The following is a 57,671-nucleotide window of genomic DNA, read 5'->3' as shown; positions in this document are numbered from 1 at the left end:
GTATGTTAATTGACTGGCACGAAACCCTGGCGCCACTGGGATACTGGTTAATTGGTCTGCATGCGGTGGCGGCGTTGTTCCATCACTATTTTCTGAAAGATGACACGTTGCGCAGGATGATGCCGTAAGCGCGTGGCCTGATAATCAGAGCGTGTTGATCGTTCACGATCCTGCACTCGTCGGTGAGATGTACAGGAATTTTGAGGAGAATCATGCTCTGGTTGATAGCGAAATATGCCATTACGGCGTTTATGGTCGTACTGATATCAGAAGCGGCGAAGCGCAGCGATCGACTGGGCGGCCTGCTTGCCGCCTTACCGCTGGTCACTCTTCTGGTGCTGATCTGGATGAAGCTGGAAGGGCAGACACAGGAAAAAATCAGCGCTCATGCCTGGTACACTTTCTGGTATGTGGTGCCGACACTGCCGATGTTCGTTCTTTTTCCCTGCCTCTATCAGCGAACCGGCTTCTGGCTGACGCTACTGATATCCTGCGTAATCACTGTCATCCTCTTTGCTCTCTGGGCGCTGTTTTTAAAGCGCTTTGGTATTCAGCTTATGTAGTTAAGGTGACGCTTACGCGTCACCTTAATTCACCCTGCGAAATGGCCAAACAAAGCGCCAGTCACACCGGACAGCGCCATTGCGAGACTGCTCCAGAAACTGACACGGATGATGCTGCGTATGACTGGTGCTCCGCCGGCTCTGGCGGCGACAGCCCCTAAAATCATCAGCGCCAGCAGAGCCGAGATAACAATACCCGCAATACCTGAATAAGTCAGAGCGACAATAAGCGGAATTAATGCCCCCACCGTAAAACTGCCTGCAGAGAACAGTGCAGCCTGAAGCGGCCGGGCGCTGGAGATATCAGAGATGCCAAGTTCATCACGCGTATGCGCATCAAGAGCGTCATGTTTCATGAGTGCGGTGGCAACCTCATGCGCTAATTCTTTATTCAAACCGCGATGAGTATAAATTGCTGCCAGCTCGTGTGTTTCAGCCTGATAGTTGCTTTCCAGTTCGGCCTGTTCTTCGGCAATAGCGGCGCGCTCGGTGTCAGCCTGTGAGGAAACAGAAACGTACTCACCTGTCGCCATAGACATGGCACCGGCCACCACGCCGGCTACGCCTGTCAGAAGCAGACTATGAAAAGCGCTGTTAGCAGCAGCGACACCGGTGAGAAGGCTTGCCGTCGAAACAATGCCATCATTGGCACCCAGCACGGCTGCTCGCAGCCAGCCAGATCGCGAAATTTTGTGCGATTCTCCATGTATCAACCGTTTATCCCTCTTGTGTCAGACGTTAACGTTTTAAAGCAGGCCGCAGCAGGCACTCAATCTGTAAATCATGACGTCATTGGCTCTCGATCAGTCGCCCTCGAAAAAGTATAGACGCGGTGCGAAAGTCAACGAGGGAACCGGCGGGCCATCGTTAAAAAACCTTAATCAAGCTTGCTGAGATCACGTTCAATATCGGCATGCCGTCCATTGTCAGCGATTTCCCGCCCTGGACGCGGCGCTGCTTTGAGTGCTTTTTCCAGATATTGCCTGGCGATCTGTTTATTACCCTGATTGAGCTGGAAATCGCCATAAAAATAAAGAGGGTGGAGATTTATTTTCACTGCCTTCAGGTTAGCGTGATTGAGAATTATTAACATCTGTTTTAATCGTAAAGGCGAAATAGATAATTCACCAAAAAACTACTGCTAAAGCGGCAGCCATACCTGATGGAACAAACACCGTTAGATTATTCACCCTCTCAATACCCGCAGACTTTACTGCATAAGTGATTCGCTGCGCTTTTTACACATTTCACGTTCTGGAACCGAATCCTGGCGGATACTTAAAAAGTGTAAGTATTGATTCTTTATTTATAATTTTTACCCGGTTTTAGCTAAAGTGGATATCATTCTGACTAAACCATAATGGCTTTACGATGCCGACATCTTTAACCTCCACGCTGTATACCCGCTTGCGTCTGGTGCTCTCTGTTGCTGCCGGTTTAATGTGCTACTTTTTGCTCTCTGCTCAGTTGGGTCAGATGCAGCGTTTGTTGATTAGCTGGAATGTGTGGGCCTGGCTCTATCTCTGCATTCTCTGGGTTCGTATGCTGCGAACCGATGCAACGGGAATTAAGCGTATTGCTCAGCTGCAGGATCAGAGTGCCGCGCTGGTGCTGGGAATCGTGATTGTGGCGTGTATGGTCAGTATTGTGGCTATTCTGAGTGAACTCCCTACCCTGAAAGGATTGACCGGCACACCACGACTCCTGCATTTGTTGCTGACAGCAATGACATTGATCGCATCCTGGGCCATGTTGCCCAGTTCATTTGCGATGCACTATGCTCATCAGCACTACCTTAACCGGAGTGAACATGTGAGTCCGTTGATATTCCCCGATAAAACGACGGATCCGGGCTACTGGGATTTCCTCTACTTTTCATTCACCATCGCGGTTGCGTCACAAACTGCGGACGTTGCCACCGGAACCACAGAGATGCGTAAACTCGCATTACTGCAATCTGTTATCTCCTTTATTTTCAATCTGGCTATTCTGGGTTTATCGGTGAATGTCGGGGCTGGTTTACTGAATTAAATCCAGTGACAGCCTGGCATCATTTGCGGAGCTGTCATTCTGTAACAACCTGGTCACCTTTAGTGATTATAACAATGTGTAATGAGGTGTTATCTGCCTCTTCAACCGACACGCACTGCCGTGTAAGTTCTGTCGTGTTATACGTTTGTTGTTCCCGTGATCCGATCAGGAGAAAGAGAGTGAAAGCAACTGCAATGGTTACAACCAGCCTGTTAATGCTGATGAGCAGTGTTCATGCTGAAGGTCTGACGACCTCAGCGGATGGTAAAAACCTGACTGTCAGTTTCGGGCAGCCCACCATCAAACAGGTGCTGCACTACCGCAAAATGTATGACAAAAAGCCGTTTCCGGACGCTGAGATCTATTATTACGACAATGGCACCTATAAGATCATTTCTCAGGGCGAAAACCACTACGGCGTTTACGTTATGCAGGGCAAGTTTGATGATGAAACGTTCACCGTGCGTTTTATCTCTCTGCCTTCTGCTGACTGGGGCAATAAAACGGCCTTTCACCAGTTAACGTTTATCAAAAGTGAAAAGCAGAACGTTTTCATTCAGAATGCGATTGTCGACACCGGCGAGGCCATCGCACAGCAGAACGGCACCTATACACAGGAAATGAATACGGTCACAAATCCCGTTTCTACCCATTGGGAAAACAAATAATTGCCGCAGCGGGTCAGCCACCTTTGTCTGACCCTCTTGCTTTTTGCGGAGGAACGACCCACAGCTGTTTCAATCCACTCATTTTTAACTCAGAAGATGATTAGCCGTTCTGAAATGACTACTCTTATGTCTCGCAGTCCGATGCGCTTAACCCGCCATTCGCGCTGTAAATGGGCGGCAAAGCACACCACGTGTATCCGGCCCATGAAAGGCAGTGTCTGATTCCGTCTGACGCAAAAATCCTGCCACTTTCTCTTAAGGTCCTGAGGCGTAAATATGGACAGAGTTTTGCCCCTGCTCGATGTGCAGGAGGTCACTTTTTCAGTCGGAGATCGTCAGCTACTACGACCGGTATCTCTGCAGTTACATCAGGGCGATTGCGTATTACTGACCGGCCCTTCTGGCAGTGGAAAAAGTACACTTTTAAAAATTATGGCTTCCCTCATTACGCCAGATTCCGGGCAACTCTTCTTCAAAAACCACGACATCACCACCCTGGACGCAGAGGCGTATCGCCAGCAGGTCTCGTACTGTTTTCAGACACCGCAGCTGTTTGGTCAGACGGTTTACGACAACCTCGCGCTTCCCTGGCAGATCCGGCGCCAGAAACCGCATCGGGAAAGGCTTGTTGCTCACCTTGAGAGTGTCAATCTCTCACCCGATATGCTGAATAAATCTGTTGAACAGCTCTCCGGTGGGGAAAAGCAGCGTATCGGGCTGCTTCGTAATCTGCAGTTTATGCCGGATATTTTGCTACTGGATGAAGTCACCAGCGCCCTTGATGACGTAAACAGGCTGGCGGTGCTTTCATTGATTAACAGAATTTCAGTTGAAGACAAGGTGGCGGTGGTGCGTATCAGTCACGATGTAAATGACATTGAGCAGGCCGGGAATGTGCTTCGTCTGGCAGCGCCCGAAGAGGAGCATCAGCGTGAATCAACATAATATTAGTGACACCTCACTGTTGCTCTCATTGACGCTGGTCGTCATTGCTTTGCTAATCAGTCAGAAAGAAAAGCTCGGCATGAGTAAAGATATTATCTGGAGTGTATGCCGGGCGATTATCCAGCTGATTATTGTTGGCTTCGTGCTGAAGTCAATTTTCGACGTTAATAACAGCTGGCTGACGGTAGTGATGGTGTTGTTTATCTGCGTAAATGCCGCAATCAATGCACGCAAGCGCGGTCGGAATATCGATAACGCCTTTGCGATATCCTTTGTCGCTATTTTCAGTGGCACCGTCATCACACTGACGATTCTGGGGCTTAGCGGCGCAATCGCCTTTGTGCCGATGCAGGTCATTCCCATCTCAGGCATGATTGCCGGTAATGCCATGGTCGCGGTAGGGCTCTGTTACAGCAATCTGAACCAGCGTTTCAGCGATAATCACCAGAAAATTATGGAGATGCTGAGCCTGGGCGCATCAGTGAAGTTGTCGTCGGGCCGTATTATTGCTGACAGCATTCGTACAGCTCTGATCCCCACGGTAGATGCGGCCAAAACGGTCGGACTGGTCAGCCTTCCTGGGATGATGTCAGGATTGATCTTCGCAGGAATCGATCCGCTCAAGGCAATTAAGTATCAGATTATGGTGACGTTCATGCTGATTGGAACCGCCAGCCTGTCAACAATCATCGCGGTCTACTTATCTTACCGACGTTTTTATAATGCCAGGTCGCAGCTGAAAATATCGGATAACAACTCTCATTAATGATCGTGGCTGCGTGCTCTGAGCATAACAGCCAGTGATTATAGTCAGTCTGCCATCAGTTAACGCGCACGCGCCTGATTGATGGCGGACCGCTTCAACAGCCCTTGCATCAGGCGAATTGTAAGGGTCAGATTCATGTTTATTGATTACATATTCCTGTGCCTCATGCACCGCTGTGATTGAGTTTACTTCTGTCAGTGATAATAGCGGTCTCGCGATTGCTTAAATTCATAGTGATGGACGCAGAGTCCACTCAAAACCTTTTAATTGTAGATTGGTCGATCTACAATGCTCCTGTTCACAGAGGAGAGCCCTATGAAAGCAGCTGCGGGAAGACCGAGAGAGTTCGATCCAGACGTGTTTCTCAATACAGCACTTGAATGTTTCTGGCGAAACGGATACCAGGCGACATCGATGGCTGACCTCATGAAAGCCTCAGGCCTGGCGAGTGCCAGTATTTATAAGCTTTATCCGGATAAGCGCGCTATATACCTTGCTGCATTACAGCGCTACATGGAGGATGGCAATTCAAGAACGGCAAAGCGAAATGCAGAAATGTCGCCTGAGGCAGCGCTGCGAGAAATGCTTGAATTTGTGGCCCAGCTATCATCTGCTCCTTTGGGAGAGAAAGGCTGCTTTACTATTGCAGCAGCCAGTGAGCTTTTACCTGGGGACGAAGAGGTAAAATCAAAAGTATCTTCTAAATTCAATAATATTATCAATGAATTAGAATGGATATTAGTAAGAGGTCAGCAGGAGGGTATCTTTCGGCAGGATGAACATGCCAGGGTCATGGCTCAAAGCATTTTTATGATGCTGGAGGGCATGAGGATTTATGGAAAACTTCAGCCTGAGATAAAAGAACTTCAAAGCACTAACGATTTTATTGTCAGGACGATACTGGCGGAAAATTATAATAAAGCCGGGCAACTCTCGGTTAAGGCATCCGCATGATTGCGGTTGGCACCATTGTTCGTCGACGAAACAGAAGAAAAAAAATGATTGTGCTTGAATGCACCGACGAGAGGGTAGTCTGCGGCTGGATCGAAAAAGGACGTTTTTTTAAAAGATCTTTTACCTTATCAGAATTGAACATATGCACACCGTATTCAAATTTCTGGCCTGTGACCTGAAAGTGTCGTGATGATTAATATCAGATGGTGCCCATTAAAATAAATAACCAGCAGAACCCTGAAAACGCATTGCCGTTATTAAACGATCTGCCAACGTTTAAAGCCGATAACCCGGTACCCGACGCAATTTCAAAGACGACTGCCGCAAGGAGTAGGGGTGTCAGATATAAGACGGTTCAATTTGCAAAGAGATGCCGCCAGGCGTGCAGGAAGAAATCGCTGAGCTTGCCCCTGCATTTAGTCGCCGGATACACGCCGTGACGAATCGGCAACTGCCACGCGATTTTTGTCGTTATGGCTAATTTGACAAACTCTCTCTATGATGGATTTTTTCCCGTGTGTTTATCGGGAACGATCAATGACTTAGGGAAGAATCCTCGCGATGACTTTGTTAAATGACCTCGATCTGCGTCAGCTGGAAGCCTTCTCGGCGGTAATCTCTGCGGGCAGCGTCACCGCGGCAGCCAAAGTGCTAAACCGCTCACAACCCGCCGTTTCCCGTCTGATTCAGGAGCTGGAGCAGTCGCTGGGTTACCCACTGTTTATTCGTAATGGTCCGCGCATTCATCCCTCAGAAGAGGCCTTGCAGCTGCATCAGTATGTGCAAAAAGCGCTGCTGTCATTACAGCAGATACGCTTGCGTGCTCAGGAAATTGCGCATCAGCAGCATCGCCCGCTCAGTATTGCGGCTACGCCCGCGCTGGCTGCCGGCTTATTGCCACAGGCACTGGCTGCGCTGAATCTGCAAAACAAAGTGCAAATCATCAGTGAATCCGCCGTTCAGACGGCGCATGCGGTGATCACCGCAGAGGCTGACATCGGTTTGTGCAGTTTGCCGCTTGAACATCACGCGGTTGAGTTGCACTGGATTGGACAGTCGCAGTGCGTGGTCGCGCTGCCGGAAAAAGATGAGCTGGCATTGAACAGTACGCTATCGCTGAGTCAGTTAGCAGGCCGCCGTTTAATTGCCCCCTGGAGTCCGCAGCGTTTGCGTGGCCGCTATGATAAAGCGCTGAAGAAGGTCAAAGCGCCGCTGATGGAAACTATTGAAACCAATTCGTCGGCGAATATTCTGGGCTGCGTGCGGGCTGGATTAGGTGTAGCGATCCTCGAACCGGTTACAGGCTGGGGCATGCCGCTGGCCGGTGTGGCGATCCGCCCGCTTCAGGAAGATATCCCTTACTTTTTTGGTGTGATCACGCCTCAGGGCCGCCAGCTTTCCAGCGCGGCGCAGGCGCTGGTGGAGGCGCTGGCAGATGCCGCCGCGCAGTTGCTGCCTGGATTTAAACGTCTGACTGCCAGTGAACACCCTCGCATTATGCGAATCATCAATCAGGATTAATAACGGTTTTCGTTTTAACGTCACTATCAAGTGGAAGGCTGCGATATAGAGATCGTTTTTACTGCAGGTATTAAGGCAGAACCAGACACCCATTTATAAAAAACCCCTTCCTATTCAATGCTTATAGCTTTTTCAGCATAAGATATAAGAAATCCATTGGTCGAATCCTGAGCGGAGTTATTGACTCTGAATTAGGGCAAGAGGATTATGCGAAAACTTAGTTCTTACTATGCGTTTTAATGATTGTTAGCCGCCTATTATGTGTTTTGAAGATAATCAAAGGCCGTCTCATTGACGCACATTGACCGTTTTCGCTCGCTCTCATGCGATCGCTGACACCAGGGGATTGCTTTATGACATTTGTCGCCAAAGGTCTTGATGCGCTGGAAGCTCAGCTTCAGCAGGATCTGGAGTTTCTGGAGCTGCCTGCCAAATCATGGGTACCGGAACGGACTTATCAGAGCGCACCCGTTCGCGATGTAGTGGTGATTGGTGCGGGCATGTGCGGTCTGGCAGCGCTCGCTAAATTACAGTTCACCGGCATTAGCAATGTGGTGGCCTATGACGCTGCGCCCGCAGGGCTGGAAGGGCCGTGGGTTACTTTTGCGCGCATGGAAACGCTGCGCTCGCCGAAAACGCTTCACGGTCCGGCTCTGGGTCTCGCGCAGCTGACCTTCCGTGCATGGTTCACGGCACAGTGGGGGAATGAAGCATGGGAAGCACTGGACAAAATTCCTAAAGCGCAGTGGATGGATTACCTGATTTGGTACCGCAGGGTATTGAATCTGCCGGTGCAGAACAACGTGCGTGTCACCCATATCGCGCAGGCCGGGGATCTCATTGCGCTCGATCTGGACGGTGCCGAAACCGGGCGCGTCTACACACGCCGATTGGTGCTGGCTACCGGGCGTTCAGGACTCGGTGGTTTTGCCGTCCCGGATTTCCTGCAAGGTATCGATCGCCAGTTCTGGGCACACTCCGCCGATAACATCAATTTTGCCGCATTACAGGGCAAACGCGTCGCGGTGATTGGCGCAGGCGCATCGTCGATGGATAACGCTGCCACCGCCCTGGAGCAGGGCGCTGCCGCAGTCGATCTGCTGATCCGACGTAAAGAAATGCCGCGCATTAATAAGATGACGGGCATTGGCAGTCAGGGCGTGGTGCATGGCATGTATCAACTCCCCGACGTCTGGAAGTGGAAGTTTGTCGATTACACCGCCGCGACGCAAACGCCGCCGCCGCGTGCTTCAACCCTGCGCGTATCCCGTCATGACAATGCACGCTTCTTCCTCGACTGCGCCATCAAGGCCGTTAAGCAGGAAGCCGATGGCTTGCTGATCGAAACGACCCAGGGCGTATTGCGCTACGACTTCCTGATCGCCGCCACCGGCTTCACCAACGATTTTCACGGTCGTCCGGAGTTTGCTGCCATTGCGCCACATATTCGTAGCTGGTCCGACGGACGCTATCAGCCGGAAATGGGGACTGCACGACACAGCCTGCTGGAAGCGCCGGATCTCGGTCCTTCGTTTGAATTCCGCGAATTGACGCCGGGTGCCTGCCCGATACTGGCACACATTCACTGTTTCAATGATGCTGCGATGCTGACGCACGGCAAAGTTTCTGGCGATATTCCTGCAGTGAGTGCAGGAGCGGAACGCCTGGTGCGCGGCATTGCTGCTTCACTGTTTGCCGATGACGTCGGGCAGCACTACGCCAACTTACAGGCTTTTAACACCCCGGAATTACTGGGCGATGAATGGGTAGATTCAACCCCGCAACTAAAACAGGAGAACGCGTTGTGAGCGACGTTATTGATCAGGCAGCCGGATTAGTACCTGAAGAGGCGTTGTATCAGACGCGCCGCCTGCGTCCCGAATTTGTTGAGGGTGCAGAAGCGTGCCGTCTGTCAGTGTTAACGCCGGAAGACGAACAGGGTTTGCCTGCGGTTCTCCGTCTGGCGCTGGCGCAACGTATGGCGGTCTTGAACGCGGATGAACCGCTGCAACGCGATTATCATGCACAGCTGGCAGTGTTGAACCCGTCTGACGCGTTACTGGCGCTCGCGGCCGGTAATCCTGTGCATGAGGAACCGCTGGCATCGATTGCACGCCATGCTGACATGGTGACACAGCACCCGATTCAGGCGACTGAACAGCACATTCGCCTGCTGGAGCAGGCCGGCTTGAGCAACCCGCAAATTGTCGCGCTCTCTGAACTGATCGCCTTTCTTAACTTCCAGACGCGGGTCGCGGCTGGCTTACGTCTGATGAGGTCCGCATGATTCCGTCGGTTAATCTCAAGCCGCTGCACTGGCATCCCTATATCACACCCGTAGAGGTTGAACAGGCAACGCCGGCACAGCTTGATGCGATGAAAGTGACGCCGTCCAACAAGAAGATCTCAGAGTATGTGCGCACGCTGGTACACGATCCAGAGAGCTACACTGCGCGTACCGGTTTATTCAACGCCATTATGTATGTTGACGGTGGTCTGAACCGCGCGGATCGTGAACTTGGCGCACTGGGTGCTTCCATTGTTAACGGTTGCCGCTACTGTGCGGTGGTGCATGCGCGCCGTCATGCACAGCTGGCCGACAGCGACGCCGTGGTCAGTGCCATCTATTTCGACCGTGCGGACGTGCTGGGTGAACGCGACGCGGCTATTTATCACTTTGCGCGTCGTTTATCGGTCACACCGTCTGAAGCCACGCCGGAAGATGTTGCCGCACTTCGCGCCGTCGGCATGAACGATCAGGAGATTATCGATCTGATCCACGCTATCGCCATCTTTGGCTGGGCCAACCGTCTGATGCATGTGCTTGGCCATGCTGACCTGAACAAATAAGGGCTGCACCGGATGTTAGAACTCAACAATATTACGCTCGCGTACGGAAGTAACCCGATTCTGAAAGGTGTCGATCTGTCAGTAAAACGCGGCGATGTGGTTTCGATCATTGGGCCAAGTGGTACGGGGAAAACTACGCTGCTGCGCTGCATTAACTACCTGGCGAAGCCGTCAGCGGGGACGATTCAACTCGACCAGATCCGCATGGATTATCAGTCACCCGACAAAGCAGCGATTCAGGCTATCCGTCTGCGCACTGCCATGGTGTTTCAGCAGTTTAACGTGTTTAAAAATATGACGGTGCTGGAAAATGTGATGGATCCGTTGATTGTTATCCAGCGTAAAACCAAACAGCAAGCGCGCGACATCGCCGTGCAGGAGCTGGAACGCGTAGGCCTGGGAACCCGGCTCGATCACTATCCATCGCAGTTATCGGGCGGCCAGTTACAGCGGACCGGTATCGCCCGTGCGTTGGCGGTGCGTCCGGATGTGATGCTGTTTGATGAACCGACCTCATCGCTCGATCCTGAGCTGGTGGGTGAAGTGCTTAAAGTGATTAAAGATGTGGCGTCATCCGGCATTACCTCGCTGCTGGTGACGCACGAAATGCAGTTTGCGAAAAGCATTTCGAATCGCATCGTGTTTATGGATCAGGGTGTGGTGGCGGCGCAGGGGACGCCAGCAGAGATGTTTGATAACCCAACGCTGCCGCGCCTTGCCCAGTTCCTCAACTCAGAAAAAGTATTCTAATAATTAAAGGAATCAGAAACATGCCTGCAATCAAAACCACATTACGTCGCCTGGCCGCGCCTGGCATCATCGCACTGGCCCTGATCAGCGGTAACAGCTTTGCTGACGCCGTACGTACTATCAAAATCGCCACCGCTGCAGAATCCAAGCCGCTGTCATGGGGCGCAATTGGTCACGAACCCGAGGGATACGAGCCGGACGTGCTGAAAGCCATCAACGCGAAACTGCCACAGTACAAATTTGTGATGGAAGGTGCGGCGGATATCGCACAGGAAACCGGCCTGGTAACCGGCAAATATGACATGGCCACCGGCGGATACTATAAAGCGCCTGCGCGCAGCAAACAGTTCCTGATACCTGATGCGCCAATCGGTGCCAGCCTGATGAAGATCTACAGCCGCAGCGATAGCAACATCAATGGTATGAAAGATTTGGTCGGCAAGAAGATCGTGCCTGTCACCGCAGGTGGGGGCGTGTATAAGTTCGTCACCCAGTGGCAACAGGATAACCCGAACGACAAGATCACCATCAAAGCGTCCAGCGCCGGGGTGCCTTATCCGGATCGTCTGAAAGAAGTACAGAACGGTAAATATGACGCACTCATCCTGCCTTCAAACCTCGGTGAGCAAACGGTAATCGACAACCAGAAGCTGGCTATCAAAGCCAGTGAGCCGGTGGTCATTAACAATACCTATGTTCTGATCCACCGTTCTGCTCAGAATCAGGCACTGAATGATGACATCACGAAAACGCTGAAAGAGCTGAAGGCGGACGGCACGCTCGATAAGCTGGCGCAAAAGTGGTTTGGCGAAGACGTCTCCAAATACATGAAGTAATAGATTCACTGCGTCCGGCGATGAGCCGGGCGCATGCTGTCCTTATTAGCAGGAGTGTTTAACCGTGAATCTTTCCTCCATGATTCCAGAACTGCTGTCGGCACTGCCTTTAACGCTCGGCATCATGTTTGTGGCGATGATTGTCGGGTTTTTTCTGGCGCTGATCGCGACCTTTTTCCGCGTGCGCCGTATTCCCGTGCTCAGCCAGCTGGCCGATCTCTACGTTTCTTATGCCCGCAGCGTGCCCGTTGTATTGCAGCTGTTTGTGGCTTTCTACGGCATGCCACTGATCACCGATAACTTTGGCTTTAACGACTTCTTCACGGCCAACGTGGCGGCAATGATTGGTCTGAGCCTGTATCACGGCGGTTATTTATCGGAAGTGATGCGCCCGGCTTACCTCGCGGTTGAACGTGGTCAGCACGATGCCACCGACAGCCTTGGTTACAGTTTCCGCCAGAAAATGCTGCGTGTCGTTGGCCCGCAGGCGGTGCACTTTGCGCTGCCGGGTTACGGTAATGCAATCATCTATCTGATTCACAACGTGGCACTGGTGATGTACATCGGTGCAGCTGATGTGATGGCGACCGCGCACCTGATTATGGAACGCGATTACAACCAGTATCAGTTCGGCACCTATCTCGTGCTGGCCGTACTTTATTCGCTGCTGTGCGGCGTCGCATGGCTGGTTATCCGCTTCTTTGAACAACGTCATGCGAAATACAGCTCGAAGTCTGCTGCGCGCGTGAAGTTCACCACCAGCGTTTGAGTGAGGAAGAAAAACCATGTTTGATGCTGAGGTTTTGCTGCCGGACTTCTGGAGCATTCTTGATGCGGTGCCAGTGACGCTGTTGATGGCTGTTACAGTTTTTATCTGTTCGACACTACTGGGCGGGCTGTTTGCCTTTATTGAGCATCGCCGCATGCCGGTGCTGCGCCAGCTGGTGATTATCTACAAAATCGCCTTCAAAGGTGTGCCGATGGTAGTGGTCATTTTCCTCGCCTATTACGGCTTGCCTCCGGCGCTGCACTTTGTTGCCACGTTACTGGGCGTGGAAGTCAATGCACACTCGCTGCCGAACTGGGTGATCATTATCGTGGCGTTAAGCGCCTGCGTCGCAGCATTCCAGGCTGAAGTGTGGAAAGGGGCACTGAACTCGTTTGACAACGGCCAGTCGGATGCCGCCCTGTCACTCGGTTACAGCGGCGGACAGCTGTTTCGCCGGGTGATGTTCCCGCAGATTATCGTCGCGGCAATTCCCGATCTTGCAAATGCTTTTATGGTGATCATGAAAGCGCTGTCCCTGGCATTTGCCATCGAAGTAGTCGATATCTTTGCTCAGGCACAATTGACGGCAGCACTGAACTTCTATTATCTCGAAGCATTCCTGATTGCGGTGGTGTTCTACATGGTAATTGCCTACTTAGTCACCCGAATTGCTGACAGGATTGAGGCAGCGCTGCGCGTGCGGACTTAATCAGTATCGTGCTTTACCTGACCGGCAAGTCACTAAACGGGTTGATGCCGTTTTGATAATTGGCGATTAAACAATCCAGCAACTGTATAAAAATCCGGAAGCGTTTCGTTTCCGGATTTTTTATGTCGTTTAGTCAGACCATGAACCGAAAACAGACACCTGGCCTATACAGGCATGCCCTTAAACCCTGGAGCAGGGCAGGCCCCATTGTTGATGACTGAATAACCCGTACAGGATGAACTGCATTCACCCTGAATGCGTATCAGCCAGTTACTGCGCTATACATAAGTGAATTACTAACTGCATCTTTATCGTTGTGATGAAGAGTCATGATAAAACGTTGATGTCGTGATTATTCCCGTTGCGAACTGATTGCCCGCAACGGAAACGTTCTGTTTCAGCGCCTTTTAATCCATCAACATTATAAAAACAGCGGCATTGCCAGATTGATTTTAATAAATATCCGGATCAAAGATGACTGTTACAGCACCACGATACGTATCCGGGCGGGTTTTTAGCATGGTATCAACGTCTTTTTGCCCTACCAGAAATTCGATGCTTCCAGCTCTGTTCTGACCAAAGCTTTTTGTTGTGAATACGTTTTTTGTTAAATCTTTCCCTGTGGTCAGTCGCCGTTTTGACACGGTTGAGCCTGTTGAATGATCAATAATATTCTCCGGCAGGGTCAGAAGGGTCCGGACGGGTACGGTCTGCGAAGGCGTGTTGTCGCTTTTAAGGGCGCAGTCTGAACCGCTCTGCTGCTCGCATTGGAGATAAACCGTAAATTCGCCAGAGCTTGAAAGATTAAAGTTACTTTTTCCGGTCAGTTCAGGAGTGATTCGGTTCACCATCCAGCGCTCCCAGTTTGCAGAACCTTCCTCTTCACTACAGATGCGGCCGGGCGCACAGGGCTGCAGGGACACTGCCCGGTTTTCGGGTGTCGTTGTCAGTTTGAGTTCATGATTCACGGTCAGTGTAAAATTGATATCGAGTTCGTTGTCTGATGCCTGAAAGTTGTCACCGAAATCGATATCGCCTCCAGGTCCGACACGTAGGGCTAGCCTTCCAGTATAAATTCCGGATTCCATTTTCAATGGATCTGGGGCTTTGAGGTCATATCCAAAACTTAGCTCATTGACTTTATTTATGAATTTACTATCGCCAACCGGGCGTTCAACACTGGTTATTTTATAACAACCGGAATTTCCTTCTGGGACGCTCCATAACCATGCCAGCCAAAGATTACCGCCCCAACCTGGATGTAAATTACTGCAACCGCCATCAGGATATAAACTGAAAGCAGCGTCTCCCCGACCCCAACGGTATACTGCTGGGTCACTATTGGCAGTATAACGACCACTAAACGTCGATACCCTGAAATTCACCTCCTGCGTGTTTCCCGTTTCTATATTTGTAACCATTATTTTCCGGGTAGACGAGGGCCATTTAAAAAAAAGACTCTCTCTTTTGTCATCCTGTGGTGTCAGCCCTCTGGATGGGGTAAGTGTCAGTCCAGTCGCCAGACTTTTTATCCCGCCGGCACAGTTTGCTGGCCATGTGGCACAAAATCCACTTTGCGGTGTGGTATTCGTGAACGCATTATTGTCCGGATTATCCATCGAAGGTGAAAACGATGCTGTGATATCCATTGTTGCGGCGTTGGCCGATGCACAGCCGGCAAGCAGCAGGGTGCTCATCAAAAACCGTAATATTACGCTCTTCATTTTTTGTCTCCCGTGTCGATAGCCCGGCATTTTATTGCGCTGATGAATTGCACTTTTTTATTTCTGTCGATTCCGGTCGGGAGGTCACACTGCATTGCGGGTAAACCTTCTTCGGCCCTGATCTTAAGTTTTCTGTTCTCTGTTCCGGAGTCCAGTGTCAGTACTCCCTCAGCGTTTATCACGCCACTGGCTACATCAGTGTTCACATAGCGGTTTCTCAGGACATTGCCATTTTCGTCCTGCAGCATCCCTACGAGAGTGAAGGTCTTCACTGCCTTTACTTTTATGTATTTCACGCTGCCACGTTGCATCTGCACACTGTCGAAGGCTGGAGAGACCTGTACAGCATCACCGCCACTGGCGGTAAACTGGACGTTATCTTTTTTCCACAACTCTGCCGGTACAATATTACGCCCTACTTTCAACCGCGTCTCAGCCATCCGGCCTGAAGCCAGGATATTCGTCGTGTCATCATCTGAGTCCACGTCGACAATCAGGGCGGACTCCATGCTACGACTTTTACTTCCGTTGACAGACGCCATTTTGCCTCCGCCAATAACCAGAACCTGGCTCAGATTACCGCCCGCTACGTTGGTATTACCCTGAGTATTATGTTGAACGTAACCATCTCCGCTAACGTACGGCGTATCAACTGAGGCATTGCCGCTGATGACGGTATTTAGCTGACTGTATGAGACGCCGCCTCCGAGAGTGCGGATGCTACTGTCCTCTCCGGGCTGCCACTGATAGTTCAGACTGGAATACCCATGGTTCTGGTTCATGCCTGTTTCAGTTGACAGGATGTGCCGTGCCGCCGGTGCCAGTGAGATGCTGACACCAAATGAAATACCATGGTCGCGACGATTGTCATTAAAGCCGGGGCGGTCGTATGCGCTGACCCGATAATTTATGTCATGTCCGGACAGAGAGGCCAGCGTGGTCAGTGATATATCGGCACCCAATCCGCGGCGCCAGACAGTATCCATATATTGCCCGTTAACAATGACGGATGTTGACCAGGGAAGCCGGAGCGAAAGGGTGCTTCCCCATGTATCGCCCTGCTGGCGTGATGACGTTCTGTGCCCATAGATATCTGACGTTGTTGAGCGCCAGAATATGCTGGCAGAACTGCCACCGGAGATATTGCGATAATAGCGAATGTCGGTATTTTGGTTCGTTTGATATTCTGTGTTTCCCAGCGTGTATTGGGCAAAAAGACTGTCATCAGGGGATAGCGTTATATTCGCCCGTGTTCTGACCTGATTTTCCTTATCTGTCGCCGCTCCGCTAATGCCCAGAACAGCACGGGGGTGTGCCAGCACATCAATGCCACCCCCAACGGCATAAGGGTTATCGTCTCGTACGCGACCCTTTCCAGAAGCCAGGGTTCTGTGCTGGCCACTCCAGAGATTCATACGCCAGCGTCGGTTTGGGTCGCTCCATCCCTGAGGTTTGTAGATCTGCGCCTGCTGAGTATCGACGGTTTGCCCATTTTCAATGATTTTAATGGTTATATCGTAAATGCCACCAGGCAACTGACGGGTGTCCAGCGCCTGCACACCAGCCTGTAATTCCTGGGTATGAATCAGGCGATTATCACGCCAGACTTCTGCGATGGATCGATTACGTCCAGTCACATAAACAGGCCAGGCGCTGACACTGTCCGTACTGACCAGGAGTGTATCTGAAGTTCCCCACATTGCACCGACTACGGTGTCGTAACCGAATCCGGATGTCTGTACATTACCGGTATCATTGTCTGGAGTAAAAAAGCCCAGGCGAATAAAACTGCCCTGAAGTTCTTTTTGCGTGTAGAGTTCATAAAGACTAGAACTACTATAGTTATATTTACCGTTCGTTCCGGATGACTGAAAGGATGCTTTCTGGCTCCAGTTAGCAAGAGATGAAGTGAGCGATGAATTTATGCCCCAGCTTCGTGATGCCTCCGAGGTTGTAACCGATGCATCGTTATACATAATTATTCCACCGGGTGTTTCTTCCGGCATGGAAATGTATGTGCTTCTGGCACGGGCTGTCTCATAATTCTGGGTATAAAGTTTCAGCACAGAATTATCAAGTTTGTACTGCACCGCCATCAGGCCGGATGGACAGTTTTTCTCGCATTTACCAATCGATACGCCTTTTGCAAGTAAATCACGCCATAGCGTCTGAATTTCCGGGTCAGTATCCTGAGCGTCATCGATTATACGCAGCAGACGAATATTTCCATTTTCTTTTAAGGCAACCGCCGCATCAAATAACCGGCTGTCATTCAGATAGACCTGAACAATAATCTCAGAGTTGTAGAAGTACCGGCGGAAATCTTCAGGTAATTTCCGCATATTTGCGGCCAGCATCATATCATCAGCATGGGATATAAGCGGAAGTAAAATAAGTGCAAAAAGAGTCTTTTTCATAAAAAACCGCCACAATCCTGTGGCGGCCCTCATCTGGTGTGCTCAATGAAATAATTTAACTCATATTTATCAGGACTCTGGCGTAACGACAGCAGGTTCAAAGACCATTGCAACTGAACCAGTGAACGAACCACTCATATCAAGAGCCTTCTCATCAGCCTGAGAGATTTTTAACATTGTTCGACCACCGGCTTTGGCATCTTCATTGGTAACAACAGTTGTAGCTGTTTTGCTAAGGGTTACACCATTAAATGTCACAGCCAGAGGAATAACATCTGTTCCATTAGATAGCTGCGGTTTACCATCAGAGTTGAGGTTTCCGGTCAGTGTTGCCTGAATACCACCATTGGTATTTTTATACTGAAACTCTTTCTCAAAGACTTTAAGTTTGCTGGTAGAAATGTCGTAAGCCATATCCTGTGTCTGGTTAATCCAGCCAGAATCAACAGGGATCACCTGAAAAGTATCTGAAGGAACAGTTGCAGATAAATTGATGGTATAGCTTTGGCTGTCAGCTGCATGCGCAACTGCGCCGCCTAAAATTGCACAGGAAATTAGTGCGGTAGAAAAGGATTTTTTAAGAATAGAAAGGTTGCGTTTCATGTTTAATAATATCCTAATGTTTTAAGTGGTCTTTAATTACAGGCAAACTTTCGCCTGAAGATATTTACGGAATTAATAACTCAAATTCCGTTTGTTGCTTCCCTCAATCAGAGTGAAATTCGTTTTATATCCTGCCTTCCGTTTCACATCGTGTGTTCGGCCAGGAAGAATGAATTCTCGTGTTACGGATCCACAATCCGTATTCGCAAATTTACATTGGCGTATTGCATCCAGTGACACCGTAGCGTTGCCGTTATTTCGCACTGATAAAGAGTCTGGCGCCGCATCGTGTATCACGGTATTAAATAAAGGCTTTTCCGGTTGGACGATTAGAATAGTTCCGTACCCGGTGAGGACATTAAGTCCTGCCTGCAGGTTTTCTTTACGGTATTCACTCACTGCTTTCTTATCAAGTCCAAAGCCATCGTCGCTCTCTGGCATAACAGGGATGAATCTGATGCGAAAATATCGCTCACTGTTACGCTCACCAGGCCAGAGCATACGGACACTCTGAAATCCTGATGGGGGAATAATAAGGCGCTGTGGTGTCACAATAAGTCTCTCACGTTCCAGTGTTTTTCCGGATACCTCTTTTTGTGGTAACTCATTATTTTTATCCTGTCGCTCAGGATGTATTTCAAGAATCTCAACCCGAACAAATGCGGTGGAGTCACCTGTGTTATATATTCTTTTAGTCATACTTTGCATTCCTGGCGTCAGGACATCATACATACTGCCGATGCCAATAACCGGTGTAGCGAAAGTTGATGGCGAAAATAACAAAAAAACAAGGGCTGCACTCACGCAGGAAATTATCCGATTAGTATATTTTACTATCATAAAAAACCAACTTTATAGAATTACTCAGCCCTGATCGAAGGCCATGAGTAAATGTCACAATACTGTTTCACCCGTTTTGCCTGTACTGGCTGATAGAATGAAAAAGCCAGCATTCCTGAATTTATTCCATGATTAAGGGGTTGCTATCCAGCATTGCAATTATAAATATCAAGCCAGAATTAAGGTTCATTACGTATAGAGTTGTACGATCAACAACTACAGCTGGCCATATTCATTGTTTAAATTACTTCTCAATAACTTTATCTTTTCTTTTTTGTTCCACGACCTTCTCCCATAATGAATAAAGCTTAGCGTGAATCCTAAAACCAACCTCAGGCAAGCAACGCTATAAAACGTGATGTCATTATCTGAGATGACAAACTCACTGTGCTCTGGGTTTGAGAATTGTACATCGATGAAGGTTTGCGACAATCTATATGTATAAAGAAGAAGTATATAGGTTTTTATTCTAATATTTAGATATAATTTAGATGATAGTACTGATATTCATTTAATAACTGGAGGGTTACATTTCCAGGATTAGGCACACAATAGTCTGTTGTTCGCAGGATTGAGATGAATTGGACTGCGTTAAATTATCCTCCTCACTTCTGGAGGAAATCATGAATAACAACAGAATCGTTTTTAGTCTGGTTATCGTCCTGACAATATTTTGGGTTGGTGCGTCTCAAGCGAAGACATCAAAGCAAAACGATGATCACATTCGCCAGCGCATTATCGAGGATTCAATCGTCTCATATCCTGGTGTATGTGCATGCCCATTTAGTGCTGCGCGAAATGGCAGTAGCTGTGGCGGACGAAGCGCATGGAGCAAGCAGGGTGGTTATGCACCGATCTGTTATAAAAAAGAGGTCTCAAAGCAGATGGTCGATGAATGGCGTCAAAATCATGATGCTTAAATAACTGCGGAATTGGTAGGTGATAATTTTATGAGCCAGCGTAAATCATAAGCTGCGAATCCCTGCTGTTCATGCACAGCTACACCTGTATTTATTCTGGGTAGTTAACAATAAAAATCAACAATAGCCGGATAAAGTGTTATCCGGCTATTGGCGGGTCTAGGTCAACACCAAAGTTCAGCTTATTTCTGAGCCTGCTGTGCCTGCTGATTTTTCTCAGCTTCTTTCTGCTTTTTCTTTGCCATATGATGACCGACTGCGCAGCCTGCTGCAGCTCCGGCGACACCATGATGAGCAACATGACCTGCCACGCCTCCAACTGCGGCTCCTTTAAGACATCCCTCAGCATTAGCCTGTAAATTTACTGACAAAAACAAGCCGGTAGCAATAACGATAACTGATAATTTTTTCATTACTCAATATCCTGGTAGTCATAGTTGCACGTTGAACTCATCAGAGCTTAGCTCCTCTTTGGCTCTTTTCTCTCGTCAGGATACAGATATCACGAAGATAGTTACCTGTGGTTACGCTTTTCAGCCAGTGAGGCGAAAAAATGGCGAGTTTTTATTCAGAATAGTAATCTGCATCTGTTTACAGATAATATTTCGTGCAGGAATTCTTTTCCTTTATAAAGTGAGAGGGCATGTAGTCACTGTGAACCAGAAGAATAACCGGCTGTCGCAGAGATTGCTCTTTTGGCTCGATACTTTTAAACGTGACATGACGCGCGCTTTCCCATCGGCCTGTTTCGACCCTTTTCACGCCATTCATGCGAGTAAGAGAGCCTTTGGCTGGCTGGGTTGTCAGGGATTGATCGTATTCATACAAAATACCCATGGCATCCTGTTGAGAACTGGTCATGCTTTGAGCGGGTGTCGTTCTTGCGTTAAATTCCCTCGCCGGGAAACCGTTTCTGTCTGACGCGGCACTGAAACGTCTCAGAGCGCCTGCGTTTTAAAAAAACTATTATGATTGGCAGAGACAAAACGATGATAATTAAACGCTGTTTAAACGGCTTGCTTAATAAATGATTTAAATTGTTTTTGTTTAACCTGCAGACAATCTTTGAAAAATAATTCGGTTCTAATGGATTCTTAATAAACTTAATTTATAACTAACCTGTAAAGTTCACAAAATATAAATCTAATATAGCTTGATCCCGACTGAGGAAAATGGTTCAAATTAAAGCGGCAACTTAGCTGCAGAGTGGGGAGGTCAGCAGTTATTACTCCTGTGTAGAATATAAATAAATCTTCAACGAACGTGTTTCGTAAAATATCTGCAGTGTTGTTGAGCCTGGCGATAGAAACTGGCTTTATACTGGTCGGGTTTACGAAGTGACAGGTTTGGAAGGCATTGACGTCGGACTCAGCAGTAAACCTGAACTCACCAGCGCATACATCAGAAATGATTTACCTGAACAATTTATTTTTTTAATTGTTTCCTGTTTGGGAAGCGGTTTAGTAATGCTTCCTTTGATCAATCAGATTAAATGGCACTATCATGAAAAAAATCCTTATTACTGGTTCTACAGGTTTTTTAGGCGGGGCTGTTGTAGCAAATTTATTACAGAACAGGGTCAAGGATAGGCTGCTGCTGCTGGTCAGAGGCGAGACGGTTGAAGAAGGGCTAAAAAGGCTTAAAGCTAACCTGAAAAACTTTGGCTTAAGTGAGTCAGTTATTCACACGATAACACCTGAAAATATCATTTTAGGTGATCTGGCATTAACGGAAAACTTTATCAATGACTCTCGGATTAATGACGTCACCCACGTTATTAACTGTGCTGCCGTTGCCTCTTTTGGTAACAATCCCACTATCTGGAAAGTGAATGTTGAAGGCACATTCCAGTTCGCTGAACGCATGAGCCGTGTCGCGGGACTTGAGAAATTTATCCACGTGGGTACGGCGATGTCTTGTGCACCGGAGCGTGGCTCGCTGGTGACTGAAGGCGGACTCGATTCCAGCCGCGATCAGCATGTTGTCGAGTACACCTGGAGTAAGGCCTCAATTGAAAAAATGATGACCGAAAAGCTGCCGGAACTGCCTCTGGTCATTGCCCGGCCATCAATCGTCGTGGGCCATTCCGATCAGGGTTGTCTGCCGTCAGCCAGTATTTTCTGGGTATTCCGTATGGCGCTGGCATTAGGGAAATTCACCTGCGACCTGGACGATCGTATTGATGTCGTTCCGGTTGATTACTGCGCGGATGCCCTGGTGATGCTGCTTGATGCAGAAGACGTCATTAATGAGGTGATTCATATCTCTGCTGGCACACAGAGCAGTGTGACCTTCGCTGAAATTGACGAAGCGATGGCTAAAGCATCAGGGAGCAGGGCACTCGGCGTTGATTATCAGAAGGTGTCCTATAAACAGCTCTCTGACAGCAGAAGAACCTTTAAGGATCTGTTCGGGCCCTGCAACGAACGCATCATGCTGCGCGCCATGAATTTGTATGGTCATTTCTCAAACCTGAATGTGGTATTCGATAATTCCAAACTGCTGCAACTGGGTATGAACAAACCCTCAAGATTTACCGATTACCTGGATCGCTGCGTAGTAACAACCCGCGACTCCACCATCGCCGAGTTGATGCAGGTTGATTTCAAATAGTGGATACGGTGAGCCTGCCAGTAAAGCACATGCTGTTTTGGTGAAGAGCGGGCTGTGTAAATCATTATCCTGTCAGGCTGGCAGCTGATGACGCACAGCGTTCATCCCGGGCTGGTATCACTTGCTGCCCGATTGAGACCGGAATTTATACGCCATGGATGGCATTGAGGAACATAAGTGAGTCACAAGATCATTACGTTGATGTTTCACTCCTGAAGCACTTCTTTATCGCATTTTTATCCAGTCAAAAATCCTTTTTCTGGTTCAGCATAACACCCCATCAACGCCTTCAATTTTACTCAAAACGCGTCTTTGTGACTCCAGACTTATTAGGTCTGGAGTCACATGCACATTGTCATTAGAATGTCCCGCTTTGCAGTGAAGTAACAAGGTAGCGATGTGACAACAAATCTGACTCAGACCATGGACCGTTCAGCGTATGTGGGCCGTCATGTACTGGTCTGGCTGGAGCAGGTAAAAACTGCCACGCTTAGTGAGCTGGATAATTTTGGCGATGAGGGCACGGTTGAGCAGGTGATGAAAGTCTGGGTCAAACTGTCATTGCTAAGTAGCCGGCGGCGTCCCGAGATTGCGATCTCATCGCTGCTGAAACATGTTCTGCCCAACATCGGGTTGCTGCCCCTCAAAGCACTGAACCGTTTACGGCTCAACCGGCTCTACAACATTCTGATTGCCGACGGTAAAAAAGAGGAGGCGCGAAGGGTCTTTGCGCTGACTAAACAATTCCTTGCCTGGGCTGAGATGCAGGGTTATCTCGATCATTCACCCATTGCCTCAATGAAGAAACGGGATGTCGCAGGTCGCTCAACGCCGCCGCGCAGTCGGCAACTCACTGATGCGGAAATCTGGGTTTTCTGGCATGGGCTGGACAACTGGGCATTATCAGAACAAGTCCGCTGGGCGCTGCGTTTGTGTCTTGTCAGTGCCCGACGGCCTGATGAAATCGTACAGGCGCAAAAAACAGAGTTCGATCTGCAGTTAGGATTGTGGATGCAGGGCACACGCAATAAATCACAGCGGGAACATGTGTTACCCATTTCACCCCTGATGAAGCAATGCATCGAAGCATTGCTGCGCGATGCGGATCCCGATTCCCCCTGGCTGGTGCCCGCGCCACGTGATCCGCAACAGCCACTGTCAAAAGGCGCACTGAACCAGGCATTGCGCCGGATGATTCGCGCTCCACGCGGACTCGGGCTGGAAGCCTTTACGCCGCGCGATTTGCGCCGGACCGCACGATCTAAACTTTCCGCGCTCGACACGCCTAATGATGTGGCCCGCAAAATCATGAATCATGCGCTGGAGGGTATCGACCGGGTGTATGACACTCATGACTATCTGAGCCAGATGCGCAGCGCGATGAACACCTTCTCGGATGCAGTTGAGCAGATTATTCACTGCGAAAGTTATTATCTGCTGCGACATCGCTATGATGGCGAGACGCTTTCCCTGAACGATCTCTCTATCATGGCGATGTCACGCTAACGCTTTCATTCAGGGTAATCAGAAGTGGTAGCGCAGCCAGGCAAAATAGACGTTCCCGTTGTTATGCGTACCGGGAATATAGGTCATCTGGAAATCGAGATCGCCATAGCCGATTGAGGCCAGTGGCAGGACGGCTGGCACTGGAATATAGTCCCAGTTGTGTCGTGCGGTGACGCCAACAGTGTAACCTGCGCCCCAGTGAAAATTCTGATCAGCAAGCGGGCGCCAGGTTGCCACCCAGCCATAGCCACTGAAGGGTTCCCATTTATTAAAGGAGTCCTTAAACGCCATTAAATAGATGCCGTTCCAGTTGCCTTTTTCGTCGTAACGGGAAATCCCTCCACCTGCGCCCCAGGGTCTTTCATTATATTTATTAATATGTTCCCGATCGTAGGTTGCACGGTTGTGCCAGGTAATAGCGGGAAGGTAAAAGTCGATTCCCTCAGGTTGCTGCCAGGTGGTGGCGACGTTATTGCTGAAATTTTCCCAGCCTGAACTCACATTCTGCATAAGTGTGGCGGCGGAGGCTGAAAATACACTGAAAACGGACGTAATGATCAGCGCTTTAAGAGGTAAAATTTTGCGCATTGACGAATTCCTGCAATATCTGGTGTTAAATAAGGAAAAAAATGAATCAAGACGGGGATTGTTGCATGAGAAAGGGAAACTTCAGCTCAATGAACGGGCATTACAGGATTTTATAATTATTTAAAATGAAGCAGCATTTGCTTACCGAGGTTAAATTCGCTTTTACGCTGATGTGAAAATCCCTTCCTTGCTGGCGATCCTCTCCAGCAGTCAGAACCCGATAAATACTTTTTTGAAAGAATCAGCATTGTTTGTTAACCAAATCTTGCATTGATAATCGCAATGCGTATATTTCTCATTTGCTTTAAAGTTTTTTCACACTTGCGCGTAAACGCTTACGAGAGGGTTTTTGATTTCTCTGAGCATAAGCAGTCAGGCGATGCCCGCAGGATGCAGGGCCGTGATAATGGCAGCATAAAAACATAAAGATAATTGAGGAATTAATGAACGCCTTCGATCTTCAGCATCCCAGGATTAAGAACGTGATTGCTCTGCAACGTCCATTTCGCTTCTCGTTGCTGGCCGTGATTGTCGCCTCATCACTGGCACATAACATTGCGCATGCCGCAGAGACTCAGGCACCCGCTGCCAGCACTGACCAGACTCTGACCGTTACCGCTGCCGATAATGCTGCTGCGGTCTCTTCGCCCGAAACCGATTACAGCGTCCCGGTTACCCGTGCAGGCACAAAAATGCTGGGCACTGCGCGTGATGTGCCGCAGTCAGTCAGCATTGTCAGCAAGCAGCGAATGGCAGATCAGCAACTTCAGTCGCTGAATGATGTGCTGGCAAATACCACTGGAATCCGCGGCATCAGTGGGGATATGGACCGCACTAACTACTATGCGCGCGGCTTTATGATCGACAACTATATGGTCGATGGCATTCCCACTGCTTTTGCCGAACGCTGGAACCTGGGCGATGCACAGACCGATATGGCCCTGTATGAGCGCGTTGAAGTGGTTCGCGGCGCAACGGGGCTGATGACCGGGCCAGGCAATCCTTCAGCAGCCATCAATATGGTACGCAAACATGCGGACAGCAAAGAATTCGGCGGCACCGTCGCTGCCAGCTACGGCAGCTGGAACAAACAGCGTTATGTTGCCGATCTTTCGGCGCCGCTCAGTGAGTCAGGTAATGTGCGTGGCCGACTGGTTGCAGGCTGGCAGGATAACAACAGCTTCATCGAACGCTACGGCGCTAAAAAACAGTTCATCTATGGCGTAGTTGACGCCGATCTGACGGATTCTGCCACGCTCTCTGTCGGTTATGAGTTCAGTCAGGTCAATACCGACTCCACCATGTGGGGCGGCGCACCACGCTGGTACACGGACGGCACACAGATTCATACCCGTCGCGGCTACAACACAGCGCCTGACTGGGCCTATAACGACAAAGAGAATCGCAAACTCTTTGTAAACCTGAAGCAGGATTTCGATAACGGCTGGAACATCACCCTGAACGGGGCGCACAACGAGATGCGTCTGGACAGTAAGCAGATCTATCTTGATGGCTATTTCGATCGCAATACCGGCGCGGGTGTCTCTTCCTATGCTGACTATCCGGTGGTGGGCGGAACCGGTTATAACACCGGCAAACGGAAAGTGGATGCAGTGGATGCTTTTGCCAGCGGCCCGTATGAACTGCTGGGGCGCCAGCATGAGCTGATGGTGGGCGTCAACTACACTCGCCAGGATAATAAGTACTTCAGCACCTTTGAGAATATCTCGTCGGCGTCGTTAGGTAACTATAACGACTTCAACGGCCAGTATCCGGAATCCAACTGGACACCGCGTCTGCCTGCCAGCGATACCCAACTGGTTCGCCAGAAATCAACTTACATGGCAACCCGCCTGTCACTTGCTGATCCGCTGCACCTGATTCTCGGCGCCCGTTACACCAACTGGAATCGCGAAACCTTAAGTGGCGAAGCGGAAGAAAACAACATTACGCCGTATGGCGGGCTGATTTATGACTTCGCCGAAAACTGGTCGGCTTACGCCAGCTATACCTCGGTGTTCCAGCCCCAGGATTACCGCGATGCCAGCGGTGCTTACCTGTCGCCGGTTATCGGTAAAAACTACGAGGCTGGCGTGAAATCTGACTGGCTGGACAGTCGCCTGACCACCTCCGTTTCAGTTTTCCGCACGGAGCTGGATAACGCAGGTGAAGCGACGACGCAGACCATTCAGGGCTCTGGAGATGTTGCCTACGTTGGCCGCAAAGGGGTTGTGAGTCGTGGTGTGGAGTTCGAAGTCAACGGTGCATTAACCGACAACTGGCAGATGACTTTTGGCGGGTCGCGTTACATCGCGGAAAATCGCGATGGCAGCACGTTTAACCCGCAACTGCCGCAGACCAGTTTTAACCTGTTCAGTAGCTATCGTCTGCCGACACTGCAGCAGCTGACGCTGGGTGGCGGCGTAAACTGGCAGACGCACGTCTGGAACGATGTCGGCGGCCCGGAAGGTAATGGCACCTGGCGCGCGCGGCAGGGCAGCTATGCACTGGTTGATCTATTCGCCCGCTATCAGGTGAACAAAAACCTGTCACTGCAGGGCAATCTCAATAATCTGTTCGACAAAGAGTATGACACCAACGTGGCCAGCTCTGTGGTCTACGGCGAACCGCGTAATTTTTCAGTGACCGCCAGCTACACCTTCTGATTTGTATCGTTGTAACGCCTGTGAAAAACGCCTCATTTGAGGCGTTTTTCACAACATAACAGGTCTGCACTCAGGTAAAACGTAGTGCCAGGTTAAAACCTTCAGTGGACTCCACCACAATCGCTTCAGGCTGCTCCTGAAATGCGATGTCACCCGTCACCGGCATTCCTTTTTTCGTCATTGCGCCGCGACAATCTGCAACGCGCGCGGCACCAGCTGGGTGAAGTACGCCACCGCCGGGCCGATCAGGGCTTCATCCGGATCGAAGGCGGCATGATGCAGCCCAAACTGGCTGGCACTGCCGATGCTGACAAACGCGCCCGGCACCTGTTGCAGATAGAAGGCAAAATCTTCTCCGCCCATCTGCGGCGACTCCGCATGCTCCGCGAGATAGCCACTCTGTTCTGCAACGTCCAGAGCAACATCCACCCAGCCTGGCGTGTTAATCAGGGCCGGTGGTCCCTCGGTCCACTCCAGTTCTGCGGTCGCACCAAACCCGGCGGCGATACCCTGAATCAGTGACCGCATGCGGTGCGGGATCTGCGCCCGAATCTCGCCGTTGTGAGTGCGTACGGTGCCCTCCAGCTCAACACTTTGCGGCAGCACGTTCCAGGTATTACCGGCGGTAAAGCGCGTTACGCTCAGCACCACCGTTTCCAGCGAGCTGAATACCCGGCTCGGCAGGGTCTGCAGTGCCGTCACGATATGACTGGCAATCACGATCGAATCGATCCCCTCCTGCGGTCGTGCGGCATGCGCGCCTTTGCCCTCAATGCGGATCACAAAGCGGTCGACGTTGGCATAAAACGCACCCGCCCGGCTTTGAAGCATGCCCAGCGGCAGGTCAGGCGCATTGTGCAGGCCGAATATCGCCTGAACGCCTTCCAGCGCACCGGCTTCAATCAGCTGACGCGCGCCATTGAAAGTCTCTTCGGCGGGCTGAAACAGAATCCGCACCCGGCCAGGCAGCGTCTCTTCCTGCTGTTTCAGTTGCAACGCCACACCGAGCATCACGGCGCTGTGAACGTCGTGACCACAGGCGTGCATCACGCCCGGCTGCTGTGATCGCCACGGTCGCTCGGTGGTTTCTTCAATCGGTAACGCATCAATATCCGCGCGCAGGGCGATCAGCGGTTCGCCATGACCGATTTCTGCCACGACGCCGGTTTTCAGCCCCAGCGGCTTCAGCCGGATTCCTGCCTGTTCCAGCCAGCGTGTAATCCGTTCCGTAGTGGCATATTCATGATTCGAAAGTTCAGGATGCTGGTGCAGTTCGCGACGCCACTGCACCAGTTGTTCAGTTAAAGGCAAAGTCATGGTATCCCTGTGTTTCCGGCATAAAAGATTTATCCATTGCCTCAGCAGGCGCAATCATCATCGAATGACGCAACACGCAGATAAAGTAACGATTTGGTCGAAGCTTATCTGAATAAAATCAATGCGGAAGTGAAGGAGATTTAATCAGTGTTCTGAGCGTGCGGAATGACAAACACTGTTTTGCCATCCCGCAATTTTTTATAGCTGGGTAATGACTACTCCGCGCATAATTTTCGCTGTCCTGCACGCAGGAATGCGCTGACCAGACCCAGCCATAGCAGACCGCAGATCAGATTCACTATGCTAAAACCACCGTTGCCGAAGCTGAAATACGCGGTTTTGGCGGCTTCAATGCCGAGTGCAATGATCAGAATGCTCACCATCCCAAGCATCGCCGCCACACTGCCTTTGCCTGCGTTGCTGGAAAAAAGCGTCATGCGATAGAGCCCGGCGTTGACCAGTCCGGTGCCAAAACCGTAGAGACTCATTCCGGCAGTCAGCCACAGATAGCTGTCTGGGTTAATCATGGTGGCGATCGCTGCAATGGTCAGTCCGCAGACCACAGGCCATGCACCGAGTCTTACAGGCTGTTCAATGGGCAGACGGCTGGATAATCGACCCAGAGTCAGATTACCTGCAATCATGGCGGCAAAAACCGGCAGCTGTAACAGCGCATAGTCGATGCGGCTCAGTTGCGCACCGTGGATCAAAATCACGGGCGACAATGCTACCCAGGCAATGCAGGGCACGGTGACCAGCCCGATCGCCAGCGAGCCGCGCATCACCTGAGGTTCTTTTAGCAATAAGGCATAACCGCCAATAATCGAACGCAGCGACAGCGGTGTCTGACGATCGCCCGCCGTTTCAGGCATGGCATACCACAGCCCGGCCAGCGCCAGCGCCGCGACAGCCCCAATCAACCAGAACAGGGTGCGCCATTCTCCCACGGTAAGAAAAGCTGCGCCCGCCAGCGGCCCGGCCAGTGGGGCCAGCAGGGCGACGTTGGCCATCAGCGCCATCATTTTAATGCTGAGCGACTCTGTGAACGCCTCCTGTATCGCCGCGTAACCTACCGCCCCGATAAAGCAGAGGCTCATCCCCTGAAGAAACCGCAGCAGGATGAACTGTTCAATACTCTGTACCCAGTGGGTCGCGATGCAGGAGAGCATAAAAAACGCCACGCCGCTGAGCAGCACCGGACGCCGCCCGATGCGATCCGAGAGCGGTCCAAGCAGCCACTGCAGCAGAATGCCACCCGCCAGATAGGCGGTCAGCGAGGTAGAAACCCATTCAGGCCCGACCTTAAATTCCTGTGTCACCAGCAGCATGCCGGGCTGGATCATGTCATGGGCGATATAGGTGGCGAACTCGAATAACACCAGCGAGAGCGGAAAGATCAGATGTCGGCGGGTCAGTTGCGCCACCGGCAGAAAAGAAGCCATGATGAATACCTGCAATATAACCATTAAAAAGCGGCCACCGAAGTGACCGCATTAAATCAGAGTGACAGTGTAACGCTTAGCGCCAGCGGGCAATCGGGTTGACCAGCGTACCCGCGAACTTCAGATTCTCGGCGGGATCGGCAAGGTTGATCATCTGCTGATTATTCGCCAGCTGCAGGCGGTTCAGACAGGAGCGGGTAAACTCCGGCGCAAACATGTCATAACGGGCGAACTTAGTGGCATGCTCGGGATGCGCCTGCTGATAATCCTTCACGCATTGCGCCACCGCCTGCCAGAAATCCTCTTCCGGCAGCGTTCCTGACTGATGCAGAATCGCGCTGATAAAGCGGAAGATGCAGTCAAATACATCGGTAAAGATCGACAGTAATTTGAGGTTCTCCGGCACATCCACCGCCAGACGCTGCACGCCCTCCGGCAGCACGGCTTCCGGGTTCATTACGGCGATCTCTTCGCCGATATCCTTCATGTAAGCACTGACCGGAACGTTGTTCTCCAGCAGCATGATCAGGTTTTCACCGTGCGGCATAAACACCAGGTCATGCTGATAGAAACAGTGCAGCAGCGGGCTGAGGTAGCAGGTGAGATAGCGATCAATCCACTGCTTCGCCGGCAAACCGGAGTCGGCAATCAGTGCAGGCAGCAGAGCCTGCTGATGGTGGTCGACGTGCAGGAATGAGGCCATGGTCATCAGACGCTGGCCAGGTTGCAGACTGGCCGCGGGATTATCCCGCCACAGCGCTGCAAACATCTTTTTGTAGGCGGAATCGCCTTTGATCGCCTGCTCGTAGTAGCGGTTGTGATAGCCGACGGAAGCGACTTCGCGCAGGATACGGAAATCACAGCGTTGCAGCCACGCATCCCCCGCCACCAGCTGTTCCAGCCAGCCGTTAATGGCAGGGGTTGTCGCCATATAGTAGGGTGACAGACCGCGCATAAAGCCCATGTTCAGCACCGACAGTGCGGTTTTCACATAACGCTTAGAAGGCTGGCTGCGATTAAAGAAGGTGCGGATGGACTGCTGCGCCTGATAAGCATCGTCGCCGCTGCCAAGATAAACAATATCGTGATTAGCAATGTCCGCCGCAAACACGGTCAGCAGTTTGTTCTGCCACTGCCACGGATGCACAGGCATCAGGATATAGTCCTCAACCGCCAGCCCTTTATTCACCAGCTGCGTATTGAAGTGTTCCACTGTGGTGTCGCCCAGCTCATCACGCATCAGCTGTTCATAGCTCAGCCCGCTAAGGCTGGAGAAATGGGCATTGCGGCGGTGAACAGCCACCCAGATAAGGTGTACGGGCGCGGCGGCTTCCGGCGCATAGGCCAGATAATCCTGCGCATCGAAACCGATACGTCCGTTGTTGGCGACGAAGCAGGGATGGCCTTCGGTCATTGCCGCTTCCACGGTCTGGAAATCGGCTGTGACCAGCGCCTGGCTGCCGGGATTATTCTTCTGAAGTTTATACACGCTGCTGCACAGTGTGCTGCTGATCTCCTCCATATAGGTCGCCAGCAGCGCCTGCGGAATGCCAATCTCGCCATTGAATTCCACAATAAACTTCAGCGCATCCAGCGGCAGATCGCGACCATTCTCCTGCTTGCGTAGTGACTTCGCGTCAATTTCCCAGTGATCCAGCGCCAGCCGCGCCGCCTGGAAATGGTACGTTGCTTCACCGCCCGGCACCGCCAGTTGATAGCTGCCATCCTGCGATGCCTGCGGCGTGATGATTTTTTCATGCGTGAACTCGGCAATCGCTTTGCGGATCAGCATGCGGTTGGCCTGTGTCCAGTTGTCGCCCGTAAGATGTGTGCCGTCGGTCAGTGAAGCGGAGGTATTCATGGTCTGCGACTCCTGCAGTAACGCGTGTTGATAATCGTCCCGCTGGCAAAAGGCCAGCCAGGCGGTTTTATGGCCCATGTCGATGGTGTGCTGATAGCGGAATCCGGCGCGTTTATTCAGCACGTGAATTTTTTCATTGCGCACGTCCGGCTCTACCACGACACGGTTTACCTCAGGGCGGCTGAACATGTAGTCCATCACCAGCGTGAAGACCTGCCAGCTAAAGGCTTTGATTGGCTGGCTGGCCGGAGCAATCAGAATGTGCATGCCGTAATCATCAGGCGCGGCCGGATAAAACGTGCCGACCTCGTCGTCGCGGGCGCGATAACACTCAATCAGGCAGATGGGCTTGTCATTGCAGCAGCCAATCAGCGCGGCATGAGGATCGGATGCGGTCAGCGTCTGATAAAACGCCGCGACCTGTTCCAGACTCTGCTGCTGCATGCCCCAGAAGCGCGCGTAATCACGGGTGACCCAGCTGTGGATGAGTGACGCATCGCTCTCAAGCATCGGTCTCAGGGTAAACTGGCCTGCGGGACGATCGGCCCTGAACAGTATTGGTGAACTCATCTCAATGCTCCGATTTAGCCGGGAAAGTCTGGAAGGCGATCTGACGCTCGATGGGATACACCTCGCGTCCGGTCAGTTCACGCAGCAGGACTGAGTTGCGGTAGCAGGCCATGCCGAGATCCGGCGTGACAAAACCGTGTGTATGCAGTTCGGCGTTCTGCACGAAGATCTGATTGTGATGATCGATGCTGTAGTTGCGCTGCACGTCATAGCGGCCTTTGTCATCCCAGCGCAGGCGGGCGTGGATACCTTCTAAAAACATCGGTGGCTGGTAGTGATAACCGGTCGCCATCACCAGTCCTTCGGTGCGACGGGTGAAGGTGCAATCCTGCTCTTCCTGATGCAGCGTCAGTTCGAATTCGCCCTGCGGCAGCCAGCGCATCGCGGTCAGCGCCGAATGAGTGAAGAGATTGACATTGAGATCGCCGTCGAGCTGTTTGACATACATCAGGTCATAAATGTCATTGATTAAGCTGCTGTTAATTCCCTTGTAGAGATTCTTGTGGCGGGCATTCAGCTCGTCGCGTGTGCTGGCGGGCAGGGCGTGGAAATAGTCCACCCACTCCGGCGAGGTCATCTCCAGCGTCAGCTTGGTGTACTCCAGCGGATAGAAGCGCGGCGCGCGGGTGATCCAGTTGAGCTGATAACCAAAGCGGTCGATATCGGTCAGCAGATCGTAGTAGATTTCCGCTGCGCTCTGGCCGCTCCCCAGCACGGTAATTGAACGCTTCTGCTGCAACTCCGCTTTATTGGCCAGATAATGGCTGGAGTGGGTCAGGCGCTGGTGGTGCGGCTGGCTGCACGCCGGCATCCAGGCTTTTGGCCCGGTGCCGAGCACCAGATGACGCGCCTGATAGCGCTGTTTCGCTCCGCTTCGGGTGTCAGTCACCTGGAGGTGATAAATGCCGGCCGCTTCATCGTAGCTGACATACTCCACATGGCTGTTCCAGCGCAGATTAGACAGACGCGAGCTGGCCCACTGACAGTACTGGTTATACTCTTTGCGCATCAGGAAGAAGTCTTCACGGATATAAAAAGAGTATAGTTTTCCTTTTTCCTTCATGTAGTTAAGCAGGCTGTACGGGCTGGTGGGATCGGCAAGTGTCACCAGGTCGGCCATAAACGGCGTCTGCAGATGGGCGTTTTCCAGCATCATGCCGGTGTGCCAGTCAAAGCCGGGATTCTCATCCAGGAAAATACCGTTTAATCCCTCAACCGGCTCACTCAGACAGGCCAGGCTCAGGTTGAAAGGGCCAATGCCGATGCCAATAAAATCGTAAACAGGATTATTCATTTCAGATCGCTCCCTGATTCGCCGCGCTCAGCGCAGAAGCACGAACCTGTTCGCGGCCGTAATGCGCAATCAGGCTCAATACATCTTCGAGGTCGGCAATCGTGGTGGTGGGATTTAACAGGGTGAATTTCAGATACTGACGTCCATCCACTTTGGTTCCGGCGATCACCGCATTACCGGAGCGGAACAGCGCTTTACGGATGGCGGCGTTGATCTCATCGATCTGCGCGTCGCTGGCATGTTTGCCGGGAATGTAGCGGAAAATCTGGGTAGTCAGCTCAGGCGCGTGCAGCACTTCAATGGCCGGATGCGCCGTTAATAGCTGGTGCGCAGCCTGTGTCAGATCGATCAGGGTATCAAAGGCATCACCCAGCGCCGCCGGGCCCATGACGCGCAGTGTCAGCCACATTTTCAGCGCATCAAAACGGCGGGTGGTCTGAATGCTTTTGTTGACCAGATTCGGCGTGCCTTCCTGCTGGGCGCTGAGCGGATTGAGGTAGTCCGCATGGTGCGTGACATGCTTCAGATTCTGGCTGTCCCGCACAAAGAAGGCGCCACAGCTGACGGTCTGGAAGAACGATTTGTGATAATCAACGGTCACGGAGTCCGCGCGCTCAATGCCATTCAGGCGGGAACGATGCTTTTCAGAGACCAGCAGGCCACAGCCATACGCGGCGTCAACGTGCATCCATAAACCGTAATCGTCACAGAGACGGGCGATTTCCGGCAGTGGATCGATGCTGCCAAAGTCTGTGGTGCCGCTGGTGGCAACCACCGCAATCGGGATCAGCCCTTCACTGCGGCAACGCGCGATCTCCTGTGCCAGACATCCCGCGTCCATGCGGTAATGGTCATCGTGATCGACGGCGATAACCGCGTCATAGCCCAGTCCCAGAATCGCCATCGACTTCTGGATGCTGAAGTGGCTGAGTTTCGAGGTAAACACTCGCCATTTCGAGGCAGTTTCAGGCAGGCCACGATGCTTAATCAGGTGTCCCGGATGATGCGCGGCACACCAGCTGTCACGCGCCAGCAGCATTGCCATCAGGTTGGATTGGGTACCGCCGCTGGTGAAGATTCCATCCGATCCGGCTGGCAGACCAATACGGCCAAGCGTCCAGTCAATCACCTTCTGCTCAATCAGGGTGCCGCCTGCGCTCTGATCCCAGGTATCGACCGAGCTGTTGACTGCCGCCATAATCTGCTCTGCCATCAGCGAGGGCAGCACCACCGGGCAGTTCAGGTGCGCCAGGTATTTAGGATGGTGAAACCAGACGGCGTCACGAAGATAGAGCTGGCTCAGCTCCGCCAGTGCATCCTCGTTGTTGCCGAGTGGGTGATCGAGATCGACCTCGCTGAACTCCGCCGCCAGTTCGTGGGGAAGAATGCCGCTGAAGGGCTTCTCTACGCTGGTAACAGTGCGCGTCATCAGCGTTAGCACTTCCTGAGTCTGCTGCGACCAGGCCGCCAGTTGCTGATCGTTAAAAATGGCCGTTTCGGCACCGCTGGCGTTGGAGGCTGGCGCGAGATCCAGAGCCGCCTGTGTGGATGAGCGTAAAAGCATGTTCAGTTCCTGTGCGTTAATACCAGTGACCCTGCCGGCATTAAGCCAGCAGCGTTGGATGTGCGCTCAACAACTCCAGTAAACATAAATCTGACTAACCAGATAAAAATCCTGACAACCAAAGACGCCAGGGTTTTAACCTTAAAAAAATAAATACCGCATATTATTTGTGGATTTTGCAGCGTTTAACGCTTTGTTATATGCGGATGAGAGTGTAAATGTTAATCATTATCATTCAATTGTTTTATTGTTAAATTTTATCTATTAGCCAGACTAATGTTGTAAATGTGATATCGATCACATTTTGCATTCGGAATAGTCCTTTTTTAGCGTGATTAGTGCCAGAAGATGTCAGTGAATCTGTGTCACGATGAGGCGTTTCAGGTCAGGGATGAGCGTAACGAGCGTAAATTACGGCTATTGTCGGCACAGGTGAGGGGGATTCTGATAAGGACCAGGAGGGGAATGAAGAGCCGATGAAACACACGCCCAGAAAGGGCTAATCGCCCTTTCTGGGTTAGTACACTTTCTTTTTACCCTGCATTCGTTTCAGCAGGTGCCTTCTTTTTGGCCATGAAGTTATAAATCACTAACAAGCCAAAAATACCGGTGATGATCATGGTGATGGTTCCCTTGTCCATAAAGTGAGCCATATTGCCAAGCAGAATGCCGGTCACGCCGAAGTCGGTATCCGAGAAGGTCGTGTTGGTCAGCCCGATCTGTCCCAGTACCGGTAGCAACGCGACAGGCAGGAAGGTAATCAGCAGGCCATGTGCAAAGGCACCGCAAATCGCCCCGCGTTTGCCACCGGTGGCATTACCAAATACGCCCGCCGTAGCGCCACAGAAGAAGTGGGGCACAACACCCGGCAGAATTAATACCCAATGCAGTTGACCGAGGACAAACAGCCCAACCAGGCCACCAACAAAGCTGGAGATAAAGCCGATCAGCACCGCATTCGGGGCATAAGGGAAAACAATCGGGCAATCCAGCGCGGGTCTCGCATCCGGTACCAGTTTTTCTGAAAAGCCGGTAAAGGCCGGAACGATCTCAGCCAGGATTAAGCGCACACCCTGCAGAATAATAAAGACGCCCGCCGCAAAAGTTATGGCCTGAATAAAGGAGTAAACCAGGTAGTTCTGACCATGACTGAAGTAGGCCTCTACATACTCTTTACCTGCTGACACCGACAGGATTAAGTAAATAATCATCATCGTCAGCGAGATGGAGATCGTGCTGTCGCGCAAAAAACTGAGGTTTTTTGGCATGTTCATCTCTTCGGTGGATTTAGAACCTTTACCCACTAAAGAGCCGATCCAGCCAGATAAGACATAGCCAATGGTCCCGGTATGTGCCAGCGCGACATGGTCGCCCCCGATGATCTTACGCATATAAGGCTGTGCAATTGCCGGGAAGGTGGCCATCAGAATACCCAGAAGCAGTGAGCCGGTGTAAATAAGCTGCACACCTTCAAAACCGGCAACTGATAAAATAATCGCGATCATACAGGCCATATAGAAGGTCACATGGCCGGAAAGGTAGATATATTTAAGTCGGGTAAATCGGGCAACAACGATGTTGGCGACCATGCCGAAGGCCATGATCATCGTGGTTGGCGCACCATATTTTGCCAGTGCGATAGAGACCATTGCTTCGTTATTAGGAATGATGCCCTGAACATCAAATGCATGTTTAAAAATGTCGCCAAGTGGTGTCAGGGAACCAACCAGAACGGTCGCTCCGCCTGCCAGCACCAGGAAGCCCAGAATGGTTTTAACCGTGCCCTTAATAACGTCAGGAAACGGCTTCTTCTGCGCAATCAGTCCGAAACATGCCACCAGTCCGACTAATATTGAGGGCACTTTCAGCACGTCGACGACGAACTGCAAAAGATTTTGAGTAAACATATTAACCTCGAGGGTAAGGTGTTTATCTAATTATTAGCGTCAGTTTTTCTCAAAATACTCGCGTATTTTTTGTTCCACTTCTTTCAGGTCAATAATGTTGTTAATGATGATAACCTTCTGTTCAGGAAGGTTGGCGCTGTAGGCAATATCTTTTGCCATCACAAAAACATCCGCCACATCGGGCGTAACAGAGCCGAGATCAGAATGTTCAACTTCCGCTTCAACACCAATAGTTTTAAGCACCTTCTTAATGTTCATTTCCATCATGAAGCTGCTGCCCAGACCTGAACCACAAACCGCCATAATTTTCATATCTCACCTCATTCACTGTTGATAAAATGTCGTGTTTTAGCGGGCAGTTCAGACGCCCGATAAAATTGTTATCAGCGCTTCTTTACTGGTTGCCCTGAAGAGTTGTGTCATGATCGCTTCATCAGACAGAACTTCTGCAAGCTCGGAAATCATTTCGATATGGCTATTGCTGTCCGGCGCGGCAAACATAAAAATGGCCTTTACCGGATCGTTCTCTTCAGAGTCAAATTTCACCGCTGTGCCCAGCAGCACAATCGAGAGCCCCAGTTTGTGCGCGCCCTGTTCCGGACGGGCGTGAGGCATTGCAATCTGCGGAGCGATGACGAAAAAGGGCCCGATCTCCTCTTTTTGCTGAATGATCGCATCAATGTAATCCTGCGAGATTGCGCCCTCACTGAGCAGAGGACGCCCCGCAATGACGAGTGCTTCCTGCCAGTCAGCAACGCTTTCGACGTACTGGATTTTCTCGTTGTTTAACCACTTAGCCAGGTGTGACATCGCCTTGCTCCTGCTGAAAATGCCTGAATATGTACAGTCATTTTTTAAAAAAACGCCTTTCATCCCCCTTTGACTGAACCTGCAGGCAACCTGCGTCCACTCACTGTGCGGGAAAATAAAGGCAGTCCGATTCGTAAAAGAACGTTTTATCAAGCCGTTAAGAAATAACGCGTTTCTTAGCGTGCACATAAAATTAAATTTCACTTTAACCGGTACATCTGTACATGTTAAAGATGTCTAGTCATCTCGATAATGTCCTTCGACGTGTACGGACACAACATGTAAAGTTAAAATTTGGCTGAACAGGCTTAACATCAGTGCCAATTTGATAAGTTGATCACATATTAAGCGAGCCGTAGTGGTACTCATCCGGCAATGTCAGGCAGAACTGTACTGACACGGATTAGAGGGAGACCGTCCTTCACGCAAATGGGAAGAAAGCCAATGGCTGATGGCATTACTGAAAAGCAAAAAGAGGTGGTTAATTACATCCTCAATAAAATTAAGGATGATGGCCTTCAACCCGGAGAAAAGCTGGATACCGAAATATCAATTGCCAAAAATATCGGCATTACACGCGCAACGGTGCGTGAGGCGACACGTATTCTGGTAGAGCAGCAGAGAATATATCGGGTAAAAGGATCGGGTATTTTTGTGGGTTCCGCGGAGATAAGTAGCCAGGCTCACCGATATCATGTGCTTTCACCTTTTGATTATCAGGCTCAGAGAAATGGCCATAAAGGTGTCAGAAAAATTATCTCTGTCAGTATCGTCAGGGTTCCTTCAGCGGACATGGCCCAGGCACTGCGTATCAAGAGCAGCGATCAGATTTATAAAATTTTACGTCTGATGTGTTTTGACGATATTCCGGTGGCACTGGAGCATATCCACCTGCCAGTAAACCTGTTCAACAGCATGGAATTCAGCAAGCTGGAAATCTCCAAATATGCCTATATTGAAGAGGTGACAGGTAAAAAAGTCCAGCTCAGAGACCAGCATTTAACAGCCGTCAATCTTGCGGATACACAATCACTTACGTTACTTAATTTAGCGGAAGGCGATGCGGTCATTCAGCTTAATGAAACGGTTTATCTCGACGACGGCATTCCCTGTGAAGTCAATGTGGCGATTATCAATACCCGGTATTTTCCTCTGAAACAAAACTCGCAGCGACCTTAACTAAAATAATGTTTTAGTCACTTATCTTTCCTCAATTGAAAGCTCAGTATGCTTATTTAATTGCCCGACGTTCTGCGCTTTCTTCCTCCAGTACAGAATGGACTTCAGTGTGTTGTATTCCTGATGTCTGTTATCAAGGCAGCGCCGCGGCAGAACGCATAACAGCTTTCCATACTTAAGACGATTTTCTGCATAACTTTGCCGGCTCGCTGGTTTCAATCGCCTTTTTTTCAGGTAACAGGCGGTTTTATCCGTGAGATCTGGCTATCAAACCCTGTTTCAGCGCCGTTATCCTCATTTATCCTTTCATCCCTCCCCATTATGACGAATTCAATAAAGCATAAAACAATATGATGTTTTACCAATAATCACCTGCGCAGCACACTGGTCAGCAACCGGAATTAACAAGGACCAGGTGAATGGCATATCGATTGAGTCTGTTAGATAAAGCACCCGTGCTGCAGGGCGAGACGCCCACCGCGGCGCTGCAGCGCACCCTGCAGCTGGCCCAGCTGGCAGAGGAGTGGGGATATCACCGTTTCTGGCTGGCAGAACATCACAACACCGCGCAGCTCGCCAGTCCTTCACCGGAAGTGTTAATTGCGTGGATCGTTGCTCAGACCCGTCATATTCGCGTCGGATCGGGCGGAGTGATGTTGCAGCATTACAGCCCCTATAAAGTGGCAGAAAACTTCAATCTGCTCGCCTCTCTGGCTCCCGGACGTATCGATCTCGGTATAGGCAAAGCGCCAGGTGGATTACCGCTCTCCACCCATGCACTGCAACAGGGTGTCGATGCCGCTAAAAAAGGGAGCTTTGCTAATCAGCTTCAGCTGCTGGATAGCTGGCTCACACCCGCTCAACCTCATGTCGATGACGAAGGCTTAGCCGCCACGCCATTGCCGTCACGCCCGGCCAATCGTTTTCTGTTGGGTGCCAGTGAAGAGAGCGCCCGGCTCGCCGCCAGTCTGGGCTGGCAGTTTGTGTTTGCGGCCCACCTCAATGGCGATCGTCAGTTACTGGAGCGCGCGTTAAGTACTTTCTCCCGCCTGAGTCACGGTCAGCGCGCACTGGTGGCTGTACAGGTGGTGGTGGCCGATTCACCCGCCGGCGCAGACCTGCTGGTTTCCGGTCTGCGCCATTATCACGTCGCAGTGAAAGAGGGCCCAGGCGTCAATGTCGCCAGTCTTGAGCAGGCCGAACGCTATGTGCGTCAGGGCGGTTACAAGGATTACAAAATAGAGCCGCGCACACCGTCATTGCTAAAAGGCACATCAGCGCAGGTTCATGCTCAACTGGATGCACTGCATCATAATTTTGATATTGATGAGTTCGTGATCGACACGCCGATTACCGAGCCGGTTGCCCGCCTGAAGTCACTTGAACTGCTGGCTACGCATCATCTGGTCGCAGCCTGAATCTCAGTGGAGAGTCATCATGAACCATGAGTCACAACTGATCGAATGGCGACGCGAACTGCATACCTGGCCAGAGCTGTCGGGTCAGGAGTTTGCGACCACGACGCGACTGCGGGGATGGTTAGCCGCAGCGGGCATCAGGATTCTGGATTATCCCCTCGAGACGGGCGTGGTGGCGGAGATTGGCAGTGGAGAGACGGTGATTGCGCTGCGCGCGGATATCGATGCGCTGCCGATCCATGAGGCGAGCGGCGTGCGGTTTCATTCCCGTCATCCTGGCGTCATGCACGCCTGCGGTCACGACCTGCACAGCGCGGTGATGCTGGGCGCAGCGTTACAGCTCAACACGCTGTCCGATCAATTGCCTGGCCGGGTACGTATTCTGTTTCAGCCCGCAGAGGAGATCGCGCGAGGAGCCAGACAGTTTATTGAGGTGGGTGTACTTGATGAGGTACAGGCCATTTTCGGCATGCACAATGAACCCTCGCTGCCCATTGGCACATTCGCTACCCGCAGCGGGGCGTTCTACGCCAATACGGATAAATTTATTATTTGCGTGACTGGCAAAGGCGCACACGCTGCGTATCCGGAACAGGGCGTCGACAGCATTGTCACCGCCAGCCAGATTATTCAGGCATTACAGGGACTCACCAGCCGCAGCTTCAGTGCCCTGGACAGTCTGGTGCTGAGCATTACGCGTATCGACGGCGGTAAAAGCTGGAACGTGTTACCCGGCGGCGTTGAGTTTGGCGGCACGGCCAGAACCCATGATTTACAGGTGCGCGCGGAACTGGAGCGGCGGGTGCGTGTGCTGGTTGAACACGTTGCCGAAGCCAATGGCGCGCAGGCAACCCTGAGCTGGCATCCTGGCCCGCCGGTGCTGATCAATGACGCGCACTGGGCGAACTTCAGCAGTGAAGTGGCGCAGCAGGCGGGTTATCGGGTGCAGACGGCCGATCTGCATCTGCTGGGCGAAGATTTTGCCTTTTATCTGCAACAGGTGCCCGGTGCGTTTGTCAGCATTGGCAGCGCCAGTGATTTTGGTCTGCATCACGCCAGTTTTACCCCTGATGAGGCGCTGATTGCCCCCGCCGCCGACTACTTTGCCCGACTGGCCCGCCTGGCGCTGCAACATCTTAATGCGCGATGTCGGGAATCCATTCTGAACTGAATTCATCTGCAGCCCGCTAACGCACGACGGTTCTGAACACCGTCGTCGGGCACCACTACGACTAAAAAAAGAGAGAGCATCATGACCACAAGACAACTTCGGCTGGGCACTATTCTGCATGGCGCATCGGGAAACATGTCCGCCTGGCGCCATCCTGCGGCACAGGCTGATGCCAGCATCAGCCTGGATTACGCAAAAAAAATCGCCCGTAAAGCGGAGCAGGGCAAGCTCGACTTCCTGTTTGTCGCCGACGGATTATTTATTAATGAGAAATCGATACCACACTTTCTCAATCGCTTTGAACCGCTGACACTCCTGTCTGCCCTGGCGGGCGTTACGGAACATCTGGGACTGGTCGGCACCGTTTCCACGTCCTACAGCGAGCCGTTCACCGTGGCGCGTCAGTTTGCCAGCCTCGATCACCTCAGCGGCGGTCGCGCGGGGTGGAATGTGGTGACCTCGCCGCTGGAAGGTTCCGCAAAAAACTTTTCCCGCCAGAAACATCCTGAGCATGCGTTGCGTTACCGCATTGCCGATGAGTATCTGCAGGTGGTGAAAGGCTTATGGGATTCGTGGGAGCAGGATGCTTTTGTGCGCGACAAAGAGAGTGGGCAGTTCTTCGATCCGGCAAAGTTACATACGCTCGATCATCACGGTGACTTCTTCCAGGTGCAGGGGCCGCTGAACATTGCCCGCACGCCGCAGGGCCGTCCGATTATCTTCCAGGCCGGGGCCTCTGAGGACGGTAAAAAGCTGGCGGCGCGCCACGCTGACTCCATCTTTACCCATCAGCCGACCCGCGAAGAGGCGCAGGCGTTTTATCAGGATGTGAAGCAGCAACTGGAGGCGAATGGCCGCCAGCCAGAGGATCTGCACATCTTCCAGGGTGTCAGCGTGATTGTTGGCGATGATGCAGAGGATGTGGAGCGCCAGTATCAGACCACGGCGGCGCTGGTATCAATTACCGATGCGCTCAATTACCTGGGGCGTTTCTTCGACCATCACGACTTTTCACAATACCCGCTGGATCAGCCGTTTCCGGACATTGGCGACATAGGTCAGAACAGTTTCCGCAGCACCACCGACGAGATCAAACGAAAAGCCAGAGAGCACGGTCACACCTTGCGTCAGGCGGCGCTGGAAGCCGCCACGCCGCGCCCGCTGTTCCACGGTACACCGGAAGAGGTCGCCAATGGTCTTCAGCAGTGGTTTGAGACCCAGGCCGCTGACGGCTTCATCATCAATGGCGGTACGCCCGATACCTTTGAACGCTTTGTCGACCGCGTGGTGCCGATTCTGCAGGCTCGCGGGCTGACGCGTCGCGACTATCCGGGCAGCACCCTGCGCGACAGCTTTGCCCTGAAACAACCCGTTAATCAGTTCACCTCACAATAGGGCACAGGCCATGAAAAAAACATCACCTCTTCTCGCCCTGCTTATTCTGGCGGCCAGCAGCCATGCGCTGGCGGAAGATACCCGCGTTTCCTATAACGGCCAGCGGGTCAGTCTTGAAGCGAATAAAGCGCCAGTCAATACCGTGAAGAATCCGGATGCCATCGCTCAGTTGCCTGCCGGTCATCACTTTGTGGTGCCAGGTTCCTTTACCGTGGCGGTTGCGGCACTGAATTCGCCACCGCTCACCGTGTTTTCCGACGACAACAAAACCCTGCTCGGCAGTGAAGTGGACATTGCCCGGCTTGTCGCTGACAGCCTGGGACTGAAACTCAACGTCGTGCCTGCGTCGTGGGAAGACTGGCCGCTGGGTGTGGCCTCAGGCAAGTATGACGCGGCGATCTCCAACATCACCGTGACCAAAGATCGTAAAGAGAAGTTCGACTTTGCTACCTACCGTAAAGACTCCCTGGGTTTTTATGTCAAAACCAGCAGCCCGATAAAATCACTGACTAAAGCAGAGGATATCGCCGGGCTGCGGATCATCGTGGGATCCGGCACCAATCAGGAGGCGATTCTGCTGGCATGGGATAAAGAGAATCAGGCAAAGGGACTCAAAGCCTTTACGCCGATCTACGCCAAAGATGATGCGGCTCAAACGCTGGCGCTGCAGGCGGGCCGCGCAGATGCATACTTCGGTCCCAACGTGATTGGAGCCTGGAAAGCGGCACTGACGGGTAAAACCCGCCTGGTGGGCAGTGTCGATGGTGGCTGGCCGAAAGCGGCACACATCGCCGTTACCGTGAAGAAAGGCAGCGGCCTGGCGGAACCGATCAGTACTGCGCTGAACGGCGTGATCGGCAATGGCGACTATCAGAAGGTGCTGAACCGCTGGGGTGAAGGTGTTGAGAAGATCGACCGTTCAGAAATCAATCCCGCCGGGCTGGGCGACTAAGGAGCTGACCATGAGTGAATCCACTTTTCGCGATGTTTCACCCGATGCACCAGCGCTCCAGCCGATTCTCGGCGGGCTATTTGATGAATATTCCGCGCGCTACGGTGACTACTTTGCCCGGCATAAAGAGCAGGAACTGACCGAATGGTATCTGCCGCCGCAGGGGCTGTTTATTGTGCTGGAGCGTGACGGCGAGATTATCGCGATGGGCGCTTACAAACCCTGTGATCCACAAACCGCTGAGCTGAAACGTATCTGGACACGCAGCGATCTGCGTCGTCAGGGGCTGGCACTGGTGGTGTTGCAGGAGCTGGAGCGGCGTGCGCTGCAGGCAGGTTATCAGCGGCTGTTTCTCACCACCGGCTTTCGCCAGCCGGAAGCGGTACGGCTCTATACCGGCCACGGCTATCAGCCTCATTTTGATCTCAGCGGCGATCTGGAGCGTTACGGCCAGCCGCCCCATGACGGACGACTGCGTTTTAGTAAAGTCATCGGCGTTTATAACGTCGCCGAAGCGAGTTAAGGAGTGACGATGAGCAAGCATCAACAACTACAGGTGGTGCCAGCGCGCTACCCGGCCCGCACCGCCGGGGCTATCGTGGCGCTGTTTATACTGGCGGGCGTGGTGCAGTCGGTGGCCTTTAACCCACGCTGGGAGTGGAGCGTGTTTGCCCGCTGGTTCTTTGATCCTGTGATCCTGCATGGCCTGGGTCAGACGCTGCTGCTGACCCTGCTGGGCACAGTATTCAGCCTGCTTTTGGGCGGTCTGCTGGCGCTGGCGCGACTTTCCTCGTCATGGCTGCTGAGCACGCTGGCGTGGGGTTATATCTGGCTGTTCAGGTCACTGCCGCTGATTGTCGTGCTGATTATTCTTTATAACTTCTCCTATCTCTACGACACCCTGTCGATCGGCATTCCGTTCACCGGTCTGTCGTGGGGCGCGTATCAGACGATTAACGTACTGGGCCAGTTTCAGGCTGCCGTTATTGGTCTGACGCTGGTGCAGGCGGCTTACAGTGCGGAGATTATTCGTGGCGGGATCCTCGGTGTCGATCACGGTCAGGTAGAAGCCGCGTCCGCGTTGGGTCTCTCCGCCACGCGCCGCACCTTCCGCATCATTCTGCCGCAGGCACTGCGCGCCATTATTCCTGTCGCCTTTAACGAAATCATCAGCCTGGCGAAGGGCACTTCCGTGGTTTACGTGCTGGCGATGCCGGAGCTGTTTTACACCATCCAGATGATCTACAACCGTAATCAGGAAGTGATCCCGCTACTGATGGTGGGGGCCGCCTGGTATCTGATTATTACCACCGTATTGTCCGTGATTCAGTATAACGCTGAACGCTGGATGGCCCGCAGCGTCACGCGTGAACCGCAACCCTCTCGCTGGCGACAGTGGCGCAACCGCGTCACACCCCTTCATCCAACCGAGGAGATCAGCCATGTCAGAAGCCATTGATTACCGCACTTCACACACCACCGGAGCCATCAGTATCACCGGGGTCAGTAAACGTTTTGGTAAACATAAAGCGCTGGATGATGTTTCGCTGTCGCTGGAACCCGGTTCAGTAACGGTGATTCTTGGCCCCTCTGGTTCCGGTAAATCCACGCTGCTGCGCACCATTAATCATCTGGAGCGGGTCGATGAGGGATTTATTCAGATTGATGGTGACTACATCGGCTATCAGCAACGCGGCAATAAGCTTTATGAGCTGAAAGAGAAGGCGATTCTGCGCCAGCGCATCAACGTCGGCTATGTGTTCCAGAATTTCAATCTGTTCCCACACCTCAGCGTGCTGGATAACCTGATTGAAGCGCCGATTGCGCATCGGCAGTTAACGAAAACGGAAGCGATACAGCGCGCCGGTGAACTGCTGGATATTGTGGGCCTGCGCCATAAAGCGGATGCCTGGCCACGTCATCTGTCGGGCGGGCAGCAGCAGCGCATCGCTATTGCGCGTGCGCTGATGCTTAATCCGCGTGTCATGCTGTTCGATGAGCCGACCTCGGCGCTGGACCCGGAGCTGGTCGGCGAAGTCCTCGACGTGATTAAAAAGCTTGCACGTTCCGGGACTACGCTGGTGATTGTGACGCATGAGATCGGCTTTGCCCGGGAAGTGGCGGATAACGTGGTCTTTATGGTGGATGGCCGGATTGTGGAGCAGGGCAGCACGACGCAGGTGCTCAATCATCCGCGTCATGAACGCACCCGCCGTTTCCTGGCGCGCGTGTTATGAGAGGGCTAACGTTTACCGCGCTGATGCTTCTTCCGGCGCTGACCTGTTCAGCGGCTGAGAAGCTTGATGTGCTTAAAAATGAGGTGCCGATCCATGCCCCGGTTAATCCGCAGGCGATCGCTAAAATTCCCGCTGGTTTTCATTTTATCGAAGCTGGTACGCTGACGGTTGCGACCTCAGCTACCAACTCACCGCCGCTGTCACTGCTGGCGTCAGACAACGTGACACGGATTGGCAGTGACCCGGATATTGCCAGACTGCTGGCGGACAGTCTGGGCTTAAAGCTGAAGCTGGTTTCGGCTTCATGGGAGGACTGGCCGCTGGGCATCAGCGCCGGACGCTATGATGTCGCGATGTTCAATATAGCCGTTACTGAAGAGCGCAAGAAGAAGTTCGATTTTGCGACCTATCGCGCCGACAACCACGCCTTTGCAGTGAAAAGCGACAGTCACATCAGCCGGATTAATAGCCCGGCTGATATTGCCGGCAAGCGGATTATCGTCTCGTCGGGCACCAATCAGGAGCGCATATTGCTGAGCTGGGATCAGCAGAATCGGGCCAAAGGTCTGCCTGCGGTAACGCCGATCTACCTTACTGATGATGCATCGGCGACGCTGACGCTGCTGTCTGGGCGGGCCGATGCGATGTTTGGACCTCACTCCATGGCGGTCTGGAAAGTGGCGTCACGCGGACAGACAAAACTGGTGGGCAGTGGGCCGTTTCGCGCCTGGGTTGCCGTGACCACCAAAAAGGGCAATGGTCTGGCCCCGGCGCTACAGGCTGCGCTCGACGGCACCATTACGGGCGGTCAGTATCAGCAGGTGTTGTCCCGCTGGGGCGAACAGGATGAAGCCATCGCTCACTCCACAGTAAATCCACCGGGCATTGTTTACTGAGTCCACAGAGCCGGCGCTGTTCCGGCTTTTCATTAAAAAGTGAGCCAGAACAATGTCGGATCCCCTCCCGCGCCTCTCTCGTCTGACCGCCCCCGGCTCGCAGCGCCTCACCGAATTGAGCTACACTCTTCAGCGTTAGTGATTTATCCTGCCCGCCTGTTTCCGTTAACATTCAGTGCCTGGTGGAGTAATTAACCTGGAAGCCCCATGAAAATCAGATTCCTTTCTGCCAATGAACCAAAACTGGCTGAGGTGCGCAAGATACTCGAACCCATCGGGGTCGAAGTGCTGCCCATCGCCCGTCGCATCGAAGAAATTCAGACTGAAAACGAGCTCGACCTGGTGCGCGACAAACTTACCAAGGCGTTTTCGCTGATTGGGCGACCGCTGTTCGTGGAGCATACCGGCCTCTATCTGGATGGCCTCAATGGTCTCCCCGCCGGTCTGACCCGCATCTTCTGGAACCGCCTGGACGCTGAGCGCTTTACCGCGCTGGTGCAGGGGCTCGACAGCCAGGCGGTGACGGCTAAAACGGTGCTGGGCTATTGCGATGGCCGTAAAATGTATCAGTTTTCTGGCGAACTGCGTGGCACCATCGCCGCGAAACCTGCCGGGACACGTGGCTTTCAGTGGGACTGTGTGTTTATTCCCGAAGGCTATGACCAGACCTTTGCGGAAATGGGTGAACTCAAGAATGAGATTTCGATGCGGCGCATTGCGCTGGATCGCTTCGCTACCTTTTTAAAAACCTCGCGGGGAGTGGCATGAAACCTGAACTTAAGCGCGCCTATGATTCCGGCAAACTGATTCTATTTGCCGGTGCCGGTATTTCGCGCAATTTTGGTCTTCCCGAGTGGCACGAACTGATTGCGCATCTTGCAAACGAGCTGGGTTACGATCCCAAAATCTTTAATACCTATGGCACGCATCTGTCGCTGGCGGAGTATTACAAGCAGAAGAAAGGTTCGTTAGGCCCGCTGCGCAGCTGGATGGATCGCGAGTGGCACCGTCCGGATATCGATGTCCGGTCTTCTGAAATTCATACCATGATTACCCAGGGTAACTTCTCCCGCATTTACACTACTAACTATGATCGCTGGCTGGAAGCGGCGCACGACGCGCACGGCGTACCCTATTATAAAGTGGCCAATGCTGCCGACCTGGTCTCTTTGACCGAAGATAAGCGCCACATCATCAAACTGCACGGTGACTTCGATGATGACACCTCAATCGTGCTTGATGAGAGCAGCTATTTCGAACGTCTCTATTTTGACTCGCCGCTCGACATTAAACTGACCCATGACGTGATGGGCAATTCTGTGCTGTTTGTCGGCTACAGCATCAGTGATTTCAACATTCGCCTGCTGTTTTACCGTCTGACTAAAATGTGGGGCCGCACCGGGCTGGCGACGGCGCGACCAAAATCGTATCTGTTCACTAACCGTAATAACCCGGTCGCCAAAGAGGTGCTGGGGCAGTGGGGGATCGAGGTGATCGTTTCTGAAGAAGACGATCCACGCAAGGCGCTGGCGATGTTTCTCGAAGAGCTGCTGGTCTAGTCAGCGCAGTTTCCGGCAGAGAAGTCTCAGGAAAATAAAAAAAACCTGCGCCCGGTTAAGGTTAGCCGGTGCATAACCGATAAACTCTATTCTCTGCTGGCAAAGCATAACCGGCATGATATACTGTATTTATACACAGTACCTGAGGGCGAAAAGATGGCTGTTGAAACAAAATTTGTTGTAGTCAGAAAGGGTGAAGAGAAGATGACGTTTGCCAATAAGAAAGAGGCCGATGCCTACGACAAAATGCTCGATATGGCCGAAGCTTTCACTGACTGGCTGTTACAGCATCAACCTGCACTGGATGAATCTCAGGCTGAAACCCTGGGCCTGCTGATTGCAGAACAGAAAGATGCGGTTCAGCATATTCTGCGCACCAGCAAATTGCCGGAAGCGGCAGTCTCCGTCTCTCAACCGGAAGCTGTGTCAGACGCTGGCGCGGATGATCAGGCTGAAGAGCCTGCTGCCAGGAAAGTGCGCGCTGTTAAAGCCGCGTAATTGCCACAATGCCGGAAGCGAACCTTCCGGCATTGCTGTTTTTGAATAACGGTTTGATCACCGCTTTCATCCTATTAATCTGTAAGTATCTCGCGGGTTTTAACCTGATAGCGGGTGCTTCTGCCGCCTCCCTCAAGCCGGAACAGACACCCTTTTTCAACCAGATCCGCCAGATGACGGGTCGCCGTGGCTTTACTTACTTTCGCGACTTTCTGATACTGGCTGGCGCTTATCCCCTGTTCGAAACCCTGCTCGCCACCGTCTAACAGCCGGTTAAGGACTTTTACCTGTTCCGGACTTAATGCCATCCCCTGATGTCGTAACCAGAATCGCGCTTTCAACTGTGTGCGATCGATAACATCCAATGCCTGTTTCAGGCTCTCATCCAGGATATCCAGAAACCACACCAGCCAACGGGTGATATCAAGGCCGCCTTTCTGCGTCTGCTCAAGGATGCGGTAATACCCGGCACGCTGCGCCAGTATTGCCGGAGACATGGCGTACAGGCGGATGCTCTGGCTGTCAGCCTGTGCCAGGGCGAGATCGGTCAATGCTCGCGTGATACGGCCATTGCCATCATCAAAAGGGTGTAGCGTGACAAACCACAGATGGCAGATGGCGGCCCGCAGTAGCGGGTCCAGCATCACATCATGCTGACTGCTGTTAAACCACGCGATGAACTGTGCCAGCTGTTGCTCCAGTCCGTGTCGCGGTGGGGCTTCAAAATGTACCGTGGGACGATCTATGCGTCCTGAAACCACCTGCATCGGTTCACTGCCACGCAACGTCCCGACGCTCAGGCGCTGTACTGTCCATTCATCTGCCGGGAAGAGCCAGTGATGCCACTGAAATAACCGTTCAAGCGTTAATGGCTGGCTGCGATTGTTGATGGCATCGAGCATCATCGCGGCCAGTCCTTCTGACCGATCGGAGACCGGATAGGGCTGCGTTTCCGTAACGCCTAACCGGCGCGCCAGAGACGAGCGAACTGACTGCACGTTGACCCGCTCCTCTTCGATTGCCGAAGAGGAAAGAATATTACCCAACAGGGTATCCAGCGTCTGTGATTCAGTGTCTGACTGCAGGCTGGCGCGGCCAAGCAGCAAACCGCGCTGCTGCTGCAAATGGCGCAGGCGTGGTAGCAGCTCGTTATCCTGCCAGTGAAATTGGGGCCATTCCGGCTGTTGCCAGATCCAGTCAACGCTCATCATCCACTCACGGTTAAAGAGAATGAGCCGAATAAGTGTGGTTAATCGGCTCACGAGATGAGTCGATAATAGCGGATATTTGGCTCACAGGCCAACCGTGCGGAATGGCAGGCAAAGAAAAGGACCCGAAGGCCCTGTTTACTAGCGGGAGAACTGCATAAAAGTGTCTGAATAGTAGTGAACGATCCAGGCGATATACGCTAGCCAGACAACCATCCCAACAGCCAATCCTGATTTACCGATCATTGTTCTCTCTCCACTGCGATAAGGGGGCTACAGCAACTGTTGACATAAACTGACAGTAATAGCGGACGGCGATATTGTTGCAGATCAAAAAAAGCCCGTTCTGCAGTTTTGCCATCTTCCCCTGGCGATCAACTTTCCTGTACCGCGCACGTTGAGACCCCCATCACTGCAGGATAAGCCCCATTAAAGTTCAAAAAAACGCCGCCGATAAATGATCTCAGGAGCACCATGAACACAGGGAGGTATTGAGGCAGGTAAATTCCAGGGGAATCACTATGGCCGGTCAGGTAACGCATAAGAAAAAAATGAGTACCCGTGCGCAGATGTTAATCATGGGTGGTTTAACGATAGTGCTGGGATTTACCGTGACAATTGGGGTCCTCAGCTGGCAATCAGGTAAAGAACAAAAACTACTGGCCGAAAAATATCTGCAGCAGATTGCGCAAAGCCGTGCCTTGCAGGTGCAGCAGGAGCTGAGCCATGCCCGCGATGTTGCCAGCCTTCTCGGTCAAAGTCTGATCGCGTTACCCCGCGCCGGTATTACCGATCGCAAAGCGGTCGATAAAGTGATGGAATATGCGTTACGCGCGAATCCTGACTATCTGTCGATGTCAGTCATCTTTGAACAGAATGCGTTTGATGGCCGTGATGCAGAGTTCGCCTCACAGCCTGGACAGGCGCCACAGGGGCGCTATGCCTTTTTTGTGGATCGTGACGCAGCAGGTAAATATGCCATGCATCCGCTGCTCTCTTATCTGACGCCGGGTCAGGGCGATTACTATCTGGTTCCGCAAAAATCACAAAAAGACACGCTTACCGAACCCTATAGTTATGCCTATAACGGCGTGCCGACCCTGCTCACCTCCGTAGCGGCCGTCATTATGGATCAGGGCACCTTAAAAGCAGTTGTCACCTCTGATATATCCCTGGCTTCACTACAACAGAAAGTGAATCAGATTAAACCCTGGCAGGGCAGCGGCTATGCGTTGCTACTCTCCAGTAACGGTAACGTTGTCTCCTCGCCGGTGAAAGATGAGGCTGGGAAACCGTGGAAAGGGGAAAAAGATGGCTTTACGTCGAAAGTCGTACAGCATTTTGATGCCGTGCTGGGTGAAGATGCCCTGGTTACCTGGCAGCCAGTAGTGATTGGGAACAGCGACAAAGCCTGGTATCTGGGCGTTGTTGCACCGGTCAGTCAGGTGATGGCCGCATCCACCCAGCAGCTGATGTGGGCGGTGATCCTGATGGTCGTCAGCGTTCTGCTGGTCGGCGCGGTACTGGGCATGCTGTTCAGCCGTAAAGTGCTGCGTCCAATTGGGGGCGAGCCGGTTGAAGCGGCGCATATTGCCCTGGCCGTTGCTGATGGCAAGCTGGATAACCGGATCCCGGTGAAGAGGGGGGATAGCAGCAGCCTGTTCTTCGCGCTTAGCACCATGCAAAGCCAGCTCCGACAGATTGTTGGACAGATAAAAGATTCCAGTGAATCAGTACGTCAGGGCGCGGGCGAGATCGCCAGCGGCAACCTCAATCTGGCATCACGCACCGAGGAACAGGCTGCTGCGCTGGAGCAGACCGCAGCCAGTATGGAGCAGATCAGCGCCACGATTCGTCTGAATGCCGACAATGCACAGCAGGCAACCAGCCTGACTGAAAACGCGACGCATATTGCCAGTCGCGGTGCCTCGCTGGTGGGTGAGGTGGTGCAGACCATGGCGCAGATCGATGACAGCTCGAAAAAGATCGGCGACATTACCACGATGATCAACAGCATTGCCTTTCAGACCAATATTCTGGCGCTGAACGCGGCGGTGGAAGCCGCACGTGCCGGAGAACAGGGCCGTGGTTTTGCGGTAGTCGCCTCTGAAGTGCGTAACCTTGCCCAGCGCAGCGCGAACGCGGTTAAGGAGATTGGCGCACTGATTGAAGAGTCGAGCGTGCGAGTCGAGAGTGGTGTCAGGCTGGTAAACGATGCCGGTAAAACCATGCAGGAGATGATGCACGCGGTCAATTCAGTGCAGGGCATCATTGGTGAGATTGTTACTGCATCAAGCGAACAGGCGCGTGGCATCAGCCAGGTGACGATTGCCGTCAATGAAATGGATGGCGTGACCCAACAGAACGCCGCGCTGGTGCAGCAGATGTCGGCGGCCGCCAGCTCACTGGAAGATCAGGCGCAGCAGCTGTCACAGACGGTGGAGCAGTTCCATCTGGCATAAGGATGCAGCTCAGGGAGCATACGCCTTACGCAAAGACGCAAGAGCGCCATCCCTGGCGACTCAACGTGGCGATGACGCACCTCAGCCCTGAGGTGCGCCCTTAGCCGGGCCAACGCTTTACGTCGTTCAAAAAGCGCCGGGAGTTTTTTGTCCGTAGCCCGCGATGCATTGCTACAGGCGTATGCTCCCACCGCTTTAAGCGGGTTTGCCCCCTGCATTCACTACTGACTTCAGATTAATCATTGCTCCGTCAGCCGCTCACCGCTGCTGGCATCAAACAGGTGCATTTTTTCCGGGTTTACGGTGACCGGTAGCGTACCGCCAGGCATGGCATCACTACGACCGCTCAACTGCATATGCAGCGGGAAACCCTGCCAGTTCAGATGCAACAGCGTTGATTCACCCGTGATCTCCACAATATTTACCGCAGCGGGTTGTCCGCTGGCATCAAAAATCAGATCGTGAGGGCGCACGCCCAGCGTAACCGCCTGGCCAGCCTGCTGCTGCGCGGCACGGTGCCAGCGAGGCGGCAATGGCAGCCACTGCTTACCACAGCAAACACCAGGCAGGCCATCCCGTGACTGGAAGCAGGCATCCATCAGGTTCATTGGCGGCGAACCGATAAACCGCGCCACAAACGTGTTAACCGGCCGATCATAAATCGCCAGCGGCGCGCCCTGTTGCACAATCACGCCCTCTTTCATTACCACAATCTGATCCGCCAGCGTCATCGCCTCGACCTGATCGTGGGTAACGTAAACCATCGTGGTGTTGAAACGCTGATGGAGGGATTTAATTTCGGCACGAAGCTCCATACGTAACTGGGCATCCAGGTTTGAGAGCGGCTCATCGAACAGAAATACCTGTGGGTTGCGGACCATGGCCCGTCCCATCGCTACACGCTGCCGCTGTCCGCCGGACAAGGCCCGTGGATAACGCTGTAAGAGCTGATCGATGCCGAGAATGCCGGCGATGCGGGCGATTTTGCTTTTCTGCTCCTCGCGCTTCACCTTTTTTACCTGCATGTGAAACGCCAGATTCTCTGCAACGGTGAGGTGCGGATAGAGCGCATAGCTCTGGAATACCATGGCGATATCCCGGTCGGCAGGATCGAGATCGTTAATCCGCTTTTTATCCAGCATAATCGCCCCATCAGAGACGGTATCAAGCCCGGCAAGCAGCCGCAGCAACGTCGATTTTCCGCAGCCGGAGGGGCCGACCAGAACAGTAAAACTGCCATCAGGGATGGTTAAATCCAGCGGGTGCAGCACGCTCTGTTTACCATAACGCTTCGCCACCTGTACAAGTTCAACACTGGCCATGTTCAGCGCACCTCATTTGATAGTTGGAGTTGTTGCCAGCTGGGATAGCGGCGCGGAGAGCTGCTTATTGCCTGTGAGGCCACTTCAATGCCCCAGCGCAGCGCGGTATGCGATGACTGGCGGTAAAGCAGTGCAGTCAGAAAACCGGCATTAAAACTGTCACCGGCCCCAATGGTATCGACTACCGTCACCGGCTGACCGGCGGCAAATTGCACCGAGGCCGCAGACCAGAGACGCGCGCCCTCTGCGCCACACTTAATCACGCAACCACCGCGACCACTGAGCTGAGCCGCCAGCCGTTTACCGCTCTGTTCCAGCAGGTCTGCGCCCGCCAGACCCAACGCTTCCACTTCATTCAGCAACAGCCAGTCACAGTCAGGCAACCAGTTACCCATTTCCAGGCGAAGCTCATCACTCCAGCCCGCAGGCGGCCAGCCGGTATCCACGGCGACACAAAAGCCTCGGTGCTGTAGCGCGGCCAGCAACGTCGGATAGCGGCGATAAAGTTCATGACAGAGAAAGGTGCCACACAGCAGCACAATATCGCCCTGCGTCGCCTGCTGGGGTAACTGCGCCAGCACATCGTCAGCGGTGAGCACGGTAATATGACCGTGATTGCTCAAAAACGAACGTTCGTTATCAGGATGGGTTATGCCCACCGTGAGCGAGGTCTCACAGGCGTAACGCGGCCAGTGTGCGGCGCTGTGGGGAAAATGACCGGCGAGCCAGTGACTGAAGCCATCGTCACCCTGATTGGCAATAGCCCGATGCGGCACCTGCATTGCCTCCAGCGCCAGCGCACAATTACCCGCTGAGCCACCGGGACGTAACGCACTGTGCTGCAGCATCACTTCCGTACCGCGTGCCGGCCAGTCGCCGAGCGTACCCATGATTAAATCGACATTAATGTTGCCCACCACATAAAGTGTGGACGCAATGGTCTTATCCATAATTATCCCTTACTTCCACCGCTGGTGAGACCGCTGACCAGCGTCTTCTGCAACCAGATGGCAATGAACAGTGGCGGCACCGAAGCCAGAATGCCAATCGCCGCGATCAGGCCATCATCGGTCGCACGTCCGGCGGTGAAACCGGCAATCGCGACTGGCAGTGTCTGTGCTGAAATGTTGCTGGTGAACAGCAGCGCGTAGAAAAACTCATCCCAGGCCAGCAGCCAGCCAAACAGTGCTGCGGCACCGAGCACTGGTTTCGCCAGCGGCAGTGTGATGCGTAGCAGAACCTGCCAGAAGCGCAGACCATCCAGACGCGCTGCCTGTTCGATATCACGCGGCAGCGAGTCAAACTGGTTCTTCAGCATCCAGGTCAGAAACGGCAGGATTAGCGAGCAGTAGACCATCACCAGACCGGGACGTGTGTTGAGCAACCCCAGCTGTTGCAGCAGAAAGTAGAGCGGCAGAACAAACGCCACCGGCGGCACCATATAGATCGCCAGTGCACCGGAGAGCCAGGCATCACGTCCGCTGTAGCGTGAGAAACTGAATGCCGCCGGTATTGCCAGCAGCAACGAAATCGCCGTTGCCACCGTTGCTACCAGCAAACTGTTGCCGAGTGCATGCAGAAAAATGTTGCCCGGCTGGTTTGGTGCCAGTGAAACCAGTCCCTGATAGCGGCTGAAATCCCACTGACGCGGCAGCCACTCCAGCGGAACGCGTGAAAGATCACTGGCAGAACTGACGCTCATTAAAAACAGCCAGCCCATTGGCGCCACAATGCTGATGGCGACCAGCAGCGCAGCCATATAACGCAGCATACCCCGCAGTTTAGTTTTCATAAGCGGAACTCCGGCGACGCTGATGCCATAACATCAGCAGGTAAAGCGTAATAAGCAGGGCGCACATCAGGGTCATCAATATTGCGTAGGCCGCACCACTGCCAGCACGCAGATAGCTGAACGACTCCTGATAGACGAAAAAGCTTAAGGTTTTGGTGCTGTCCACCGGGCCGCCGCGGGTCATGACATAGATGATGTCGAAGATTTTAAAAGCATCGATGGTGCGTAATACCAGTGCAACGCCAAGCGGGGCAGCAATTGCCGGGAAGGTAATCGCCCGGAAACGACGCCAGGCGGATGCGCCATCCAGCCGTGCCGCTTCAAACAGATCCTCAGGGATCGATTGCAGTGCCGCCAGCACCAGTAGCGTGACCAGTGGATAGTTTTTCCAGATATCCGCGAACATTACCGCGTTGAGTGCCGCACCCGGCGAGCCAAGCCAGCTGCGATAGCCATCAATAATACCGAGCTGACTGAGCAGGGCGTTGATGCTGCCGTAATCAGGGTTAAAGTTCAGCCGCCACATCATGGCATTGACAATGGTCGGTAGCGCCCATGGCAGAATTACCAACACCCGTAGCACGTTGCGCCCGATGAATTTCTGATTCAAAAGCAGCGCGACCAGCACACCGATGATGCCTTCGAAGGTGACGGATACAACGGTGAAGTAGAGCGTGCGCCAGATCGACGCCTGAAAGTCGGGATCGGTAAGCGCATAGAGATAGTTTTCCAGGCCAATCCAGGCGGGTGACTCACCGCTGCCAATCAGCGCAGCATCAGTAAAGCTCAGCCAGATAGTACGCAGCAGAGGCCAGGCGGTTAACAACAGCATCACCAGCAGCATGGGTGCAAGCAGCACCCATGCCTGACGCTGTTCGCGTTGACGCAAACTCAGCATCATGACTCCTTAACGCAGCCTGGCAGCGCTTTTATCAATCGTTGCCATCGCGTCCTGCGCCGGGGTTTTTCCCAGCAAGACCTGTTGTAACTGCTGCTGCAGCTGATTGGACAGACGAGAATAATCAGCAGTCTCTGGACGTGACAGCATCACGTTTAATGATTTATCCGCTGCGGCAATCAGGCTCTCCTGATCCTTTTTCACCGCCTCATCCTGATAAGAAGATTTCCAGATCGGCAGGCTGAGCTTGGCATACTGATTCTGGACAGGCTGTGAGGTCATGTACTGAATGTACTGCCACGCCTCATTGGCATGCGTACTGCCTTTGGTGATACCCAGTCCCATTGAGCCGTTCACTGCGCCCACTTTTCCAGGCGCATCGCCCGGCGCTGGCATAATGCCAACATCGCCCGCCACTTTGCTCTGCTTAGGATCGTTCGCCATGTTGTACATGTAGGTCCAGTTCAGCGCGAAAGCCGCATCGCCATTAGAGAACGATTTACGCACATCTTCTTCCAGATATTCACGGGATGCTGGATTACTCAGCCCATCATCGAGCGAACTTTTCATCAGGTTCAGCGCCTTAAGCGAGGCAGGACTGGAGAAGTCGAGCTTGCCGTTCTGATAGAACTTTCCACCAAAGCCTGACACCAGCGTGGTGTAGTCACACACCAGCGCTT

The 57,671-nt window shown here is 52.4% G+C and carries 54 protein-coding genes (2 of these 54 only partly in view); 32 read left to right on the top strand and 22 right to left on the bottom strand.

Annotation, left to right across the window (positions count from 1 at the left end):
• Together cybB and Q7C21_RS02890 are read left to right on the top strand one after the other, a co-directional pair.
• Positions 1–128: the end of a cytochrome b561 gene (gene cybB, locus Q7C21_RS02895; protein ID WP_375150356.1), read on the top strand. It extends 397 nt beyond the left edge of the window; the window shows 128 of its 525 coding nt (coding positions 398–525); the start codon falls outside the window, past its left edge; it ends in the stop codon at positions 126–128.
• Positions 129–212: 84 nt separating this feature from the next.
• Positions 213–563: a DUF3147 family protein gene (locus Q7C21_RS02890; protein WP_105099771.1), complete on the top strand. Its 351-nt coding sequence runs from the start codon at positions 213–215 to the stop codon at positions 561–563.
• Between the two features lie 29 nt (positions 564–592).
• On the opposite strand, the gene Q7C21_RS02885 is transcribed toward Q7C21_RS02890, so the two are convergent.
• Positions 593–1,273, bottom strand: coding sequence for a VIT family protein (locus tag Q7C21_RS02885; RefSeq protein ID WP_375150471.1), 681 nt, complete (start codon positions 1,271–1,273; stop codon positions 593–595).
• Positions 1,274–1,440: 167 nt separating this feature from the next.
• Positions 1,441–1,620, bottom strand: a complete 180-nt coding sequence (locus tag Q7C21_RS02880) for a hypothetical protein (RefSeq protein ID WP_156137312.1) — start codon at positions 1,618–1,620, stop codon at positions 1,441–1,443.
• A gap of 314 nt (positions 1,621–1,934) precedes the next feature.
• Here Q7C21_RS02880 and Q7C21_RS02875 point away from each other — a divergent pair, with 314 nt between their 5' ends.
• The 13 genes from Q7C21_RS02875 to Q7C21_RS02815 all read left to right on the top strand — a co-directional run bounded on the left by Q7C21_RS02875 (position 1,935) and on the right by Q7C21_RS02815 (position 13,362).
• Positions 1,935–2,594, top strand: coding sequence for a DUF1345 domain-containing protein (locus tag Q7C21_RS02875; RefSeq protein ID WP_039661456.1), 660 nt, complete (start codon positions 1,935–1,937; stop codon positions 2,592–2,594).
• Positions 2,595–2,773: 179 nt separating this feature from the next.
• Positions 2,774–3,262, top strand: coding sequence for a hypothetical protein (locus Q7C21_RS02870; protein ID WP_003855038.1), 489 nt, complete (start codon positions 2,774–2,776; stop codon positions 3,260–3,262).
• 276 nt (positions 3,263–3,538) lie between these two features.
• Positions 3,539–4,207: an ATP-binding cassette domain-containing protein gene (locus Q7C21_RS02865; protein WP_003855039.1), complete on the top strand. Its 669-nt coding sequence runs from the start codon at positions 3,539–3,541 to the stop codon at positions 4,205–4,207.
• Positions 4,194–4,973, top strand: coding sequence for an iron export ABC transporter permease subunit FetB (fetB, locus tag Q7C21_RS02860; protein WP_375150355.1), 780 nt, complete (start codon positions 4,194–4,196; stop codon positions 4,971–4,973). Before Q7C21_RS02865 ends, fetB begins: the two co-directional genes overlap by 14 nt.
• Positions 4,974–5,288: 315 nt before the next feature.
• A complete protein-coding gene (locus tag Q7C21_RS02855) occupies positions 5,289–5,927 on the top strand; it encodes a TetR/AcrR family transcriptional regulator (protein ID WP_008924628.1) in 639 nt (212 codons plus the stop codon).
• A gap of 561 nt (positions 5,928–6,488) precedes the next feature.
• Positions 6,489–7,448: a LysR family transcriptional regulator gene (locus Q7C21_RS02850; protein ID WP_105099765.1), complete on the top strand. Its 960-nt coding sequence runs from the start codon at positions 6,489–6,491 to the stop codon at positions 7,446–7,448.
• A gap of 353 nt (positions 7,449–7,801) precedes the next feature.
• Positions 7,802–9,256, top strand: a complete 1,455-nt coding sequence (locus Q7C21_RS02845) for an NAD(P)-binding domain-containing protein (protein ID WP_375150354.1) — start codon at positions 7,802–7,804, stop codon at positions 9,254–9,256.
• The gene (locus tag Q7C21_RS02840) at positions 9,253–9,735 is read left to right on the top strand and encodes a CMD domain-containing protein (protein ID WP_003855044.1); all 483 of its coding nucleotides are present in this window, start codon (positions 9,253–9,255) and stop codon (positions 9,733–9,735) included. The genes Q7C21_RS02845 and Q7C21_RS02840 overlap by 4 nt, the downstream gene beginning before the upstream one ends.
• Positions 9,732–10,298: a peroxidase-related enzyme gene (locus tag Q7C21_RS02835; RefSeq protein ID WP_008924630.1), complete on the top strand. Its 567-nt coding sequence runs from the start codon at positions 9,732–9,734 to the stop codon at positions 10,296–10,298. The genes Q7C21_RS02840 and Q7C21_RS02835 overlap by 4 nt, the downstream gene beginning before the upstream one ends.
• A 12-nt stretch (positions 10,299–10,310) precedes the next feature.
• Positions 10,311–11,048 carry an amino acid ABC transporter ATP-binding protein gene (locus Q7C21_RS02830; protein WP_003855046.1) on the top strand — a complete coding sequence of 246 codons (738 nt, stop codon included), beginning with the start codon at positions 10,311–10,313 and terminating at the stop codon, positions 11,046–11,048.
• 20 nt (positions 11,049–11,068) lie between these two features.
• The gene (locus tag Q7C21_RS02825; RefSeq protein WP_003855047.1) at positions 11,069–11,884 is read left to right on the top strand and encodes a transporter substrate-binding domain-containing protein; all 816 of its coding nucleotides are present in this window, start codon (positions 11,069–11,071) and stop codon (positions 11,882–11,884) included.
• A 79-nt stretch (positions 11,885–11,963) separates the two neighbouring features.
• Entirely contained in the window at positions 11,964–12,653 is a 690-nt protein-coding gene (locus Q7C21_RS02820; protein WP_197066380.1) for an amino acid ABC transporter permease, read from the top strand.
• Between the two features lie 16 nt (positions 12,654–12,669).
• Positions 12,670–13,362: an amino acid ABC transporter permease gene (locus tag Q7C21_RS02815; RefSeq protein ID WP_003855051.1), complete on the top strand. Its 693-nt coding sequence runs from the start codon at positions 12,670–12,672 to the stop codon at positions 13,360–13,362.
• Between the two features lie 452 nt (positions 13,363–13,814).
• On the opposite strand, the gene Q7C21_RS02810 is transcribed toward Q7C21_RS02815, so the two are convergent.
• From Q7C21_RS02810 to Q7C21_RS02795, 4 genes are all read right to left on the bottom strand, one after another.
• The gene (locus Q7C21_RS02810; RefSeq protein WP_375150353.1) at positions 13,815–15,086 is read right to left on the bottom strand and encodes a hypothetical protein; all 1,272 of its coding nucleotides are present in this window, start codon (positions 15,084–15,086) and stop codon (positions 13,815–13,817) included.
• Complete coding sequence (locus tag Q7C21_RS02805; RefSeq protein ID WP_238329319.1) at positions 15,083–17,503, bottom strand: TcfC E-set like domain-containing protein; 2,421 nt, start codon at positions 17,501–17,503, stop codon at positions 15,083–15,085. Before Q7C21_RS02805 ends, Q7C21_RS02810 begins: the two co-directional genes overlap by 4 nt.
• Positions 17,504–17,572: 69 nt before the next feature.
• Positions 17,573–18,106: a CS1 type fimbrial major subunit gene (locus tag Q7C21_RS02800; protein WP_008924634.1), complete on the bottom strand. Its 534-nt coding sequence runs from the start codon at positions 18,104–18,106 to the stop codon at positions 17,573–17,575.
• A 72-nt stretch (positions 18,107–18,178) separates the two neighbouring features.
• Positions 18,179–18,805, bottom strand: coding sequence for a hypothetical protein (locus tag Q7C21_RS02795; RefSeq protein WP_008924635.1), 627 nt, complete (start codon positions 18,803–18,805; stop codon positions 18,179–18,181).
• Positions 18,806–19,569: 764 nt separating this feature from the next.
• Here Q7C21_RS02795 and Q7C21_RS02790 point away from each other — a divergent pair.
• Complete coding sequence (locus Q7C21_RS02790; protein ID WP_375150352.1) at positions 19,570–19,866, top strand: hypothetical protein; 297 nt, start codon at positions 19,570–19,572, stop codon at positions 19,864–19,866.
• A 182-nt stretch (positions 19,867–20,048) separates the two neighbouring features.
• Here the strand turns inward: Q7C21_RS02790 and Q7C21_RS02785 are convergent, their stop codons facing one another.
• Positions 20,049–20,279 (bottom strand): hypothetical protein, encoded by a 231-nt coding sequence (locus tag Q7C21_RS02785; protein WP_003855058.1) that lies wholly within the window; start codon positions 20,277–20,279, stop codon positions 20,049–20,051.
• Between the two features lie 1,090 nt (positions 20,280–21,369).
• Here Q7C21_RS02785 and Q7C21_RS02780 point away from each other — a divergent pair.
• Complete coding sequence (locus Q7C21_RS02780; protein ID WP_187513089.1) at positions 21,370–22,479, top strand: SDR family oxidoreductase; 1,110 nt, start codon at positions 21,370–21,372, stop codon at positions 22,477–22,479.
• A gap of 423 nt (positions 22,480–22,902) precedes the next feature.
• Positions 22,903–23,985 (top strand): site-specific integrase, encoded by a 1,083-nt coding sequence (locus tag Q7C21_RS02775; protein ID WP_181405302.1) that lies wholly within the window; start codon positions 22,903–22,905, stop codon positions 23,983–23,985.
• 18 nt (positions 23,986–24,003) lie between these two features.
• On the opposite strand, the gene pagP is transcribed toward Q7C21_RS02775, so the two are convergent.
• Entirely contained in the window at positions 24,004–24,573 is a 570-nt protein-coding gene (pagP, locus tag Q7C21_RS02770; protein ID WP_008924637.1) for a lipid IV(A) palmitoyltransferase PagP, read from the bottom strand.
• A 443-nt stretch (positions 24,574–25,016) separates the two neighbouring features.
• Between pagP and fhuE the strand changes: the two genes are divergently transcribed.
• The gene (fhuE, locus tag Q7C21_RS02765; RefSeq protein ID WP_192377902.1) at positions 25,017–27,239 is read left to right on the top strand and encodes a ferric-rhodotorulic acid/ferric-coprogen receptor FhuE; all 2,223 of its coding nucleotides are present in this window, start codon (positions 25,017–25,019) and stop codon (positions 27,237–27,239) included.
• 177 nt (positions 27,240–27,416) lie between these two features.
• Here fhuE and Q7C21_RS02760 read toward each other — a convergent pair whose 3' ends face one another.
• The 8 genes from Q7C21_RS02760 to Q7C21_RS02725 all read right to left on the bottom strand — a co-directional run bounded on the left by Q7C21_RS02760 (position 27,417) and on the right by Q7C21_RS02725 (position 38,004).
• Positions 27,417–28,556 (bottom strand): amidohydrolase, encoded by a 1,140-nt coding sequence (locus Q7C21_RS02760; protein WP_039661444.1) that lies wholly within the window; start codon positions 28,554–28,556, stop codon positions 27,417–27,419.
• Positions 28,557–28,771: 215 nt separating this feature from the next.
• Positions 28,772–29,998: an MFS transporter gene (locus Q7C21_RS02755; RefSeq protein WP_039661443.1), complete on the bottom strand. Its 1,227-nt coding sequence runs from the start codon at positions 29,996–29,998 to the stop codon at positions 28,772–28,774.
• Positions 29,999–30,074: 76 nt separating this feature from the next.
• On the bottom strand, positions 30,075–32,429 hold the full coding sequence (locus Q7C21_RS02750) for a GNAT family N-acetyltransferase (RefSeq protein WP_375150351.1): 2,355 nt from the start codon (positions 32,427–32,429) through the stop codon (positions 30,075–30,077).
• 1 nt (position 32,430) lies between these two features.
• Positions 32,431–33,723, bottom strand: a complete 1,293-nt coding sequence (locus Q7C21_RS02745; protein ID WP_375150350.1) for a lysine N(6)-hydroxylase/L-ornithine N(5)-oxygenase family protein — start codon at positions 33,721–33,723, stop codon at positions 32,431–32,433.
• Position 33,724: 1 nt separating this feature from the next.
• Complete coding sequence (locus Q7C21_RS02740; protein ID WP_375150349.1) at positions 33,725–35,287, bottom strand: pyridoxal phosphate-dependent decarboxylase family protein; 1,563 nt, start codon at positions 35,285–35,287, stop codon at positions 33,725–33,727.
• Positions 35,288–35,820: 533 nt separating this feature from the next.
• Positions 35,821–37,194 carry a PTS ascorbate transporter subunit IIC gene (locus tag Q7C21_RS02735; protein ID WP_375150348.1) on the bottom strand — a complete coding sequence of 458 codons (1,374 nt, stop codon included), beginning with the start codon at positions 37,192–37,194 and terminating at the stop codon, positions 35,821–35,823.
• A gap of 39 nt (positions 37,195–37,233) precedes the next feature.
• Positions 37,234–37,506: a PTS sugar transporter subunit IIB gene (locus Q7C21_RS02730; RefSeq protein ID WP_003855084.1), complete on the bottom strand. Its 273-nt coding sequence runs from the start codon at positions 37,504–37,506 to the stop codon at positions 37,234–37,236.
• Positions 37,507–37,554: 48 nt separating this feature from the next.
• A complete protein-coding gene (locus Q7C21_RS02725; RefSeq protein ID WP_033763296.1) occupies positions 37,555–38,004 on the bottom strand; it encodes a PTS sugar transporter subunit IIA in 450 nt (149 codons plus the stop codon).
• 444 nt (positions 38,005–38,448) lie between these two features.
• Here Q7C21_RS02725 and Q7C21_RS02720 point away from each other — a divergent pair, with 444 nt between their 5' ends.
• The 12 genes from Q7C21_RS02720 (at position 38,449) to Q7C21_RS02665 (ending at position 49,309) form a co-directional block, all read left to right on the top strand.
• Positions 38,449–39,183, top strand: a complete 735-nt coding sequence (locus tag Q7C21_RS02720; protein ID WP_003855087.1) for a GntR family transcriptional regulator — start codon at positions 38,449–38,451, stop codon at positions 39,181–39,183.
• 419 nt (positions 39,184–39,602) lie between these two features.
• On the top strand, positions 39,603–40,601 hold the full coding sequence (locus Q7C21_RS02715) for an MsnO8 family LLM class oxidoreductase (RefSeq protein ID WP_003855089.1): 999 nt from the start codon (positions 39,603–39,605) through the stop codon (positions 40,599–40,601).
• Between the two features lie 19 nt (positions 40,602–40,620).
• Positions 40,621–41,772 (top strand): amidohydrolase, encoded by a 1,152-nt coding sequence (locus tag Q7C21_RS02710; protein WP_375150347.1) that lies wholly within the window; start codon positions 40,621–40,623, stop codon positions 41,770–41,772.
• An 81-nt stretch (positions 41,773–41,853) separates the two neighbouring features.
• Positions 41,854–43,167, top strand: a complete 1,314-nt coding sequence (locus Q7C21_RS02705) for an LLM class flavin-dependent oxidoreductase (RefSeq protein WP_375150346.1) — start codon at positions 41,854–41,856, stop codon at positions 43,165–43,167.
• Positions 43,168–43,177: 10 nt separating this feature from the next.
• Positions 43,178–44,119 (top strand): ABC transporter substrate-binding protein, encoded by a 942-nt coding sequence (locus tag Q7C21_RS02700; RefSeq protein ID WP_008924650.1) that lies wholly within the window; start codon positions 43,178–43,180, stop codon positions 44,117–44,119.
• A gap of 10 nt (positions 44,120–44,129) precedes the next feature.
• Positions 44,130–44,642, top strand: coding sequence for a GNAT family N-acetyltransferase (locus Q7C21_RS02695; protein ID WP_003855096.1), 513 nt, complete (start codon positions 44,130–44,132; stop codon positions 44,640–44,642).
• A 9-nt stretch (positions 44,643–44,651) separates the two neighbouring features.
• Entirely contained in the window at positions 44,652–45,578 is a 927-nt protein-coding gene (locus Q7C21_RS02690; RefSeq protein ID WP_008924652.1) for an amino acid ABC transporter permease, read from the top strand.
• Positions 45,562–46,356: an amino acid ABC transporter ATP-binding protein gene (locus tag Q7C21_RS02685; protein ID WP_008924653.1), complete on the top strand. Its 795-nt coding sequence runs from the start codon at positions 45,562–45,564 to the stop codon at positions 46,354–46,356. Before Q7C21_RS02690 ends, Q7C21_RS02685 begins: the two co-directional genes overlap by 17 nt.
• Positions 46,353–47,252 (top strand): ABC transporter substrate-binding protein, encoded by a 900-nt coding sequence (locus tag Q7C21_RS02680; RefSeq protein WP_375150345.1) that lies wholly within the window; start codon positions 46,353–46,355, stop codon positions 47,250–47,252. Before Q7C21_RS02685 ends, Q7C21_RS02680 begins: the two co-directional genes overlap by 4 nt.
• A 207-nt stretch (positions 47,253–47,459) precedes the next feature.
• A complete protein-coding gene (locus Q7C21_RS02675; protein WP_003855100.1) occupies positions 47,460–48,020 on the top strand; it encodes a non-canonical purine NTP pyrophosphatase in 561 nt (186 codons plus the stop codon).
• Complete coding sequence (locus Q7C21_RS02670) at positions 48,017–48,811, top strand: SIR2 family protein (protein WP_003855101.1); 795 nt, start codon at positions 48,017–48,019, stop codon at positions 48,809–48,811. Before Q7C21_RS02675 ends, Q7C21_RS02670 begins: the two co-directional genes overlap by 4 nt.
• Before the next feature lie 156 nt (positions 48,812–48,967).
• Positions 48,968–49,309 carry a YebG family protein gene (locus Q7C21_RS02665; protein ID WP_003855102.1) on the top strand — a complete coding sequence of 114 codons (342 nt, stop codon included), beginning with the start codon at positions 48,968–48,970 and terminating at the stop codon, positions 49,307–49,309.
• Between the two features lie 74 nt (positions 49,310–49,383).
• Here the strand turns inward: Q7C21_RS02665 and Q7C21_RS02660 are convergent, their stop codons facing one another.
• Positions 49,384–50,517: a Fic family protein gene (locus tag Q7C21_RS02660; RefSeq protein WP_008924656.1), complete on the bottom strand. Its 1,134-nt coding sequence runs from the start codon at positions 50,515–50,517 to the stop codon at positions 49,384–49,386.
• A gap of 521 nt (positions 50,518–51,038) precedes the next feature.
• Here Q7C21_RS02660 and Q7C21_RS02655 point away from each other — a divergent pair.
• Positions 51,039–52,979 (top strand): methyl-accepting chemotaxis protein, encoded by a 1,941-nt coding sequence (locus Q7C21_RS02655; RefSeq protein ID WP_110411955.1) that lies wholly within the window; start codon positions 51,039–51,041, stop codon positions 52,977–52,979.
• Between the two features lie 239 nt (positions 52,980–53,218).
• On the opposite strand, the gene Q7C21_RS02650 is transcribed toward Q7C21_RS02655, so the two are convergent.
• The 5 genes in view from Q7C21_RS02650 to Q7C21_RS02630 are tightly spaced (at most 9 nt apart) and all read right to left on the bottom strand, a layout consistent with a single transcriptional unit that may run on beyond the window.
• On the bottom strand, positions 53,219–54,301 hold the full coding sequence (locus tag Q7C21_RS02650; protein ID WP_003855109.1) for an ABC transporter ATP-binding protein: 1,083 nt from the start codon (positions 54,299–54,301) through the stop codon (positions 53,219–53,221).
• 2 nt (positions 54,302–54,303) lie between these two features.
• Complete coding sequence (locus Q7C21_RS02645; protein ID WP_375150344.1) at positions 54,304–55,251, bottom strand: carbohydrate kinase family protein; 948 nt, start codon at positions 55,249–55,251, stop codon at positions 54,304–54,306.
• A gap of 2 nt (positions 55,252–55,253) precedes the next feature.
• A complete protein-coding gene (locus Q7C21_RS02640; RefSeq protein WP_105099742.1) occupies positions 55,254–56,093 on the bottom strand; it encodes a carbohydrate ABC transporter permease in 840 nt (279 codons plus the stop codon).
• Complete coding sequence (locus tag Q7C21_RS02635) at positions 56,083–56,991, bottom strand: carbohydrate ABC transporter permease (RefSeq protein ID WP_375150470.1); 909 nt, start codon at positions 56,989–56,991, stop codon at positions 56,083–56,085. Before Q7C21_RS02635 ends, Q7C21_RS02640 begins: the two co-directional genes overlap by 11 nt.
• 9 nt (positions 56,992–57,000) lie before the next feature.
• Positions 57,001–57,671, bottom strand: the 3' portion of a protein-coding gene (locus tag Q7C21_RS02630; protein ID WP_375150343.1) for an extracellular solute-binding protein. Its footprint extends 577 nt past the window's final position; only the last 671 of its 1,248 coding nucleotides appear in the window; its start codon lies off the right edge, out of view — the gene reads right to left on this strand; its stop codon occupies positions 57,001–57,003.

This window comes from Pantoea sp. ANP04 (assembly GCF_041982285.1).
GTDB classification, from domain to species: domain Bacteria; phylum Pseudomonadota; class Gammaproteobacteria; order Enterobacterales; family Enterobacteriaceae; genus Pantoea; species Pantoea eucalypti.
The sequence above is the reverse complement of the archived record's forward strand: the minus strand, read 5'-3'. Positions and strand labels throughout refer to the sequence as shown.

Excerpts from the sequence above, each read along its gene's own strand:
- Q7C21_RS02890 (WP_105099771.1), top strand. The coding sequence starts at position 213 with ATGCTCTGGTTGATAGCGAAATATGCCATTACGGCGTTTATGGTCGTA.
- Q7C21_RS02875 (WP_039661456.1), top strand. The coding sequence starts at position 1,935 with ATGCCGACATCTTTAACCTCCACGCTGTATACCCGCTTGCGTCTGGTG.
- Q7C21_RS02865 (WP_003855039.1), top strand. The coding sequence starts at position 3,539 with ATGGACAGAGTTTTGCCCCTGCTCGATGTGCAGGAGGTCACTTTTTCA.
- Q7C21_RS02855 (WP_008924628.1), top strand. The coding sequence starts at position 5,289 with ATGAAAGCAGCTGCGGGAAGACCGAGAGAGTTCGATCCAGACGTGTTT.
- Q7C21_RS02850 (WP_105099765.1), top strand. The coding sequence starts at position 6,489 with ATGACTTTGTTAAATGACCTCGATCTGCGTCAGCTGGAAGCCTTCTCG.
- Q7C21_RS02845 (WP_375150354.1), top strand. The coding sequence starts at position 7,802 with ATGACATTTGTCGCCAAAGGTCTTGATGCGCTGGAAGCTCAGCTTCAG.
- Q7C21_RS02835 (WP_008924630.1), top strand. The coding sequence starts at position 9,732 with ATGATTCCGTCGGTTAATCTCAAGCCGCTGCACTGGCATCCCTATATC.
- Q7C21_RS02830 (WP_003855046.1), top strand. The coding sequence starts at position 10,311 with ATGTTAGAACTCAACAATATTACGCTCGCGTACGGAAGTAACCCGATT.
- Q7C21_RS02825 (WP_003855047.1), top strand. The coding sequence starts at position 11,069 with ATGCCTGCAATCAAAACCACATTACGTCGCCTGGCCGCGCCTGGCATC.
- Q7C21_RS02820 (WP_197066380.1), top strand. The coding sequence starts at position 11,964 with ATGATTCCAGAACTGCTGTCGGCACTGCCTTTAACGCTCGGCATCATG.
- Q7C21_RS02815 (WP_003855051.1), top strand. The coding sequence starts at position 12,670 with ATGTTTGATGCTGAGGTTTTGCTGCCGGACTTCTGGAGCATTCTTGAT.
- Q7C21_RS02810 (WP_375150353.1), bottom strand. The coding sequence starts at position 15,086 with ATGAAGAGCGTAATATTACGGTTTTTGATGAGCACCCTGCTGCTTGCC.
- Q7C21_RS02805 (WP_238329319.1), bottom strand. The coding sequence starts at position 17,503 with ATGAAAAAGACTCTTTTTGCACTTATTTTACTTCCGCTTATATCCCAT.
- Q7C21_RS02800 (WP_008924634.1), bottom strand. The coding sequence starts at position 18,106 with ATGAAACGCAACCTTTCTATTCTTAAAAAATCCTTTTCTACCGCACTA.
- Q7C21_RS02795 (WP_008924635.1), bottom strand. The coding sequence starts at position 18,805 with ATGACTAAAAGAATATATAACACAGGTGACTCCACCGCATTTGTTCGG.
- Q7C21_RS02790 (WP_375150352.1), top strand. The coding sequence starts at position 19,570 with ATGAATAACAACAGAATCGTTTTTAGTCTGGTTATCGTCCTGACAATA.
- Q7C21_RS02785 (WP_003855058.1), bottom strand. The coding sequence starts at position 20,279 with ATGAAAAAATTATCAGTTATCGTTATTGCTACCGGCTTGTTTTTGTCA.
- Q7C21_RS02780 (WP_187513089.1), top strand. The coding sequence starts at position 21,370 with ATGAAAAAAATCCTTATTACTGGTTCTACAGGTTTTTTAGGCGGGGCT.
- Q7C21_RS02775 (WP_181405302.1), top strand. The coding sequence starts at position 22,903 with ATGGACCGTTCAGCGTATGTGGGCCGTCATGTACTGGTCTGGCTGGAG.
- pagP (WP_008924637.1), bottom strand. The coding sequence starts at position 24,573 with ATGCGCAAAATTTTACCTCTTAAAGCGCTGATCATTACGTCCGTTTTC.
- fhuE (WP_192377902.1), top strand. The coding sequence starts at position 25,017 with ATGAACGCCTTCGATCTTCAGCATCCCAGGATTAAGAACGTGATTGCT.
- Q7C21_RS02760 (WP_039661444.1), bottom strand. The coding sequence starts at position 28,556 with ATGACTTTGCCTTTAACTGAACAACTGGTGCAGTGGCGTCGCGAACTG.
- Q7C21_RS02755 (WP_039661443.1), bottom strand. The coding sequence starts at position 29,998 with ATGGCTTCTTTTCTGCCGGTGGCGCAACTGACCCGCCGACATCTGATC.
- Q7C21_RS02750 (WP_375150351.1), bottom strand. The coding sequence starts at position 32,429 with ATGAGTTCACCAATACTGTTCAGGGCCGATCGTCCCGCAGGCCAGTTT.
- Q7C21_RS02745 (WP_375150350.1), bottom strand. The coding sequence starts at position 33,723 with ATGAATAATCCTGTTTACGATTTTATTGGCATCGGCATTGGCCCTTTC.
- Q7C21_RS02740 (WP_375150349.1), bottom strand. The coding sequence starts at position 35,287 with ATGCTTTTACGCTCATCCACACAGGCGGCTCTGGATCTCGCGCCAGCC.
- Q7C21_RS02735 (WP_375150348.1), bottom strand. The coding sequence starts at position 37,194 with ATGTTTACTCAAAATCTTTTGCAGTTCGTCGTCGACGTGCTGAAAGTG.
- Q7C21_RS02730 (WP_003855084.1), bottom strand. The coding sequence starts at position 37,506 with ATGAAAATTATGGCGGTTTGTGGTTCAGGTCTGGGCAGCAGCTTCATG.
- Q7C21_RS02725 (WP_033763296.1), bottom strand. The coding sequence starts at position 38,004 with ATGTCACACCTGGCTAAGTGGTTAAACAACGAGAAAATCCAGTACGTC.
- Q7C21_RS02720 (WP_003855087.1), top strand. The coding sequence starts at position 38,449 with ATGGCTGATGGCATTACTGAAAAGCAAAAAGAGGTGGTTAATTACATC.
- Q7C21_RS02715 (WP_003855089.1), top strand. The coding sequence starts at position 39,603 with ATGGCATATCGATTGAGTCTGTTAGATAAAGCACCCGTGCTGCAGGGC.
- Q7C21_RS02710 (WP_375150347.1), top strand. The coding sequence starts at position 40,621 with ATGAACCATGAGTCACAACTGATCGAATGGCGACGCGAACTGCATACC.
- Q7C21_RS02705 (WP_375150346.1), top strand. The coding sequence starts at position 41,854 with ATGACCACAAGACAACTTCGGCTGGGCACTATTCTGCATGGCGCATCG.
- Q7C21_RS02700 (WP_008924650.1), top strand. The coding sequence starts at position 43,178 with ATGAAAAAAACATCACCTCTTCTCGCCCTGCTTATTCTGGCGGCCAGC.
- Q7C21_RS02695 (WP_003855096.1), top strand. The coding sequence starts at position 44,130 with ATGAGTGAATCCACTTTTCGCGATGTTTCACCCGATGCACCAGCGCTC.
- Q7C21_RS02690 (WP_008924652.1), top strand. The coding sequence starts at position 44,652 with ATGAGCAAGCATCAACAACTACAGGTGGTGCCAGCGCGCTACCCGGCC.
- Q7C21_RS02685 (WP_008924653.1), top strand. The coding sequence starts at position 45,562 with ATGTCAGAAGCCATTGATTACCGCACTTCACACACCACCGGAGCCATC.
- Q7C21_RS02680 (WP_375150345.1), top strand. The coding sequence starts at position 46,353 with ATGAGAGGGCTAACGTTTACCGCGCTGATGCTTCTTCCGGCGCTGACC.
- Q7C21_RS02675 (WP_003855100.1), top strand. The coding sequence starts at position 47,460 with ATGAAAATCAGATTCCTTTCTGCCAATGAACCAAAACTGGCTGAGGTG.
- Q7C21_RS02670 (WP_003855101.1), top strand. The coding sequence starts at position 48,017 with ATGAAACCTGAACTTAAGCGCGCCTATGATTCCGGCAAACTGATTCTA.
- Q7C21_RS02665 (WP_003855102.1), top strand. The coding sequence starts at position 48,968 with ATGGCTGTTGAAACAAAATTTGTTGTAGTCAGAAAGGGTGAAGAGAAG.
- Q7C21_RS02660 (WP_008924656.1), bottom strand. The coding sequence starts at position 50,517 with ATGAGCGTTGACTGGATCTGGCAACAGCCGGAATGGCCCCAATTTCAC.
- Q7C21_RS02655 (WP_110411955.1), top strand. The coding sequence starts at position 51,039 with ATGGCCGGTCAGGTAACGCATAAGAAAAAAATGAGTACCCGTGCGCAG.
- Q7C21_RS02650 (WP_003855109.1), bottom strand. The coding sequence starts at position 54,301 with ATGGCCAGTGTTGAACTTGTACAGGTGGCGAAGCGTTATGGTAAACAG.
- Q7C21_RS02645 (WP_375150344.1), bottom strand. The coding sequence starts at position 55,251 with ATGGATAAGACCATTGCGTCCACACTTTATGTGGTGGGCAACATTAAT.
- Q7C21_RS02640 (WP_105099742.1), bottom strand. The coding sequence starts at position 56,093 with ATGAAAACTAAACTGCGGGGTATGCTGCGTTATATGGCTGCGCTGCTG.
- Q7C21_RS02635 (WP_375150470.1), bottom strand. The coding sequence starts at position 56,991 with ATGCTGAGTTTGCGTCAACGCGAACAGCGTCAGGCATGGGTGCTGCTT.